At 30.5% G+C, this 57,671-nt stretch carries 52 protein-coding genes and 1 tRNA gene (2 of these 53 cut by a window edge); 17 read left to right on the top strand and 36 right to left on the bottom strand.

Annotated elements, in window-relative coordinates:
* The 3 genes from AC34EU_RS02725 to AC34EU_RS02715 all read right to left on the bottom strand — a co-directional run.
* Positions 1-1,268 carry the 5' portion of a TonB-dependent receptor gene (locus tag AC34EU_RS02725; protein WP_487533523.1) on the bottom strand. 1,042 nt of this gene lie to the left of the window's left edge, so 1,268 of the gene's 2,310 nt are visible here — the first part of the coding sequence; its start codon is at positions 1,266-1,268; its stop codon lies off the left edge, out of view.
* 45 nt (positions 1,269-1,313) lie between these two features.
* Positions 1,314-1,892, bottom strand: coding sequence for a hypothetical protein (locus AC34EU_RS02720; protein ID WP_487533522.1), 579 nt, complete (start codon positions 1,890-1,892; stop codon positions 1,314-1,316).
* A gap of 65 nt (positions 1,893-1,957) precedes the next feature.
* Positions 1,958-2,039 (bottom strand) — tRNA-Leu (locus AC34EU_RS02715).
* Between the two features lie 104 nt (positions 2,040-2,143).
* Between AC34EU_RS02715 and AC34EU_RS02710 the strand changes: the two genes are divergently transcribed.
* The 3 genes from AC34EU_RS02710 to pth all read left to right on the top strand — a co-directional run bounded on the left by AC34EU_RS02710 (position 2,144) and on the right by pth (position 4,447).
* On the top strand, positions 2,144-3,085 hold the full coding sequence (locus tag AC34EU_RS02710) for a ribose-phosphate pyrophosphokinase (protein WP_487533527.1): 942 nt from the start codon (positions 2,144-2,146) through the stop codon (positions 3,083-3,085).
* 22 nt (positions 3,086-3,107) lie between these two features.
* A complete protein-coding gene (locus AC34EU_RS02705) occupies positions 3,108-3,770 on the top strand; it encodes a 50S ribosomal protein L25/general stress protein Ctc (protein ID WP_487533521.1) in 663 nt (220 codons plus the stop codon).
* Between the two features lie 110 nt (positions 3,771-3,880).
* Positions 3,881-4,447: an aminoacyl-tRNA hydrolase gene (gene pth / locus AC34EU_RS02700; protein WP_487533519.1), complete on the top strand. Its 567-nt coding sequence runs from the start codon at positions 3,881-3,883 to the stop codon at positions 4,445-4,447.
* On the opposite strand, the gene AC34EU_RS02695 is transcribed toward pth, so the two are convergent.
* Both AC34EU_RS02695 and AC34EU_RS02690 read right to left on the bottom strand, forming a co-directional pair.
* Positions 4,444-5,151 (bottom strand): hypothetical protein, encoded by a 708-nt coding sequence (locus tag AC34EU_RS02695; RefSeq protein WP_489696028.1) that lies wholly within the window; start codon positions 5,149-5,151, stop codon positions 4,444-4,446. The genes pth and AC34EU_RS02695 overlap by 4 nt on opposite strands.
* Entirely contained in the window at positions 5,148-9,011 is a 3,864-nt protein-coding gene (locus tag AC34EU_RS02690; protein ID WP_487533516.1) for a reprolysin-like metallopeptidase, read from the bottom strand. Before AC34EU_RS02690 ends, AC34EU_RS02695 begins: the two co-directional genes overlap by 4 nt.
* Before the next feature lie 78 nt (positions 9,012-9,089).
* Between AC34EU_RS02690 and AC34EU_RS02685 the strand changes: the two genes are divergently transcribed.
* The 6 genes from AC34EU_RS02685 to AC34EU_RS02660 are packed head-to-tail and all read left to right on the top strand — an operon-like array spanning position 9,090 to position 14,688.
* Positions 9,090-10,019, top strand: coding sequence for a bifunctional riboflavin kinase/FAD synthetase (locus AC34EU_RS02685; RefSeq protein WP_487533515.1), 930 nt, complete (start codon positions 9,090-9,092; stop codon positions 10,017-10,019).
* A 34-nt stretch (positions 10,020-10,053) separates the two neighbouring features.
* Positions 10,054-11,328 (top strand): serine--tRNA ligase, encoded by a 1,275-nt coding sequence (gene serS / locus AC34EU_RS02680; RefSeq protein ID WP_487533514.1) that lies wholly within the window; start codon positions 10,054-10,056, stop codon positions 11,326-11,328.
* Entirely contained in the window at positions 11,325-11,639 is a 315-nt protein-coding gene (locus tag AC34EU_RS02675; RefSeq protein WP_487533513.1) for a DUF4286 family protein, read from the top strand. The genes serS and AC34EU_RS02675 overlap by 4 nt, the downstream gene beginning before the upstream one ends.
* Complete coding sequence (gene rsmA, locus AC34EU_RS02670) at positions 11,636-12,418, top strand: 16S rRNA (adenine(1518)-N(6)/adenine(1519)-N(6))-dimethyltransferase RsmA (RefSeq protein ID WP_487533512.1); 783 nt, start codon at positions 11,636-11,638, stop codon at positions 12,416-12,418. Before AC34EU_RS02675 ends, rsmA begins: the two co-directional genes overlap by 4 nt.
* Complete coding sequence (gene mgtE / locus AC34EU_RS02665; RefSeq protein WP_487533511.1) at positions 12,396-13,754, top strand: magnesium transporter; 1,359 nt, start codon at positions 12,396-12,398, stop codon at positions 13,752-13,754. The genes rsmA and mgtE overlap by 23 nt, the downstream gene beginning before the upstream one ends.
* 1 nt (position 13,755) lies before the next feature.
* Complete coding sequence (locus AC34EU_RS02660; protein ID WP_487533510.1) at positions 13,756-14,688, top strand: NAD(P)-dependent oxidoreductase; 933 nt, start codon at positions 13,756-13,758, stop codon at positions 14,686-14,688.
* On the opposite strand, the gene AC34EU_RS02655 is transcribed toward AC34EU_RS02660, so the two are convergent.
* Genes AC34EU_RS02655 through AC34EU_RS02640 form a run of 4 tightly spaced genes read right to left on the bottom strand, consistent with a single transcriptional unit; the run spans position 14,675 to position 17,961 of the window.
* A complete protein-coding gene (locus AC34EU_RS02655) occupies positions 14,675-15,928 on the bottom strand; it encodes an aspartate kinase (RefSeq protein WP_487533509.1) in 1,254 nt (417 codons plus the stop codon). The two genes, AC34EU_RS02660 and AC34EU_RS02655, sit on opposite strands and share 14 nt — an antisense overlap.
* Positions 15,925-16,419 (bottom strand): N-acetyltransferase family protein, encoded by a 495-nt coding sequence (locus AC34EU_RS02650; RefSeq protein WP_487533508.1) that lies wholly within the window; start codon positions 16,417-16,419, stop codon positions 15,925-15,927. The genes AC34EU_RS02655 and AC34EU_RS02650 overlap by 4 nt, the downstream gene beginning before the upstream one ends.
* Positions 16,420-16,474: 55 nt before the next feature.
* The gene (locus AC34EU_RS02645; RefSeq protein ID WP_489696027.1) at positions 16,475-17,248 is read right to left on the bottom strand and encodes an alpha/beta fold hydrolase; all 774 of its coding nucleotides are present in this window, start codon (positions 17,246-17,248) and stop codon (positions 16,475-16,477) included.
* On the bottom strand, positions 17,245-17,961 hold the full coding sequence (locus AC34EU_RS02640; RefSeq protein WP_487533506.1) for a pyridoxine 5'-phosphate synthase: 717 nt from the start codon (positions 17,959-17,961) through the stop codon (positions 17,245-17,247). Before AC34EU_RS02640 ends, AC34EU_RS02645 begins: the two co-directional genes overlap by 4 nt.
* A 127-nt stretch (positions 17,962-18,088) precedes the next feature.
* Between AC34EU_RS02640 and AC34EU_RS02635 the strand changes: the two genes are divergently transcribed.
* The 6 genes from AC34EU_RS02635 to AC34EU_RS02610 all read left to right on the top strand — a co-directional run bounded on the left by AC34EU_RS02635 (position 18,089) and on the right by AC34EU_RS02610 (position 24,171).
* On the top strand, positions 18,089-18,955 hold the full coding sequence (locus AC34EU_RS02635) for an NAD kinase (protein WP_487533505.1): 867 nt from the start codon (positions 18,089-18,091) through the stop codon (positions 18,953-18,955).
* 45 nt (positions 18,956-19,000) lie between these two features.
* Positions 19,001-19,702: a type IX secretion system protein PorG gene (gene porG, locus AC34EU_RS02630; protein ID WP_487533504.1), complete on the top strand. Its 702-nt coding sequence runs from the start codon at positions 19,001-19,003 to the stop codon at positions 19,700-19,702.
* On the top strand, positions 19,699-20,439 hold the full coding sequence (gene uppS, locus AC34EU_RS02625) for an undecaprenyl pyrophosphate synthase (protein WP_487533503.1): 741 nt from the start codon (positions 19,699-19,701) through the stop codon (positions 20,437-20,439). Before porG ends, uppS begins: the two co-directional genes overlap by 4 nt.
* Entirely contained in the window at positions 20,432-22,978 is a 2,547-nt protein-coding gene (locus AC34EU_RS02620; RefSeq protein WP_487533501.1) for a BamA/OMP85 family outer membrane protein, read from the top strand. Before uppS ends, AC34EU_RS02620 begins: the two co-directional genes overlap by 8 nt.
* Before the next feature lie 64 nt (positions 22,979-23,042).
* Positions 23,043-23,639 (top strand): OmpH/Skp family outer membrane protein, encoded by a 597-nt coding sequence (locus tag AC34EU_RS02615; protein ID WP_487533500.1) that lies wholly within the window; start codon positions 23,043-23,045, stop codon positions 23,637-23,639.
* 22 nt (positions 23,640-23,661) lie between these two features.
* Positions 23,662-24,171 carry an OmpH/Skp family outer membrane protein gene (locus AC34EU_RS02610; RefSeq protein ID WP_487533499.1) on the top strand — a complete coding sequence of 170 codons (510 nt, stop codon included), beginning with the start codon at positions 23,662-23,664 and terminating at the stop codon, positions 24,169-24,171.
* A gap of 45 nt (positions 24,172-24,216) precedes the next feature.
* Here AC34EU_RS02610 and AC34EU_RS02605 read toward each other — a convergent pair whose 3' ends face one another.
* Positions 24,217-24,726, bottom strand: coding sequence for a gamma carbonic anhydrase family protein (locus AC34EU_RS02605; protein ID WP_487533498.1), 510 nt, complete (start codon positions 24,724-24,726; stop codon positions 24,217-24,219).
* Between the two features lie 69 nt (positions 24,727-24,795).
* Here AC34EU_RS02605 and AC34EU_RS02600 point away from each other — a divergent pair, with 69 nt between their 5' ends.
* Positions 24,796-25,683, top strand: a complete 888-nt coding sequence (locus tag AC34EU_RS02600) for a NifU family protein (RefSeq protein ID WP_487533496.1) — start codon at positions 24,796-24,798, stop codon at positions 25,681-25,683.
* On the top strand, positions 25,683-27,719 hold the full coding sequence (locus AC34EU_RS02595; RefSeq protein ID WP_487533494.1) for a thioredoxin domain-containing protein: 2,037 nt from the start codon (positions 25,683-25,685) through the stop codon (positions 27,717-27,719). Before AC34EU_RS02600 ends, AC34EU_RS02595 begins: the two co-directional genes overlap by 1 nt.
* On the opposite strand, the gene tsaB is transcribed toward AC34EU_RS02595, so the two are convergent.
* The 26 genes from tsaB to AC34EU_RS02465 form a co-directional block, all read right to left on the bottom strand.
* Positions 27,709-28,383 (bottom strand): tRNA (adenosine(37)-N6)-threonylcarbamoyltransferase complex dimerization subunit type 1 TsaB, encoded by a 675-nt coding sequence (gene tsaB / locus AC34EU_RS02590; RefSeq protein ID WP_487533493.1) that lies wholly within the window; start codon positions 28,381-28,383, stop codon positions 27,709-27,711. The two genes, AC34EU_RS02595 and tsaB, sit on opposite strands and share 11 nt — an antisense overlap.
* Positions 28,384-28,391: 8 nt before the next feature.
* A complete protein-coding gene (locus tag AC34EU_RS02585) occupies positions 28,392-29,804 on the bottom strand; it encodes a TolC family protein (RefSeq protein ID WP_489696026.1) in 1,413 nt (470 codons plus the stop codon).
* Between the two features lie 29 nt (positions 29,805-29,833).
* Positions 29,834-30,973, bottom strand: a complete 1,140-nt coding sequence (locus AC34EU_RS02580) for an efflux RND transporter periplasmic adaptor subunit (protein WP_489696025.1) — start codon at positions 30,971-30,973, stop codon at positions 29,834-29,836.
* A gap of 24 nt (positions 30,974-30,997) precedes the next feature.
* Positions 30,998-32,275 carry an ABC transporter permease gene (locus tag AC34EU_RS02575; RefSeq protein ID WP_489696024.1) on the bottom strand — a complete coding sequence of 426 codons (1,278 nt, stop codon included), beginning with the start codon at positions 32,273-32,275 and terminating at the stop codon, positions 30,998-31,000.
* The gene (locus tag AC34EU_RS02570) at positions 32,268-33,497 is read right to left on the bottom strand and encodes an ABC transporter permease (RefSeq protein WP_489696023.1); all 1,230 of its coding nucleotides are present in this window, start codon (positions 33,495-33,497) and stop codon (positions 32,268-32,270) included. The genes AC34EU_RS02575 and AC34EU_RS02570 overlap by 8 nt, the downstream gene beginning before the upstream one ends.
* A complete protein-coding gene (locus tag AC34EU_RS02565; RefSeq protein WP_487533487.1) occupies positions 33,490-34,191 on the bottom strand; it encodes an ABC transporter ATP-binding protein in 702 nt (233 codons plus the stop codon). The genes AC34EU_RS02570 and AC34EU_RS02565 overlap by 8 nt, the downstream gene beginning before the upstream one ends.
* Before the next feature lie 116 nt (positions 34,192-34,307).
* Positions 34,308-34,751: a DUF2141 domain-containing protein gene (locus tag AC34EU_RS02560; protein WP_487533486.1), complete on the bottom strand. Its 444-nt coding sequence runs from the start codon at positions 34,749-34,751 to the stop codon at positions 34,308-34,310.
* Positions 34,752-34,807: 56 nt separating this feature from the next.
* On the bottom strand, positions 34,808-35,905 hold the full coding sequence (locus AC34EU_RS02555; RefSeq protein ID WP_489696022.1) for a PspC domain-containing protein: 1,098 nt from the start codon (positions 35,903-35,905) through the stop codon (positions 34,808-34,810).
* The gene (locus AC34EU_RS02550) at positions 35,902-36,234 is read right to left on the bottom strand and encodes a PadR family transcriptional regulator (RefSeq protein WP_487533484.1); all 333 of its coding nucleotides are present in this window, start codon (positions 36,232-36,234) and stop codon (positions 35,902-35,904) included. The genes AC34EU_RS02555 and AC34EU_RS02550 overlap by 4 nt, the downstream gene beginning before the upstream one ends.
* Positions 36,235-36,256: 22 nt before the next feature.
* Positions 36,257-36,478 carry a hypothetical protein gene (locus tag AC34EU_RS02545; RefSeq protein ID WP_487533483.1) on the bottom strand — a complete coding sequence of 74 codons (222 nt, stop codon included), beginning with the start codon at positions 36,476-36,478 and terminating at the stop codon, positions 36,257-36,259.
* 133 nt (positions 36,479-36,611) lie between these two features.
* Positions 36,612-36,830, bottom strand: a complete 219-nt coding sequence (locus AC34EU_RS02540; protein ID WP_487533482.1) for a hypothetical protein — start codon at positions 36,828-36,830, stop codon at positions 36,612-36,614.
* Positions 36,820-37,359 (bottom strand): DUF420 domain-containing protein, encoded by a 540-nt coding sequence (locus AC34EU_RS02535; protein ID WP_487533481.1) that lies wholly within the window; start codon positions 37,357-37,359, stop codon positions 36,820-36,822. The genes AC34EU_RS02540 and AC34EU_RS02535 overlap by 11 nt, the downstream gene beginning before the upstream one ends.
* 4 nt (positions 37,360-37,363) lie before the next feature.
* On the bottom strand, positions 37,364-38,062 hold the full coding sequence (locus AC34EU_RS02530; protein WP_487533480.1) for an SCO family protein: 699 nt from the start codon (positions 38,060-38,062) through the stop codon (positions 37,364-37,366).
* 7 nt (positions 38,063-38,069) lie between these two features.
* Positions 38,070-38,723, bottom strand: coding sequence for a hypothetical protein (locus AC34EU_RS02525; RefSeq protein WP_487533479.1), 654 nt, complete (start codon positions 38,721-38,723; stop codon positions 38,070-38,072).
* A gap of 32 nt (positions 38,724-38,755) precedes the next feature.
* A complete protein-coding gene (locus AC34EU_RS02520) occupies positions 38,756-39,139 on the bottom strand; it encodes a cytochrome C oxidase subunit IV family protein (protein ID WP_487533478.1) in 384 nt (127 codons plus the stop codon).
* A gap of 9 nt (positions 39,140-39,148) precedes the next feature.
* Positions 39,149-40,126, bottom strand: a complete 978-nt coding sequence (locus AC34EU_RS02515; protein ID WP_487533477.1) for a cytochrome c oxidase subunit 3 — start codon at positions 40,124-40,126, stop codon at positions 39,149-39,151.
* A gap of 39 nt (positions 40,127-40,165) precedes the next feature.
* Positions 40,166-40,732 carry a cytochrome c oxidase subunit 3 gene (locus AC34EU_RS02510; protein ID WP_487533476.1) on the bottom strand — a complete coding sequence of 189 codons (567 nt, stop codon included), beginning with the start codon at positions 40,730-40,732 and terminating at the stop codon, positions 40,166-40,168.
* A gap of 9 nt (positions 40,733-40,741) precedes the next feature.
* On the bottom strand, positions 40,742-41,602 hold the full coding sequence (cyoE, locus tag AC34EU_RS02505; RefSeq protein WP_487533475.1) for a heme o synthase: 861 nt from the start codon (positions 41,600-41,602) through the stop codon (positions 40,742-40,744).
* Between the two features lie 125 nt (positions 41,603-41,727).
* Positions 41,728-42,435: an energy transducer TonB gene (locus tag AC34EU_RS02500; RefSeq protein ID WP_487533474.1), complete on the bottom strand. Its 708-nt coding sequence runs from the start codon at positions 42,433-42,435 to the stop codon at positions 41,728-41,730.
* A gap of 94 nt (positions 42,436-42,529) precedes the next feature.
* Positions 42,530-42,913 (bottom strand): glycine cleavage system protein GcvH, encoded by a 384-nt coding sequence (gene gcvH, locus AC34EU_RS02495; RefSeq protein ID WP_487533473.1) that lies wholly within the window; start codon positions 42,911-42,913, stop codon positions 42,530-42,532.
* A 49-nt stretch (positions 42,914-42,962) separates the two neighbouring features.
* Positions 42,963-50,351, bottom strand: a complete 7,389-nt coding sequence (gene sov / locus AC34EU_RS02490; RefSeq protein ID WP_489666620.1) for a T9SS outer membrane translocon Sov/SprA — start codon at positions 50,349-50,351, stop codon at positions 42,963-42,965.
* Positions 50,352-50,358: 7 nt separating this feature from the next.
* The gene (ruvA, locus tag AC34EU_RS02485) at positions 50,359-50,940 is read right to left on the bottom strand and encodes a Holliday junction branch migration protein RuvA (protein WP_487533471.1); all 582 of its coding nucleotides are present in this window, start codon (positions 50,938-50,940) and stop codon (positions 50,359-50,361) included.
* Positions 50,940-53,207, bottom strand: coding sequence for an NADP-dependent malic enzyme (locus AC34EU_RS02480; protein WP_487533470.1), 2,268 nt, complete (start codon positions 53,205-53,207; stop codon positions 50,940-50,942). The genes ruvA and AC34EU_RS02480 overlap by 1 nt, the downstream gene beginning before the upstream one ends.
* 113 nt (positions 53,208-53,320) lie before the next feature.
* The gene (locus AC34EU_RS02475; protein ID WP_487533469.1) at positions 53,321-54,625 is read right to left on the bottom strand and encodes an MFS transporter; all 1,305 of its coding nucleotides are present in this window, start codon (positions 54,623-54,625) and stop codon (positions 53,321-53,323) included.
* A gap of 283 nt (positions 54,626-54,908) precedes the next feature.
* Positions 54,909-56,237, bottom strand: coding sequence for a vanadium-dependent haloperoxidase (locus AC34EU_RS02470; RefSeq protein WP_487533467.1), 1,329 nt, complete (start codon positions 56,235-56,237; stop codon positions 54,909-54,911).
* Positions 56,230-57,671: the end of a VCBS repeat-containing protein gene (locus AC34EU_RS02465; protein ID WP_487533465.1), read on the bottom strand. The gene runs 1,789 nt beyond the window's last position; the window shows 1,442 of its 3,231 coding nt (coding positions 1,790-3,231); the start codon falls outside the window, past its right edge; it ends in the stop codon at positions 56,230-56,232. The genes AC34EU_RS02470 and AC34EU_RS02465 overlap by 8 nt, the downstream gene beginning before the upstream one ends.

The following is a 57,671-nucleotide window of genomic DNA, read 5'->3' as shown; positions in this document are numbered from 1 at the left end:
TCTTTTGTTTTATTTCCATATATAGATTGCTGAATATTTAACCCATAAGAAAGTTTCCAAGCTTCTAAATAATTGATTGCGTGAACTCTTACTTTGGTTTCTTGCTCTTTAGAGTCGTTTTGGAAGAGGATTCCAGTTTTATCCTCATTGTCTTCATATCGACTGAATATATTTTTAAGTCTGTTTGTACTAAGCGTTGTGATTATTTGTCCATTACCACTTTTTAATTTATGCTTCCAAGTTAGTCCCATTGTTATGGTCTGTTGTTGGATAATTGGCGTAGTTTCAATCAAACCTTGTTGCTCTGGATCAAAATCATCTGGCGAAACAACAGAAAAATCATCTAAAGATCCCAAGCCTATGAAGGTTAAACTGTTTTGCTCATCTATTTTATGATTTAACTTCCATTGATAGTCCCAGTAGTCAGGTCTAATAGGAAGTCCTATTAATTCAAACACAAATTGAAGATAACTCCTTCTTGCAGAAATCATTAATGTAGTATTTGATCTTTCCTTTTTACCCTTAAACATAGGACCATTAAAAGTAGCACCAGCCTCACTTGCTCCTACTCGAAAATTAACAGAACCTTTTTTACTATTTCCTTCTCTTTGTTCAAAAGCTAAAACCCCTGATAAAGGATTATCATACTCTGCTCCAAATGCAGAAGAAGAAAGTGTTACTTCTCTTATGAAAGAAACATTAAGCATCCCAACCGGACCTCCAGCACTCCCTTGTGTGCTGAAATGATTAATATTAGGTATCTCAACTCCATCTAAATAATAAACACTTTCATTTGGGGCTCCACCACGAATAATAAAATCATTTCTAAATCCTCCGCTGGATGGAGAAATTCCAGGAAGGCTTTGTGCAACCTTTGTAATATCGTTATTTCCGCCAGGATAAGTTTCAATTTCTACTGAAGAAAAGGTTTGAGTTGACAAAGGTGTCTCTATGCTGTTTCTAAATGAGCTGTTTGACAAGATTACTTCTTCTAAAAGGTATAAAGTTTTGGAAAGTTTAAAAAGCAAATCAGAAGTTCCGACAGATTTAACTATGATATTATATTTAGTTTGACTTTTATATCCAAGGAAGCTAACAGTCAAATTATATGTTTTAGTTTCAATATTTTCAATTTTGAAAAACCCATTTTTATCGGTAATGACTCCGATTGAAGTTCCATCTATAAGAACATTAGCACCACTTAAAGGTGATAAAAATTTAGATTCTATAATCCTTCCTTGAATATCTCCAGAGTTTTGGGAAAACAATGTAAGAGAATTTAATATTATGGAAATAAATAGGAGTAATCGCAATTAGCCGATAATTAAACTAAACAATGATATAAAATATTTAATTGAATTTTTTTTTTTAGACTTTCTTTTTGAGCTTTTTTTTAACTTTTCTTTAGCTTCTTCTAGCGTTTTTTCTCTCTCTTTTAGATTAAACTCTTGACGAAGGCCTATCAATTCATCTTCTGAAATAGACTTTTGATCAGATGCTTGAATAGAAACGTCATTTGTTGAGAATGATGCTTTATTAGTTTGTTTTCTCATAATTTCCTTCGCAGATTTTAAGTTAAAATACAAACCAGGATCTATTAATTTATTTGCTATATAATTTTCTTTTTTAATTTTGTCCCATCTCACAAAAACAAACCCTCCTGAAATTGAATCTAGTTTAACTCTGAAAACATGAGCTTTATTTGGTAAAGTTTGATATACCCATATTTTTTCAGGCACATATCCTGCCAAGTTTAACAATTCTTCCACGAAGAGTTTTTGCCCATCTAAAGATGAGTCATTTATGGGCTCAAAATATTCATAAGAACCAGTATAATCTTGACTGATTAAAAAAAATGATTTGAAAATCAATAATTTAAAAGCTAATCTCATTTATTAAATTTACAAAATTTACTAAGATTTGAAAATAAAAATCAAATACGGATAGTTGAAGATTGTACCTTGGGTGGGAATCGAACCCACACTCTCGAAAGAACTGGATTTTGAATCCAGCGCGTCTACCAATTCCGCCACCAAGGCATTAATGTCTGCAAACTTATAAAATAAATCTATTTACTAATGATTTCTTTCAATTAATAGGCTTCTGACAAGAATTAATTTATAAATTTGCAAACTCATAAAGTATAAAGCAGTTGAAAACACCAGCTAAAATCTTTTCTTGTACGCAAAGTGAAACTTTGTCAAAGCTAATCGCAAATTCTTTTGGACATCCTTTAGGTAATGTTTTGTTTTCAAGATATAGTGATGGTGAGTTTCAACCTTCTTTTGAAGAATCAGTTCGTGGTGCAAGAGTTTTTCTAATTGGATCAACACATCCAAGTTCCGAAAACCTGATGGAAATGCTTTTAATGCTTGATGCTGCAAAAAGAGCTTCAGCAAGACATATAACTGCGGTTCTTCCATATTTTGGATGGGCAAGACAAGACAGAAAAGACAAACCTAGAGTTCCAATTGGAGCAAAACTAATTGCGAAATTAATCGAAGCTGCTGGAGCTACTAGAATAATAACAATGGATTTACATGCAGATCAAATTCAAGGTTTTTTTGAAAAGCCTGTAGATCATTTATTTGCATCTACTATCTTTCTCCCTTATGTAAAATCTTTAAAACTTGACAATTTAACTATAGCTTCACCAGATATGGGTGGATCAAAGAGAGCATATGCCTACTCTAAGTTCCTCCAAAGTGATGTTGTAATTTGCTACAAACAAAGAACTAAAGCCAATGTAATTTCTCACATGGAGCTAATCGGAGATGTAGAAGGGAAAAATGTTATTCTAGTTGATGACATGGTCGATACTGCAGGAACTCTAGCAAAAGCTGCTGATTTAATGATTGAAAGAGGGGCTCTTTCAGTAAGAGCAATTTGTACTCATGCAATTCTTTCAGGAAATGCATATGAAAAAATAGAAAAATCAAAATTAGAAGAATTAATAGTGACTGACTCTATACCGTCAAAAAAAGACCATGAAAAAGTTCGCGTACTTAGTTGTGCGCCCTTATTTGCCGAGGTCATGAAGAGTGTTCACAATAATTTATCAATCAGTTCAAACTTTATTACTTAAATAAGAAATTAAATTATATAAAATGAAATCAATAACAATTAAAGGATCTAAAAGAGAAAGCGTGGGTAAAGTAGCTACAAAAGCCCTACGTAATGCTGGAAGAGTTCCGTGTGTAGTTTATGGTGGGGATAATCCTCTTCACTTTTCTGCACAAGAACTTGATTTCAGTAAGTTAGTATATACGCCAAACGCTCACACTGTTGAAATCATTTTGGAAGATGAAACAAGAATTAATGCAATTCTTCAGGATATCCAATTTCATCCTGTAAGTGATTCAATACTTCATGTAGATTTTTATCAATTATTTGATGATAGAGAAGTCTCTATAAATATTCCTGTAAAAATTGTGGGTGCCGCGCCTGGAGTTTTAAATAGTGGGGGTACTTTAATTTTAAATAAGCGTAAACTGAAAATCAAAGCCATTCCTTCTAATCTTCCAGACGATCTGACTATTGATATTTCTGGATTAGAACTTGGTGATAAAGTTTATACTGCAGATCTAAAAAATGAAAATTACACCCTTCAACACTCTGATAACATGGTTGTTTGTCAAGTTAAAATATCTCGAGCTTCCTTAGTTGAAGAAGAAGAAGAAGAAGAAGTGTTAGAGGGAGAGGCTGCTGAAGGTGCTGAATCTAAAGACAAAGAAGCTTCTGACAAAGCTACTCCTGCCCCAGAAAAATAAATTTTAAGATTTATCGCAGTCAAAAGCACTCCAAATCTGGAGTGCTTTTTTTATTTTAGCATATGATGTGGTTAATTAATTTATTTAAAAAAAGATCTAAATTCGATAAAATGAAAAAATTTCTTATTGTTGGACTTGGAAATGTTGGTGATGATTATATTGGAACTAGACATAATATAGGTTTTGAGATTTTAGACATGCTAATTGAAGAGCATAATAAGAATTTTGAACTTTCTAGATATGCTTTAAAAAGCACTTTTAAATATAAGGGTAAACAATTTATATGCATAAAACCTTCTACATACATGAATCTTAGTGGTAAAGCAGTCAAATATTGGATTCAAAAGGAGAAAATCAATCTTGAAAACATTCTTATCATAACTGATGATTTAAATCTTCCATTTTGTCAACTTAGGCTGAAATCCAAAGGAAGCTCTGGAGGACATAACGGACTTAAAAGTATTGAAGACCTATTAAATACTCCCAATTATCCTAGATTAAGATTTGGAATAGGAGATAAAGAAAAAACATCACAAACTGACTTTGTACTGGGAAAGTGGAAGGAAAAAGAAAAACTTTTATTAAATAAAAAATTAATTCAAAGCTGCAAAATAATCTTAAGTTTTGGAACTGACGGTATTCAAAATACGATGAATAATTTTAATAATAAGACTTAAGGTTCCGTCTGAAACTGATTAATTCCAGAAGCAGAATTATTCCCTTGTAGATCAATAGTTATGACCTGCCAGAAATAATTTGTATTTAAGGTTAATTGTTGATTAAATGAAGTTTGAGGAATTTTATCTCCAAGTTTTGATAAATTATCAATTGAAGTTCCTAAATAAAAATCATACCCTGAAATATTGTTATCCTCATCAGTGCTTGTCCATAAAAATTCTATCAAATCAGAATTTGCAAGAGATATTAGTTCTTCATTTGCAGGATAAATCAAATTTGCTGGCTGAGGTAAAAAATCACCAATTACATTTCCTTCTAAATAAAATTCCCATATTTCGCTTTGAGTTGTTACTATTGTGGAATTTGAAATTGAAGTCACCGACCAAGAATAAGCCCCACCTTTTGGTAACGTTAATTTCTTGTTGATAGTTTCTGGAACCTCCCCATTAAATCGAATTCCACTTGTTGTATCCTTATATTTTATATTTGAAGATTTACCAATCGCTATGACCTCATAATAATCAGTGTTATCTGATTTTATCCAAGAAAAATCAACTCTACTTTGATCAAAGCTAATACTTGTCGCTGTGTTACAATTGTCACCATTTTGTGGAGCTAACAGAACTGCAGGATTTGGATCAGGGATTGAATCCTTTCCACAACCATAAATTATAAATAAAAAAAGAACTATTTTAATTTTCATCTTTTAATGATTTTAATAGATTGTCCCCCTGTCTTACTTATAATATTCATTATGTAGGCTCCGGGAGGATATTCAGACATTGACCATTCAAAATAATTTTCATCATTTTGTAGGTTTATTTGATTTGATTTTATAAACTCTCCATCGATACTGTAAAATTTAATGCTAAAAATTTTATCAAATCCTCCTAAATAAACTTTAGCTATCGAAGCAACTGGGTTAGGAGAAACATATGCATTCTCACTTATATTGATTGTTCTTTCATATGTCCCCTGACATCCTAAATCAGTGGTAATATTTAACTGATTTATTCCTTTTGTTAGAGGCAAACTAATATTATCTGATTTATTATAATTATAAGATCTTCCATTTAATTCAACATAATAATTATCTCCTCCATTTAAATTTAAATTTAATTCTTGATTAGTGTAATTTACTATGGTACTCACCGACAATGATTCTGGCTCATTTATTGCAGCGGTAAAACATCTTTCAATTTGATTTTCTCCATTGGAATATATGCATAGCATGTAGTCTCCATTTTGAAGGTTGTTGATGATTTTACCAGTTTGTTTAAAGAAACTTCCTTCTTCGTTATATCCATTTGGGCCCAATAAGATATAGGTATAGTTAAAGTCTGCAAAAGCTGAAATTGATATTGAACCATTATTTCTTGTAATACAGCTTTCATCAAATTTTAAGATTTGAAAATTATTTTGCGCGTCAAAATCACAAATATCTCCTTCTCCGTCTAAATCAGAATCAGATTGATTTTGATTAGTGATTTGGGGACAATTATCTATTGTGTCTGCAATACTATCTAAATCACTGTTTGCTAACATCTCTCCTTTGATTGTCATATTAATTTGAAAATCTAATAGTTCGCCAATATCTTCAGGCCCATTATCTTCAATGTTAAGTGTCCAATTTCCAAATGCAGTTTTTCCAATCAAACCATCAATTGGTTGATTGGGTCGGAATTTTCCTGTGAATGGAGGGCTTGCATTATTTATTGAAACACTAGCGTTTTGATAAAAAATAGTGTTTGTGAAATTATCACCGGCTCCTGACTGAGTTCCCAATCCAATATTTTCAGCAAGACTAAAAATAGTTCCATCAGGTGAAACTAAAAATAAAGACAAATCAGATACCCAAGTATGATTAATGTTAACAAGAACTTCGATGTCACTTATGGCATTTACATCACTTATGAAAATTGAAGAACTGGTATATCCAATATTGACACTTTGGTTATTAATTACTTCCGCATCATTTAACACTAGAGGTAAACTACTTGCAACATAACTATTATTGGTAATTTTAGCGGTGACAAATGAAAAAACATCAGACCATTCACTAATACCACATTCATTTTCAGAGGCCACTCTCCAATAATAAGTTGTTCCAGAATCTAATTCTTGTAAATTGATAAAATTGTTTTCAGTGTTTATCTGATTTGTTATCGATGATAAATCAGAATCCAAAGAAATTTCAAATATGTATTTTGACACATTTGGATTAGTATTCCATTCAAATTGAAAATCTAGAACTTCTTGATTTCCTTGAGATGGAGAAATTAGTTCGGGTCTAGATATTAATTCTTTATAATTATTTATTTCAATTGGAAAAATCGCAGACACGTTTCCTGATTCTGCAAGTATATTAATTCTATTTACTCCAATAGGCAAGGATGATAATCCAGTTAAATTAATACTGATACTTGAAGTGCTTGATGAAAATAAATCTTGACTAAATGTATAGCTTAATCCACTGTTTAGGTTTGCTATACTTAGTGAAATTGGATTATTTAAGGATTCATAAACTCCAAGGTCCAATAAAATAGTTTCACTTAGCGGGCTACAAAAATCATAAGAAAACTTATCAAACAGGACTGCAAATGGTCTTTGCACAATACTTATGGGTTTTTTATTAATCGAATAATAAATAGAGTTTTTAGAACTTATTTTTATTCTTGTATTTTCTGATGACAAACCACTTGGAACTCTATAAATAAATTCACCGTCATTTGGAGTGGAATTAGATATTAAAGTATTGAAGCTCTGACCTGCATCTAAAGACAATAATATTGATACTTCCAAGGTGTTTATTGGTTGTAAGTTTGTGTTAGCAACATCCCATTGAATAATTACATTATCTCCTGTTTTCCATATATTTTCATCTTCAGACTGCGAGGTCACACTAAACGGTCCTGCATTTGTTGTTATTGTTAATGTCATAGAGTCTGTAGAAGATTGACCTCCTTGTCCCGTTGATAAAGGTGACCTGTCTCTAACTGTCAATCCCCAATTTAATTCTCTTGCAACATTAGATACAGTTTCCCAAGCTGAACCGGTTGTAGGGTTAGTTTGAGTTAATTCTCCATTTAAAACCGAGGTTAAATTAGGTATACTTCTTAATGGACTAATTGACGGAGGCAAAGATCTAGCAGTTGCACCAGTATAATTATCTGGGCCAAATTCTGAAACTGTCATTGAAGCACTATCAATTTGTTCCCAACAATATGTCAGCTGATCATTATCTATATCAGAAGCCGAGGCCGATAATTCATATGCCGTTCCTTTTGGTATAATATAATTAATTCCTGCATCTGCATTTGGTGGGTTGTTTGTCAATTCCACAGAACTAAAACAGGACTCCGTAGCAATGTAGTCAGCAATATTTTCAATACTTTTATAATTAAAATATGGATCACTATGTTGCTGAACATCATCAGGGCCAGTTATTCCTGCATATCCCATAATTGTTGATCCACTCCCAGGCTCTACATTTGATCCTGATCCTTCATTATTATATGCAAAAGTGTGAAATGCACCAAATTGATGACCCATTTCGTGAGCAACATAATCAATGTCAAAATAGTCATTTAAAAATTCTCCATCTGCAGATAAGAATCCATGGGAAGTAAATGCACTCCCTTTTTGTCCATTTTTACATATGCAACCAATACATCCAGCATTTCCATTATTGGAGCCATAAGCAAATAGATGCCCTATATCATAATTTTCTTCTCCAAAATTAGAAGTAAGATCTTCTTGGACTTCAGAATTATAATTGCCCGTGTAAGGATCTGTTTCTGGATCAGTATAAAGCAATTCAACTCCTGAAACAAGTTGCATTGTTATGCTTAGATCAGTTTCATAAACACTATTTACCCTATTCATAGTTGAAACAATAGAGGCCAGAGCATCTTCCTGCCCTGTCCCGTTTTCATCATCATTATCATCCCAAAAATTTGTGTACTCCGCTGTTGTGGAGATTGCTAACCTAAAAGTTCTTAATTTTTTATCGTTATTAATACTCTTATTAAAACTTACATTTTTTTTAAATTCTGATTTTGAATTAAAATCACTAATTGTTTTACACTCCCAATCTTTATTGTATTTTTTACTTCTTTTATACGTATAGTGTTTTCCTTTTAATTTTCTATCAGGTTGAATAAAAACATTTTCTTTTCCAGGAATATTTATCCAAGCACTAATACCCCTTGGAGTTAATGTCATTCTTAAAGATACATTAGGACGTTTTTGACTGAAACCCTTGAAGGTTTGAATTAAAGGATATTTCAATGAAAGTTGTGGCGATAATAATGAGATTTCTTTAATAATAAATGACTCGTAATCATTATTTTCATTTGGAAGAAAAACTACTTTTTGTTTTTGATTTTTAAATTCATTTTTAAACTTATCCTCATTTAAATCAAATGTTTTAACTGGAGTATTCTCTATTTCCTGGATCTGACTTAAATCCGAAACCCAGTAATTTTGAGATTTAAGCTTACTCGGAAGGAATATTAAAACTATTAATTGTAATAATGATAAGTTTAAATATAAGTTTTTCATATAAATAAATAATCAAGTCAAAATGATAAAATGAAAATGGTATTTTTGGTTATATTATGTGTAATATACATTTTTTTAATGAAGGTTTATAAAAGCATAGAAAATTATAAAAGTTTAAAAGAATCTTTTCTGACTATAGGGACTTTTGATGGAGTTCATGTTGGGCACCAGGCCATAATAAAAAGACTGGTTAATAATGCTCATTCTGAAAATGCTCATGCTGTTGTTTTAACTTTTTTTCCACATCCCAGAAGTGTAATTCAGGATGAAAAAAGTCTATTACTAATTGATAGTATGAAAGAAAAAGAAAATCTATTCAGACTATTAGGAGTTGATATTTTAATTATACATCCATTTACTTTAGAGTTTTCAAATTTAAGCGCCAAAAAATTTACGAGAGATATTTTAGTTAATTCTCTAAATGTATCCAAGTTGTTTATAGGATATGATCATCGTTTTGGCAAAAACAGGACCGCATCAGTTTCTGACTTAATATCATTTGGTCAAACTTATGGTTTTGATGTTGAAGTTATTCCTGCTCAAGATATTGATGCTATTTCTGTAAGCTCAACGAAAATTAGAAAAGCTTTATCTGAGGGAGACATAAAAAGAGTAAGTGAATATTTAGGAAGAGATTACATCCTTGAGGGAGTTGTTGTTCATGATCAGGGATTAGGGAGCAAAATAGGATTTCCAACTGCTAACATTAAAGTTATACCAAAATATAAGATATTGCCAAAAACAGGAGTTTACTGGGTTTCGATGATTTGGTTAAGTCAAAAGCACTTTGGAATGTTAAATTTTGGGGTCAGACCTTCTTTATCAGTTAAGAAAAAAACTATTGAAATTCACTTCTTTAATTTTAATCAAAATATATATGATGAAGCTATTAAAATAAGTTTTCATGCTAAAATTAGAGATGAAAAAAAATTTGATTCATTGGAGTCATTGAAGTCTCAACTAAAACTTGATAGAAAATTCTGTTATGAATTAGAAAAAACTAATTAACAATTCCATTATTTTTGTATTTAAACAATAAAACATGTTAGCACTTTCATACATCCGAGACAATAGAGATCTAATTATTGAAGCTCAAAAGAAAAGAAATTATGATGCTAAAAACATAATAGATGAAATAATTAAACTTGATTCTTTAAGAAGAAATAATCAATCTGAACTTGAAAGCAAATTAGCTAAAGCTAATGTTTTAGCTAAAGACATTGGAGTATTATATAAAAAAGGAGAACATGAAAAAGCAAGTAACTTAAAGACAGAATCTTCTGAACTTAAATCTTCTTCAAAAGTTATTCAAGATAATTTGAATACAATTGAAGAAAAAATAATTGAACTCAGAACACAAATCCCAAATACTCCTCATGAAAGTGTTCCTCATGGTAGTTCAGAAAAAGATAATGAAGAAGTTTTTAGAAGTGCTGATTTAACTGAATTATCTGACAAAGCACTTCCTCACTGGGAACTAGCAAAAAAATATGATATCATTGATTTTGATCTTGGAAGTAAAATCTCTGGAGCTGGATTTCCAGTTTATAAAAATAAAGGTGCTCGACTTCAACGTGGGTTAATTAATTATTTTCTTGATAAAAACACTTCTGCAGGTTATAATGAATTTCAAGTTCCACACCTTGTAAACGCAGAGTCAGGATTTGGTACTGGTCAATTACCTGACAAAGAAGGACAAATGTACCATTCACAAGAAGATGATCTTTATTTAATTCCAACGGCGGAAGTTCCACTAACCAATCTATATAGAAATGTTTTATTAAACGAAAGTGAGCTACCTATATGCCTAACAGGTTATACTCCATGTTTTAGAAGAGAGGCGGGAAGTTATGGAGCCCACGTAAGAGGGTTGAATCGTTTACACCAGTTTGATAAAGTAGAAATTGTTCGTTTGGAGACTCCTGAAAAAGCTATATCTGCTTTAAACGAAATGGTTGAACATATAAAAAACATACTTTCTGAATTAGAATTACCATACCGAATTTTAAAACTTTGTGGGGGTGATTTAGGTTTTACTTCAGCCCTAACTTATGACTTTGAAATTTATTCAGCTGCTCAAAAAAGATGGTTGGAAATCAGTTCTGTGTCTATTTTTAATAATTATCAATCCGAGAGACTGAAGCTTAGATATAAAACCAAAAAAGGGAACAAACGTCCTGTTTTCACTCTTAATGGAAGTGCATTAGCTCTTCCAAGAGTTGTCGCTGGATTACTGGAAAATTTTCAAACTGAAAAAGGTATTGTAATCCCTAAAGCTCTTGTTCCCTATACAGGTTTTGATATTATTGAATTATGATTTATTATAACGTGACATCTCGTTTAGATAGAAGTATTGAGGTTGAATGGATAAATTGGATGCAAGAAAAACATATTCCAGAGATGTTGAATACTAAGTACTTTACTGAAGTAAAGCTATTAAAAATTGATTTTGATGATCAAGAGGACAATCCTACTTATGCAACTCAATACTTGTTATCCTCTGAAGCCCTACTTAAAAGCTACATTAAAAATAAAGCTGATATTTTAAAAAATAAAATAATTGAAAAATTTGGAGAGAGAGTGCTTTCATTTAACACCAAACTTGAAGTAATAAGTGAGCATAAATGAAAAACGTAAACCCAAAGAAGAAACTTGGTCAGCATTTTTTAATTGATTTAAATATTGCAAAAAAAATTTCAGAAACTTTAAAGTTTGAGAATTATGATAAAGTATTAGAAATAGGCCCAGGAATGGGAGTTTTAACAAGATTCATACTTCATAAAACAACTCCTTATGTTGTAGAAATAGACTCGGAATCAGTTCAATATTTAAATGATAATTTTATTGAATTAAAAGATAAAATTATTGAAGAAGACTTTCTAAAATTAGACCTTAAGAATATTTTTAACAAACCTTTTGCTGTAATTGGTAATTTCCCATATAACATATCTTCACAAATTGTTTTCAAAATAATTGAAAATCGCAAATTAATTCCTTTTTTTTCAGGGATGTTTCAAAAAGAAGTTGCTCAAAGAATATGCGAACCATCTGGCTCAAAGAAATATGGAATACTTTCTGTTTTGTGTCAACTTTTTTTTATTACAACCTATCTGTTTTCAGTGTCACCACAGGTTTTTAACCCTAAACCAAAAGTAGAATCTGGAGTGATTCAAATGCGAAGAAAAGAAAATTTTTATCTTAATTGTAATGAAAAATTATTATTTAAAATTATAAAAACAAGCTTTCAGCAAAGAAGAAAAACACTCAGAAATAGTTTAAAAACACTAAGTCTGCCAAAAAATATTACAGAAGATAGTATATTTGATCTAAGACCAGAATCCCTCAATTGTGAGGCATTTGTCAAGCTTACTAAAATGATTGAAAATGTCAAACTTTCAAATTCATAAAGATTTTATTACAGCTATTAAAATACTAATAGCTGAAGAAAGCAATATAAAGCTTAGGATAAAGCTGAAAGATATTCATTATGCAGATATTGCTGAATTAGTTAATGAACTTAACCCTGATCAAGGAACTTATTTAATTAAACTTCTAGACAGTGAAAAAACTGCAGATATTCTTCCAGAACTAGATGAATATCAAAGAGAGGCTGTTTTAGAAAATCTTTCAGCAAAAGAAATTGCTGAAGAAGTTGAAATACTAGATACTGATGATGCTGCTGATATTATAGCTGAACTTCCTGAAGAGAGACAAGAAAAAGTAATGTCAGAAATTACCGACTCTTCTCATATTGATGATATTAGAGAGCTTTTGACCTATGATGAAAATTCTGCAGGTGGTTTAATGGCAAAAGAATTGGTTAAAGTTCAAGAAAATCTGAGTGTATTGAAATGCTTAAATACTATTAAAAGTCAAGCAGAAGAAATAACCAGAATTCATTCAGTCTATGTAGTAGATAGCAGTAATCGACTTAAAGGTCGATTATCTCTAAAAGACCTTTTAACTGCTAACTCTCAAGATAAAGTGAAAGATATTTATATTCCAAAAGTTGATTTTGTTACAGTTGATCAAGATGGAGAAGAAGTTGCTAAGATTATGTCAAAATACGATCTAGAAGCTATTCCTGTTATAAACAAAAAAAGAGAACTAGTTGGACGAATTACAATTGATGATATTTTAGATTTAATAAAAGAAGAAGCTGAAAAAGATTATCAATTAGCTGCAGGTATTGCATCAGATGTAGAGGCCGATGATACAATTTTTGAACTTTCAAGAGCTCGCCTTCCATGGCTTTTTCTTGGTCTTATGGGTGGTCTTGGAAGTGTTTTTATATTGCAGAAATTTGAAGTTATAATGGTAAGGCCTGATTTACGAAGTCTATTTTTTTACACTCCCCTTATAGCTGCAATGGCTGGAAATGTTGGTGTTCAATCATCAGCAATAATAGTTCAGGGTTTGGCAAATAATAATTTAAAGGGGTCTTTACTTTCAAGACTTATTAAAGAAATAGGATTAAGCCTAATTAACGGTTTTGTTTTATCTATTCTTTTAATAATATTTGGTCAAATCATAAATCAGGATTTAAAATTAAGTCTTACAATAGCACTATCTATGATGAGTGTTATTATAGTTGCTGCTCTGATAGGAACTTTCACTCCTATTGTGCTAAATAAAAAAGGGATTGATCCCGCAATAGCAACTGGTCCATTTATAACTACATCTAATGATATTTTTGGGATATTTTTATTTTTTTACATAGCAAAAATCATTTTAGGTTTTTAACATGAAAATACTACATGTAGATAAAAATCACTCTCTTTTAATCGATGGACTAAAATTTTCAGGTCATGAAAATATTGAATTATATTTAGAATCAAAATCAGAAATTTTAAAAATTATTCATGATTTTGATGCACTAATAATTAGGAGTAGATTCCCCATAGATAAAGAATTTATAACTGCTGCTAAAAACCTTAAGATAATTGGACGTGTTGGGTCAGGACTTGAAAATATTGATGTTGATTTTGCTAAAAAAAGTGGAATAAAAATTTTATCTGCTCCAGAAGGTAACAGAGCTGCTGTTGGTGAACATGTTATTGGAATGATTTTATGTTTAATGAATAAAACAATCTTATCTCACAAAAATATACAAAATGGTATTTGGGATAGAGAGATTTCAAGAGGCTATGAAATAGAAAATAAAATTATTGGAATAATTGGTTATGGAAATATGGGAAAAAGCTTAGCGAAAAAATTAAAAGGGTTTAATGCTAAAGTTATTTTCTATGATATTAAAAAAAATATTGCAGATCAAAATGCTGAGCAAGTTGATGTTTTAAGAATTAAAAATGAAGCCCAAGTTCTTAGCCTACATGTTCCTCAGACTTTACTTACGTTAGGAATGATTAATTTAAATTTTATTTCAGAAATGAAAAACCCTTTTTGGCTAATAAACACTTCGAGAGGAAGCGCAGTTGTTACTGAAGATTTGGTTAATGGTTTAAAAAGCGGTAAAATACTTGGAGCAGGATTAGATGTTTTAGAGTATGAGTCTAGTTCATTTAATTCTATTTTTAAAGATAAAAGTATTCCTAAATCAATTGAATATTTGATTAATAGTGAAAATGTTATTCTAAGCCCACATGTTGCAGGATGGACAGTTGAGAGTTATAAAAAACTTTCAAAAGTTATTTTAGATAAAATCAATCAGTTATAAATTGAATTGTGTTTTGAGCTCTTTGCTCTAATAAAATATTTTTTCCATTATTTTTAATCTTTTCAATTGCTTTTTGATCAAAATGCCTAATGGTATATAAGCTTACGTTATTATCAACCTCTACTTTAAATCTATTTTTAAGATGACTCACTAATTCATTTAAACGACCATACTTGTTGTTAATACAAACAGAAAAACTAATAGCAGAATTTTGAATCAACCCTACCCTCATTTGATATAAATGTAATAGCTTAAAAACATCACTAATATTATCTTCAATAATAAATGAAAAGTCCAATGAAGATAATCTCAAAAGAATTTGATTTTGTTTTAAAATAAAACAAGGTATTGAAGGAAATAAGGGGCTTCCTTTTTTTATCGTTGTACCATTTTTCATTGGATTTAAAAATGACTTTACATAAAGTGGTATTTCTCTACGTTGCAAGGGCTGAAGAGTTTTTGGATGGATGACTGATGCTCCATAAAAAGCTAATTCAATGGCTTCTCTGTACGAAATATGTTCCAATAAGGTTGTCTCTGAAAAATATCTTGGATCAGCATTTAACACTCCTGCAACATCCTTCCATATAGTTACTTCAGATGCATTTAGAGCATATGCAAAAATAGAAGCAGAGTAATCAGAACCTTCTCTTCCCAAAGTCGTAGTGAAGTTGTTATGATCACTAGCAATAAAGCCTTGGGTAATATATGTGTTTCCGCTTTTAATCTCTGACTTTATTTTTTGAATAGTTAAATCCCAGTTTAAGTTAGAGTCTCTATAATAACTATCTGTTTTTATGTATTTCCTTGCGTCCAACCAAAAATTATTAATTTGGCTTGAAATAAGAAAATTATGAATAATTGTAGTAGATAAGATTTCTCCATAACAAACTATCTGATCATAGACAAAACTATACTCTTGTGATTTATTGGTAGATAAAAATATTTTTAATTCTTTAAAAATATTTTTAATTAAAGAACTGATTCTTGATGATTCTGAATCAAATAAGTTGCTTACTATTATTTGATGAAAATTTTCTATTTCAAATAAATAATCACTTAAGTATTCATTTTTTTTTAAATATGAATCTACCACTTTCTCAAATGAATTAGTAGTCTTTCCCATAGCAGAAACAATAATTACTGTATTATTGTAGTCAACAGTTTTTAACACTTTGAGTAAATTTCGAACCCCGTCTGCATTCTTAACGGAGGCTCCTCCAAACTTAAATATTTTCAATTTTTGTTATTTGAACGGATAAATTTAATCATTCCTTTTATCGGCATCTGAACTGTTCTCCAGTCTTTTAAAATTTCAGCTCCCGTACTTTCATAAAACTTAATAGCAACTTCATTCCAATCCAATACATTCCATTCAACCCTTTTGAACCCCGCTTTTAAAGCCTCATTAATAAATGCTATGTATAGTCGTTTTCCAACTCCTTTACCTCTATGATTTCGACTAACAATCAAGTCCTCAAGATGAAGTGTTTGTCCATCCCAAGTTGAATATCTTGGATAGTATAGCGCCATTCCAATAATACAATTATCTATCTCGGCAACAAAACATTTGAATTTAGGTTTAACTCCAAAACCATCTTTTTGAATATCTTCAACTAAAAGATTGACCGCATTTGGTTCATTTTCATATTCAGCTAGTTCTTTAATTAATTTGAGAATGGGACTAGAATCATTAAACTCAGCCTCACGTATATTATAGTTTTGCATCATATTTTTTAAAAAATATTCTAAAGATCAATGTAAAATTATAACATTTTGTTAAATTTTAACTAAACAAAAACGTATTTATTGTATTTATAAAATCTTTTTGGTTTTCTACATGGAGCCAATGTCCAGCATTTTGAACTGTCTTAACTTGTGCTTTGGAAAAATATTTATTTATTAATTTAAAATCTTTTTTTAAGATATAATCTGAGTTTTCACCTTTCAAAAAAAGAACAGGTTTGTTAAATACCTTAGTAGAGTTTATTTCTCTACTAATTTCCTCTGATGAATTTTTCAAAACTGAAATATTCAATCTTAAACCTAATTTTTTAGGAGTTATCCAATATAAGTTTTTTAATAAAAATTGTCTTACTTGTATTTCAGGAACATATACAGATAAGTGGACATCTGCTTCTTTTCTTGTTTTAATGATTTTAAAATCAAACGATGCTAGCCCGGCTAATATTTTATCATGACTTGAAACATATTTTTTTGGGGAGACATCAACAATAATTAATTTACTTAGCCTTCCAGGATATTTGAAACTAAACTCCATGGCTGTCTTCCCGCCCATTGAATGACCTATTAAAATTGAATTAGTGATGTTTTCTTCTTTCATATATGAAAGAAGATCATCAGCCAAAATTTCATAGTTAAATTCTTTTTCCCAAAAACTTCTACCGTGATTTCTCTGATCTAATAAATGAACTTTAAACCCATTTTTTGCAAAAATATTTCCCTGACTCTTCCAATTATCACTCATGCCAAGAAAACCATGTAATATAATCAAATGATTTTCACCTACACCCAAGATGTTAGAATACAGTTTTGTCATTTATTTAGTTGATCAATATACATTTTTATTGTTTTTTCTAAACCATGATATAATGATTCCGAAATCAACGCATGTCCGATAGACACCTCAAGTAACCCAGGTATACTTTGATTAAAAAATTTTAAGTTTTGGAAGTTTAAATCATGCCCAGCATTTAAGCCTAGATTTAAATCACTTGCTGTTTTTGAAGCAGAAACATATGATGATATAGCATTGTATTTATCCTTTAAAAATCCTAATGCGTAATTTTCAGTAAACAACTCAACTCTATCAGCTCCTGTTATTTTTGCATATTCAACCATTTCAATTAAGGGATCAACAAAAACTGAAGTCCTAATTCCATTAATTTTAAATTCTGAAATAATATCCATTAAAAAATCAAGATTGTTTTTAGTATCCCACCCTCTATTTGAAGTTATAGCATCATCATCGTCAGGAACTAATGTAACCTGGGTTGGTTTTACATCTAAAACCATATTAATAAAACTCTTATTTGGGTTTCCTTCAATATTAAATTCAGTTTTAACTACTTGAGACAAATCGTAAACATCAGAATAAGTTATATGACGCTCATCAGGTCTAGGATGAACTGTAATTCCATGAGCTCCATAAGATTCTATATCTCTAGCAAAATCTAGAATATTTGGAGTGTTTCCTCCTCTAGCGTTACGTATAGTTGCAATTTTATTAATATTTACGCTGAGTTGAGTCATGTTTTTTTTCAAAATTACTGATTCAAAATTAAAACAAATAAGCAATTTGATTTTATTTAATTAAACAATCATAATCAATATCAGCACCAACTAAAGTTTTGTAATATTGTAATAATAATATTTTTAAATGAAAGTTGGAATTTTTAGAATTTCGTCAAAATCAAATTCACTAACTGAGCATGAAATTGCTGTTATTGAATACTTAGACAAGCATAATCATGAGATTTTCATTGATGTAGACTTTTTTAAATCTCTTGCTCTTAATAAAAACAAGAAACCCTTAGATATAAATAAAGTTGATGTTTTATTTACGATAGGTGGAGATGGAACTTTACTAAGGGCTATACCAATAGTGAAAGACACTAAAGTTCCTATTTTAGGAATTAATACGGGTCAACTTGGTTTTCTTACAAGTGTCAATAAGGAAAGTTTAATTAAAGGATTAGATATGTTTTTTATGAAAAAATACACGCTAATTAAAAGAACACTTCTTGAGCTTAAAACATCTCCTGAAATATCTGATATTGTATTCTTTCCGTATGCCTTAAATGAAGTTACTATTAACAGAAAAAACAGTACTTCAATGCTATCAATTAAAACAACTATTGATCAAAAGCTTTTAACTACATATTGGTCTGATGGTCTAATAATCTCTACTTCAACAGGCTCTACTGGCTATTCACTTAGTAGTGGAGGGCCTATAATAAGTCCAGAAGCAAATGCATTTGTGTTAAACCCAATAGCTCCGCATAACATTGGAATGCGCCCTCTTATAGTTCCTGATAAATCTAATATTGGAATTCATGTTACGGGAAGATCAAAAAAACATCTAATTTCATTAGACAACAGAAGGTTTACAATACAGAACAGCAGTTCTATTTCCATTTCTAAAGCTCCATTTTTCATTAAAACAATTCAATTAGAGGGAAATGATTTCTTTATGACTCTTAGAGATAAGCTTTTTTGGGGGCTAGATAAACGAAATAGACAATAAAAGTCATTTTTTTTAGTTACACAAAGCACACAGTGCTTTAGTATAATGAAAAATTTAATTTTTATTTTTTTATTGATGATTAGCTCTTTAAATTTAAGAGCTCAATACCATGAAATGGGTTTGTTTTTAGGTACAAGTAATTATATAGGTGATGTTGGATCTAATTATTATTTAATGCCATCAAATTCTGCAATTGGGATAATTTATAAATGGAACCTAACTACAAGGTATTCAATTCGATTTAGTGCTATTAACTCCTCCTTAAAGTCTTCAGACTATAGAACTAGTGATATGAATAGATTTAGAAGAGCCTACTCTTTTGAAAACAATTTAAGTGAAGGAAGTCTTGGGATAGAGTTCAATTTTGTTGATTTTAATTTACATGATAGTCAAACTAACTATAGCCCATATTTATATCTTGGAGCTAGCTATATTAAATTCAATGAGTTTTATTATGACTTTTCTGCTATTCCAATTGCAAAACCAATAGAATATGGAAAAGGAGAAAGTATATCAATTCCTATTATCTTTGGCATAAAAACTAATCCAAGTCCATATTGGGTCCTTGGATTAGAAATTGGAGCGAGATACGCTTTAACTGATAATTTAGATGGAAGCTCTCCTAAAGAGAATATCGGTGTGAATTATTATTCATTTGGAAATAGCAATAATAATGATTGGTATATTTTCAGTGGACTAACAATTTCTTTTACCTTTGGTGATCTACCTTGTTATTGTAAAGAATGATGAATAATAATTTAGATAAAGATAATCTTCCAAAACACATCGCTATAATTATGGATGGTAATGGGAGGTGGGCGGCTAAAAAGGGGTTAGACCGTGTTTTAGGTCATAATATAGGTGTTGAGTCGGTGCAAGAAATAGTTGAAGAAACTTTAAACCTTAATATCCCATATTTAACACTTTATGCCTTTTCAACAGATAACTGGAGTCGCCCCAAAGATGAAATTGGAACGCTGATGAAGCTTTTAGTTAAGTACTTGAAAAGCGAATTTGATAAACTTATCAAAAATAATATTCGTCTAAACACTATTGGTGATTTAAGTGCTCTTCCTAAGGCTGTCCAAAATGAAGTTAAAAGAGTTTCAGGAAAAACTAAAAATAATAAGAAAATGGTTTTAACCATTGCTTTAAACTATGGCGCAAGAGAAGAAATAGAATATGTTGTAAAAAAAATTGCTTCAGAAGTTAAAAATAATACAATTTCATTAGAAAATGTTGACCAATCCATTATAAATAAGCATCTTTACACCCGAAATTTGCCAGACGTTGACTTGCTAATTAGAACTAGTGGTGAACAAAGAGTTAGTAATTTTTTATTATGGCAAATAGCTTATGCAGAATTGTATTTCACAAAGGTTTATTGGCCTGATTTTGGAAAAAAAGACCTGCAAAAAGCGTTGTTAAACTATCAAAACCGAGAAAGAAGGTTTGGAAAAACAAGTGAACAAATCAATGTTTAAAATACATTTTAACCACACAATATTTTTATCTCTCCTAATCACTTTAAGTATTGCATCTAAAGTTCATTCTCAAGTGGGGGAATTCAGCAAAGGAAAAAAATATATTATTGACTCCGTTATTGTTTCTGGACTTAAAACATTTAATGAGAAAACTGTTATATCCTATAGTGGACTTAGAAAAGGTCAACTAGTCCAAATCCCAGGAGAAGAAATAAGCAGCACTATTAACAAATTATGGAAATTAGAGCTTTTTAGTGACATCAACTTTTATGTTTCTAATATTTCAGGGAATCGAGCTACGATTGGAATAGAGGTAAAAGAGCTTCCAACTCTAACCGAAGTCAAAATTATTGGTTTACGTAAATCTAAATCAGAAACACTTATAGCAGATACCGAATTAACTGAAGGAAAAAAACTATCTGAAAGTTTTTTAATAAATACTCGAAACTATATTATTAATAAATATAAAAAAGAAGGTTTTTTAAATACTAAAGTCACCTTGAATACAATTCCTGACACAATTGGAAATAATAGCCTGAAAATGGTTATAAATGTAGACAGGGGAGATAGAATTAAAATTAAATCTATTGAATTTAAGGGAAATGAGGTTTTTAAAGATTTCAAATTAAAAACGAAATTTAAAAACACCAAGACCAAATTTCCTGGTCGTTTTTGGAAAAAGTCAAAATATATAAGTGAAGATTTTATTGAGGATAAAGAAAACTTAATTGATTTTTTTAAGGAAAAGGGGTATAGAAATGCTAGGATTATTTCTGATAGTATTATCAAAAACAAAGACAACACTTTAAGTATAAATATTGATATTGAAGAAGGTAACAGATATTATTTTGGTGATATTAAATACCTTGGAAACAGTGCATATAACAATTATCAACTTCAGCAAGTTCTTGGTATAAAAAAAGGAGATCCCTACAATGGCGTTCTTCTTAAAAAACAAATTGCTGATGATGAAAAACCAGATGGCAATGACTTAACAAACCTTTATCAGAATAATGGATACCTTTTTTCTTCTATAAATGCAGTTGAGGTAAGTGCTATAAATGATACTATTAATTATGAAATAAGAATAAATGAAGGAAAATTGGCTCAGTTTAATAAAATTTCTGTCATAGGGAATACCAAAACTAATGACAGGGTTATTTATCGTGAACTTAGAACCAAACCCGGTGAACTTTATAGTAAAGATAAAGTTGTTAGAACCGTTAGAGAGCTTGGACAACTTGGTTTTTTTGATGCAGAACAAATAAGTCCAAATTTTAAAAATGTTGATCCAAATCAAGGAACAGTTGATATAGAATATGGATTAGTAGAATCTGGAGCAAGTCAAATAGAGCTTCAGGGTGGATATGGTGGAGGTGGTTTTATAGGAACTTTAGGGTTTTCATTTAATAATTTTTCAGTACAAAATTTAAAAAATAAAAAGGCATACAAGCCACTTCCAATGGGAGATGGACAAACACTAAGCCTAAGACTTCAAGCAAGTCAATTTTACAGCACTTACAGCTTTAGCTTTGCAGAGCCCTGGTTAGGAGGTAGACAACCCTTTCAATTATCAACTTCACTATCTCATACTGTTCAATATAGGTATGATTATTTTACGGGAAGAGCCGATAAATCTCAATTCATGCAAATTAGTGGTGCTAGTCTTGGGCTAGCTAAAAGACTTAGAGTTCCTGACGATTATTTCACTTTATCTCAAGCCATTCAATACCAATACTTTAATCTTAAAAATTATTACACTGGATTATTCACCTTTGGAGATGGAAAAGCAAATAATTTAAACTATACGATTGGGCTGTCTAGAAACAATACTTATGTTAATCCTATTTTTCCAATAGGCGGATCTACTTTTTCTTTAACTGGTAAATTTACTCTTCCATATTCATTAATTACCGGAGAAGACTTTTCTAATATGGAAGAAAATCCTAATTTTCAACTTGCGAATGGAGATCCTGATACTCAAAAAATTGATCAAGCAAAATTTATGTGGCTTGAATATTATAAAATAAAATTTAGTGGAACCTGGTATACGACAATTATCGATAAACTTGTCTTAAAAACACAAACAGATTTTGGTTTTATAGGGGCGTATAATACTGATCGTGGCAACATACCTTTTGAGCGTTTTTATCTTGGAGGAGATGGAATGGCTAATAATTATGCCATGGACGGGAGAGAAACTATAGCTTTAAGAGGATATCCTAACCAATCTTTATCTTCAAGAGACGGATCGCTTTTATATAATAAATTTACCATAGAACTTAGATACCCAATAACTCTTAAGCCTGCGGCATCAATTTTTGCTCTTACATTTTTTGAATCGGGAAATGGATATGATAATTTTAGACAATTTAATCCTTTTGAATCAAAAAGATCAGCTGGATTAGGTGTTAGAATTTTTATGCCTGCATTTGGCCTACTTGGAATTGACTTTGCACATGGATTTGACAGCACAACACCAGGAGATCCTACTCCTAATGGATGGGAAACTCATTTCATAATTGGACAAAACTTCTAGACTAATTAATATATAAAGAATAAAATATATTTATTCACGTTATAATAACGTAATAATCAATATCATGGTTTCAAAAATTAATTTTATTGTTTTTTTTAAAAAATTATTTATTCTAATAATTATTTTTTCAAATAGCTTTATAAATGCCCAAAGAGGAGTAAGAATCGGTTATATCGATATGAATATTATTCTTAATAACATAACTGAATATAAAAAATCAACTAAGATTCTAGACGATAGAATTGTTCAGTGGAAAAAAGAAATAGAACTAAAAAAAATTCAGCTATCACAATTTCAAAATCAACTTAATACCGAACGTGTTTTATTAACATCCGAATTAATAGCTGATAGGGAAATAGAAATCAATGATTATGCAAACGAGATCATTGCTCTTCAAGAAAAGAGATTTGGTCCCAATGGTGACAGAATAAAACAAAGAAAAAAATTAATAACTCCGATTCAAGACCAAGTACTAGTTATTGTTCAACAAATAGCTAAGGAAAAGAAATATGACTTTATTTTTGATCGATCTTCGAATATTGTTATGCTATATTCAGCAAAAAATTACGATATTAGCGACCTGGTCTTAAAAAGAATACAAATTAAAGAAAAAATAAAGGCGCGAAATCAAAAATTAAACGCTTTAAAAAATAAAAATTAATAACCTGAAATAATAAATTATAATGAAAAAATTAATTCAACTTTTTACTTTTGCCTTTTTATTAGTAGCTCCTTTTCAAGTTGCTAATTCTCAATCAAAAGTTGCTCATGTGGATGTTCAAAAATTGATTACAGATATGCCTGAAGTAATTGCGGCTCAAAAAGAATTAGAAAAACTTCAGAAAACTTACACTACTGATATTCAAAATACTATTAAAGAGTTGCAAGTTAAACAGCAAACATATTCTGCAGATGCTGCAAATCAAACTGAAATAACTAATCAAGCTAGAGCTGAAGAATTACAGTCAATGCAGCAGAATATTCAAAAATTTGAACAAACTGCAGCTCAGGATTTGCAAAAGAAACAAAAAGACATGATGTCTCCATTAATTGAAAAGGCTCGCTCTGCAATTGAAAAAGTTGCTGCTGCTCAAGGCTTTGATTATGTTTTAGATTCAACTCCAGGAGGTTTTGTTATAATGGCTAAAGGAAAAGATCTACTGGCAGATGTTAAAAAAGAGCTAGGGTTCTAAAAATTTATTTGAAAATAAAAAACCCATCCTAACCGATGGGTTTTTTTATTTAAACCAAGAAGAATAAGTAATATAATTTTTGGCTATTCGGTCTATTTCTTCTCTTTTTAAAGCTGGGTTAACAGATTTGATTTTTTTTCCTGGAATACCAGCATAAACAGAATTTGTAGGAACAATTGTTCCTTTTGCTAAAACACAGCCTGCTGCTATTATGCTATTACTTCCGATTACACAGTCATCCATTATAATACTTCCCATTCCAACCAGCACACTGCTTTCAATAGTACATCCATGAACTATTGCATTATGCCCAATAGAAATATCATTGCCTAAACTTGTTGATGCTTTTTCAAATGTAGCGTGGATTACGGCTCCATCCTGAATATTAACTCTATTACCTATCCTTATTGAATTAACGTCTGCACGTATGACTGCTTGGAACCATACAGAACAATTATCGCCTATTATTAAATCTCCAATAATAGTTGAGTTTTCAGCAAAATAACATCCTTCTCCAAATATGGGAGTAAAACCTCTAACACTTTTTATAAGCATAATAAAAAATTTGATTAGCACTAAATTAAATAATATCAAACTGATGTAGTATTTTTGTAAAAAAAAATAATGGAATCTTTCAATATTAATGCAAAAAGCGAGTTAGGAAATCCAATAGCTCATTTTCAGATTGACAAACCTTTAGGTGTTCCATATTCAAAAAAATTTAATAATATAGATGATGCACAAGACTCACCTCTAGTTCAAAAACTATTTTATTTACCTTTTGTAAAATCTGTTACCCTTAATAATCAATCAATTTTGATAGAGCGTTTTAATATATTAGAATGGGAAGAAGTAATAGAAGAGGTAAATGATCAAATTAAAAATTATTTAAACTCAGGTGAAGTTGTTCTAAAGTCTGATTTTACTGAAAAGAAAGTTCCAATAAGTATTTATGCAGAAAGCACTCCAAATCCATCTGTAATGAAATTTGTAGCTAATAAAAAATTAGTTGAGACTAATGTTGAGTATAAAAATATTGAAGATGCCAAAGGAGCTTCTTTAGCCATTGAATTATTTAATCTACCATATGTAAAAGAAGTTTTTGTTTCAGAAAATTATATTTCAATAACAAAGTTTGATTTAACAGAATGGGATCCGATTATCCAAGAAATAAGGGGGTTAATAGTCAAAGGACTCGAACAAAAAAAGGTGTTATTCAATTTAATTAAAATTGACAATTCAAAATCAGAAGTTGAAAATACTAATCTCACAGATATTGATAAGAAAATCATTTCTATTCTAGATGAATACATTCAACCTGCTGTTGCTTCTGATGGAGGAAGTATTGTTTTTGATTCTTATATTCCTGAAAGTCAAAGCGTAAATGTAATTCTTCAAGGAGCGTGCAGTGGCTGTCCATCATCTACGCTTACTCTTAAAAATGGTATTGAAAACATGCTAAAGGAAATGATGCCAGGTTTAGTAGAAAATGTAACTGCAATTAATGGATAGTGAAACCAAAAAAGCAAGCAAATTCTTTAATTTCAGAAACTAGTCCCTATTTACTTCAACACGCTCTTAATCCAGTTAATTGGATTTCTTGGGAAGACAATTTACTCAGTAAGACTAAAAAACAAAGTAAACTTCTAATTATAAGTATTGGCTACTCTACATGTCATTGGTGTCATGTTATGGAAAAAGAAGTTTTTGAAGATAAAGAAGCTGCGGAGTATATGAATCAAAACTTTATTTGTATTAAAATAGATAGGGAAGAGAGACCAGAAGTTGATCAATTATATATGGAAGCAATTCAAATAATTAGTGGTCAAGGAGGTTGGCCTCTTAATATAGTTGCGCTTCCTGATGGAACCCCTATATGGGGAGCAACATATGTCAATCTTATAAATTGGAAGACAATACTCAAAGACATAATTGAATTATACAATAAAAAACCAGATGCAGCTATTGATTATGGAGTTAATATTCGAAGGATTATTCGAGAACAAAAAGATGAAGAAAAAGAAGTTCAAATTAATATTATTAAAATACTAAATACAATTAAAGGTGATTTAGATTATAAATATGGCGGATTCAAAGGAAGTATAAAGTTTATGATGCCTGTTCAATTAAGGTGTTGGCAATTTTTATCATACAGCTATAAAGATAATTTTAATTTAAAAAAGTACTGGTTAAACACTCTTGAAAAAATCACTTTAGGTGGAGTTTTTGATTTTGTTGGTGGTGGATTTTCAAGGTATTCGACAGATAATAGATGGCACATTCCTCATTTTGAAAAAATGGGATATGATAATGGACAACTATTACAAGTTTATTCAGAAGCCTTTAAAAACAATAGCTCACCTCTTTTTAAAAGAACTGCTAAATTGGTGTTGAAATTTGTTTTAAGTGAATTGAAACATACAGATGGCTCCTTTTACAGCGCTTTAGATGCAGACAGTATTTGTGAAAAATCCTCTCTTAAAGAAGGAGCTTTTTATGCATGGGATCCAAAGATCCTAAAGAATATTTTAGGAAATGATTACTTGTTATTTAATGCGTTTTTAAATGCTAATAATTCAAGCTATTGGGCAGAGGAAGAAAAGTTAGTTTTATTTAGAACTACAACAGAAGAAAAGTTTGCTATTGAAAATAATTTAAATTTAAAAGAGTTTATTTTAAAAATAGATAAATGGAGGAGTCTACTTTATAATAATCGAGAAAAAAGATCAAAACCTTTTAAAGATAAAAAAATAATATGTAGCTGGAACGCAATAATATCAAAGGGTTTGTTGAGCGCATACCAATCTTTTGGATGGAAAGACTCTAAGGACGCTGCGGTAAAGAATTTAGATTTTATTTTATCTAATTTTTTATTGAATAATAATAAAATTTTGAGAATTTATCCTAAAAATAATAGAAAAATTTATGGTGTCCTAGAAGATTATGCCTCTGTAATTTCGTTGCTAATTATGGCATTCGAAACTATTCATAATGAGATTTACATTCAAATTGCAAATAAACTAGTCGACCATTGTCTTTTAAATTTCTATGACTCTGATCTTCACTTTTTTTATTTTACCTCAAAAGAAAATAAATCATTGTGGTCAAGAAAAAAAGAAGATGAGGATAATGTAATTCCTTCAAGTAATGCTATTATGGCAGAGAATTTAAATTTCATCTCTCAGCATTTGAATCGAAATGATTTAAAATCTATCTATCTGAGAATGCTAAAAAATATGAAAAATAAAGTTAGTGCTTCGCCAGGGAATTATTCTCTATGGCTGCAACTAATTGCACTAAATAAAATTCCTCAATATCAAGTTGCAATAATTGGAAATAAAGCTTTTGAAATATCAAAAAAACTTCATAAATATTATTTACCTAATTGTCGTATTTCAGCCACTGAATCTCCTAGCAATCTTCCATTATTTGAAGGGCGTTTTAAAAAAAATGAAACTTTACTTTACGTTTGTGAAGAGTTAAAATGTAACCTTCCTGTCAAAACGATTGATGAGGTAATTCAGCAGGTTGAATTTGCTAAACTTTAGTTGTATAAAATTCTTTTAAATAATATGGCTCAAAGTAAGCAACATCTTCAAAGTCTAGATTCATGAACTTTTTATATGATAGTTTAACCATATTTTTAGCTGACGGTTCAACAGGATTATCAAGGGTTTTAAACTTTGGACTTTTAATTAAACCGTTGGTCTTTTGTGAACCAAATCCAAAGGCAAGTATGTTGTTTTTTGACAGATAATCTTTAAAACTGTTTTCTGTTAAAACTTCTGCCCAAGTCTCTTTGATAACTTTGTGTTGATTATCCAGAATTTGAGTATAAACCTCCATTCGTCTGGCATCTATCATAGGAGCTAAAAAAGTTCCTTTTGGAGCTTCTATTTCTTGAGCAAGAATTGAAAGGCTGTTGACAGAAATTAAAGGTTTATTTAATGAATAGCAAAGACCCTTAGCTGCTGACACTCCGATTCGAAGTCCCGTATAAGATCCTGGACCTTTACTTACAGAAATAGCGGCTAGTTTTTGCAAATTGATTTGAGAGTCGTCTATCAGTTTTTTTATAAATGGATGTAACTGTTCACCATGAGAATAATTCTCACTACTTTTTTCAATTATTTTAATAAGTTTACCATTAAGGCTTAAAGCAACAGAACAGTTTTTTGTCGAGGTTTCAATATGTAATATCCAATTATCCATTAAAATATTTATTCAATAGATAGTGGGATTCCAAAATAAAACTCAACAACCTTTAATTTAAAAATATAATCAAACTTAGCCCTTATTTGATCAGATAATGATTGTTCATATCTTTGCTTAGCCTGGACATAATCAAATGAATTTATTACTCCTTCCTGAAAACTTTCCTGAGTATTTCTAAAGGCTATTTCTCTTGATTTTACAGTTTTTTGAGCTGCTTCATAAAATTTATATGCTCCTTTTGAATCATTAAATGCTTGATTAATTTGGCTTTCTAAATCAAATTTTTGTCTTTCAAAAGAATTTTTAGTTCGTTCTAAATTTATTTTGGCTCTTTTGACTGAGTTTTTTGAAACAAAACCATTAAAAATTGGAATGTTTAAACTTAATCCATAATTCTGACCTTCGTTAAATTTAAACTGATCTGAAAAAGATAATGGAGATGCAGCCGTTCTGTTTTCAACCTCTCTAACAACAGTTTCTCCAGAAGAAAGTACAGTCCCTATTGGAGCTAAATAATAATCGCCTGTGCCAACGAGTCTATCTAAATAACTAATTCTGTTACTGTAGCTGTAAAATGCCCTGAGAGTTGGCTGAAGAGTTCCTTTTGCTAATTCAATATCTTTTTCTGCAATATCAATATTAACAGCACCTAACTTTATATCATTTCTCAAAGTCAATGCTTTTTCAAAGATTGATTTTGGGTTTTCTTCTAAAATTTGAGAAAAAGGAATGTCTAAATCTTCAAAAACAATATTAAAATTATCATAATCTGATATTTGCAGTAGTTGAGCTAAGTTAATTTTAGAAAGAATAAAATTATTTTCAGCACGTACAATCGACTGTTCCTGACTTGCTAAATTTGCTTCAAGTTCATACAAATCTCCACTTGGAAGAACTCCAGCTTCAATTAAGGAGGATGTTCTTTTTAATTGTTCCTTAGCAACTATTAATTGACTTTTTTGAGAATTAAGAATTTCAGAATTAAATAATACTTGCAAATAACTATTAGCGACAAGAAGCTTTGTGTCATCAATCATGTCATCCAATTGATAACGCTTCGCAAGTATGTTTAAATTAGCTCTATGAAGTCTGTTGAAGTTTTGAAGTCCATTATATATATCCATCCCAATACTAGCTCCCATTGAACTGAACTGTGTGGTTAAGTTCTCTAACAAACCTGTTGTTATATTTTGGTTAAGCCCTACATTCCATGAATGTGACGATTGGGCATTAAAGTTTGGTAAAAAATTACCTATTGCATTTGACTTATCAACTGCGGCATTTTCTATATCTAGAATTGACTGTTTAATCGAAATGTTTTTTTCAACAGCCATTTCAACACACTCTTCAAGTGTTAATGTCTGAGACAAAGCATTGTTAGAAACAACAAATAAGCAAAAAGTTAAAATATATCTCATATTCAAATATTAATTAAATCTATTAAAAATTAATCTACATCATCATTTCTATATTCAAGATCTGATCCTCCAATTTTTTCAGGCTTTGTTTGGTTCCAAACTTTAATTTTATCTTCAATTGAAATACCAGAAATAATCTCAATATTTATTCCATCTGAAATCCCAACCTCTATGTCTACTCGCTCAAAAGATTGATCAGCTTTTTCAATTTCAACATATGTTTTCTCAGTCGTTTTATCAAATTGAAGTAGAGCTTCGGAAATTACCATTACATTATCTTTTCTTTCTAAAACTAATGATGCATTAGCGCTATACCCCGCTCTAACACTCACTGAATTATCTAGAAAAACATCTCCTTCTATTTTAAACTTAACCGCTCCTTGTTCTTCATTTCCCTTTGGAGCAATAAATTTTAATCTAGCGTCAAAATCTTTATTTTGAATGGCTCCTAAATTTATAATTAGCGCCATGTCAATTTTCAATTTTTCAACCTCAGATTCATCTATTTTACCCTCGAAAATCATTTTAGTTAAATCCGCAATAGTAGCTATTGTGGTACCAGCATTAAAAGTATTACTCTCAACAACTTGATCACCGGCTTTTACCGGAATTTCCAAAACTGTTCCTGCAACAGTTGCTCTAATGTTTGTATTAGCAGTTGATGATCCTCCAGCTGAACCAAGAAGAATAACTTGTAAATCACTTTTAGCATTAGTTAAATCTTGATTAGATCTATTATAGCTTAAAGATGCATTTTGAAAATCTTGTTTAGATATAATGTCTTTTTCAAATAAGGATTTATTTCTATTATATTCAATTTTTGCATTATCAAGAATAATTTTTAATGAGGCAACGCGTCCCTTGGCACTATTTAACGATCCTTCATTTGGAACGACTTTTACCTTAGCTAGAAGATCTCCCTCTTTCACCTCATCTCCTTCTTCAACAAATAATTCTTGAATAATTCCTGAAATCTGAGGCTTAATCTCAACTTCATCTTCAGGAATAACTTTTCCGGTAACAACTGTTTTCTCCTCCACAGAAGACATAAAAGCTGTTTGAGTTTCATACACAGTAATTGATTTACTATTCGTTTTTACAAAATAAGCAGCGGCAAATAATGCTCCACAAATTATCAGTGTTATACTTAAGTATTTTAAAAATTTCATATTGTAGTAGATTTATTTTATAATTTATTCTTCTCTTAGTGCGTCTATAGGTTTAATACTTACTGCTCGTTGTGCCGGAATTAATCCAATCAAAGTTCCTAGTGTTACCATAATAAATAATGCCCCTAAAACAAATGGAATTGGAACAGTAGGGTTAGTATAAGGAAAATCAGTCATATCAATAGTGAAGGCATTTATACCTGCTAATACAAATGCACCAAGTATAATTCCAAGAATTCCAGCAATTATAGTAAGAAAAACTGACTCCAATATTATCTGTACACGAACCTCTCCTGGAGTTGCTCCCAATGCTCTTCTTACTCCTAGTTCTTTAGTCCTTTCTTTTACAGAAATCAATAAAATATTACCGATCCCTATAACACCTGCAATTATTGTTGCAACTCCAACAACTAATGATAGAAAGGTCATTCCTTCTGCAAATCCCATAATACTATTAAAAATTTCACCTAAATTAAAAGACCCAAAAGCCCTATCATCTTTAGGTGAAACTCTATGAATTCTTTTAAGAGTTTGCTTTACTTCTGTCTCGACTTTTACAACATCAGCATCATCATAAGCAGCAATATTTAACCACCCCACATAATCCCCGGTATTATATAAGTTTTGATAAGTTGTGAAAGGAATAAAAACGTCAGAATCTGAATCAAAAGGACTTCCTTGTCTAAAAACTAGGACTCCAACTACTTTAAAGAATACATTATCAACCCTAACATATTTACCTACAGGATTTTCATTTTTCTCAAATAAGTCAGATGCTGTTCTCTCTCCAATAACACAAACTTTTCTTTTATTTTTAATATCTTCTTGATTGATAAACCTTCCTCCGTCATATATATCCTGAGTAGATATTTTTCTAAATTCAGGAAAATCTCCAAAAATAGCATAATCTCCTGAGTTGTTATTTCTAACAATATTAGCTGGGGCTCCTCCTCCAAAGCTTCCTCGAGAATTTCTTGGAACTATATATTTAATTTGAGGAATTCTTTTTCTTAATATTTCAACATCTTGAAGTTTTAGCTTAGGTTGTCTTCCAATTTTAAAACCATCATAGGGTATACTTGTTGATTGAGACCACACAAACATCGAGTTCATCGCTACTTTTTGAAACTGTCTTTCAAAACCATTATCTAATCCTTTAGCTGAACCGGATAGTGCTATATAAATAAAGATGCCCCAAAGAACTCCAACAATAGTTATTGCAGTTCTTACTTTGTTTTTTTGAATTGAACCAAAAATTTCTTGCCAAGTATCTCTATCAAAAATTATTTTTAAACTATTCATCTCTTAATGCAACAATTGGTTTAATGGAAGCAGCTCTTTTTGCTGGAATATATCCAGCTATTGCTCCAAAAATAATTAGAATAAATGTCGAAAAAATAGCAGTAGAAATATCCACATAAGGATTTCTTATAAAAAACTTATCTAAAGTATCTCCCAAATTCTTTAAAATCACTATTGCAATAATCATTCCTATAGAGCCAGATAAAGTGGTTATAAAAATGGATTCCTGAAGAATCATAGCTATAACTGATCTTGGAGTTGCACCTAGTGCTTTTCTAACACCCAATTCTTTAGTTCTTTCTTTTACAACAAAAACCATAATATTTGAAATTCCAATAATACCTGCTATTAAAGTCCCCAAACCAACAAAAGTGACGATATATTGCAGGACACTTGAAAACTGTTCGTTTTGACTAGCGGCTTGAGCAACATTTCTGATGTAAATACCCTTTGAATCAGTAGGGTCAATAGACTTTTTATTTTTCAAAAACAATCTTAATTTTTTTTCAAATATGAGTGCAATTTTTAGACCTAATTCAGGTTTAAAACTAACTAGTATTTGATCAATTTTATCATTACTTTTTTCAAGAAGTTGTCGAGTCGTATAAGGTAAAAAAATAATTCTTTCTTCATTGTCTCCTCCTTCATCTTGAAAAACCCCTATTACTTTAAAAGCAACACCAGCTAAAGAAATATATTTTCCTAAAGGATCTTCCTGTTTAAAAAGATCTAATGCGACTAACCTTCCTATTACTACATTTTTAGTTTTATTTTTTATATCATTTTCATTTAAATAACGCCCTTTCATCATTATTGTTTTTTCAAAATATTGATGAGAAGGTGCTACTCCTTGAGTAGAATAATTATTAGATTCATTTTTATAACTTGAAAGTGCACCTCGATTTATTCTGGGAGTAATATATTCTAAATAAAAAGGGAAGTTTAATTTAATATCTTCCAAATCTGAATTTTTAAATTCAATACGTCTATTTGATTTAAATCCTTTGTAGGGCTTTGAAGTTTTACCTGCAAACATTCTTATGCTGTTTGTCGCATCATCAAGAAACTCTTCTTTAAAGGTGTTTTTGAGACCATTTCCAAAACCAAATAAAATAATAAAAATAAAAATTCCAAGAGCCACGGTAAACCCTGATAAAAAAGTTCTGAGTTTATTTTTATTAATAGTTTGAAAAATTTCTTGCCAACGATCTAAACTAAACATAATTTGAAGCTAATACTTGTTTTACTTTTTTATCCTCTATAATAACACCGTCTTTCAAACGAACTATTCTTTTGCACATTTTAGCAATATCTTCTTCATGAGTAACTACTAAAATAGTTTTCCCTTCTTCATTGATTTTTTGAATTAAATCCATAACTTCATTTGATGTAGTTGTATCAAGAGCACCTGTAGGTTCGTCTGCCAACAAAACTTTTGGTCTAGCAGCCATAGCTCTTGCAATTGCAACTCTTTGTTTTTGTCCTCCTGATAATTCACTTGGAAGGTGAGTTGCCCATTCCTTAAGGCCAACTCTTTCAAGGTAATTAAGAGCAATCTCTTGACGCTCTTTTCTTTTTATTCCCTGATAGTAGAGAGGTAGAGAAACATTTTCAAGAGCATTTTTATAATTAATCAAATTAAATGATTGAAATACAAAACCTAGAAACTTGTTACGATATCTTGCAGCCTTAGTTTCATCTAAATCTTTTATAATAACATCATCAAGGGTATACTGACCTTCATCTAAAAGATCTAACATTCCTATAATATTTAAAAGTGTGGATTTACCTGATCCTGAGGAACCCATGATAGCCACCAGTTCTCCTTCTTCAACTTTAAAATCAATTCCTTTTAAAACGTGTAAAGTATTCTTACCCATTTTATATGATTTATGAAGATTTTGAATGTTTATCATTATTTTTAATTTATGCGACAAATATACATCATTATAATAGTTGATTTAAGCAATAATTACGAGAGCTATTAGTTTGTGAAATGTTTGATTATTTATAATTCAAAAGGTTTAATCACTTAATTAATTATTGTCATTTTTAAATTTAAATTGTCTTTCAATTCAAAGATCATGTCTTTAAATTTAGGTGGTCCCATTATGGGTTGAATATTATTTGAATTTCCATAACTTTCTTTAGGTATCCCAATCCAATTTAAATCTATTTTTCCATTATTATTTTTATCATGGAAGAACTTAACCGCATATTTTCCTGCATTAAAAGAATCTATTTTTATAATACATTTTCTCTCAAAAATTGAAATTTTATTTATGGCTAGAATTTTATTTTCGTTATTATCAAAAACTGCTAGCATTAAATATCCTTCATTACTTTTTAATTTAGTCACTTCAATACTTAACGAATAGGGGCCTTTTTCTTTTATGAAGTAAGAAGTGTTTTCATTAAAATTATTTTGACCGAAAACTGTCTGAGTGTTAATAATAATGATTAAAAGTAATTTCAATTTGAGTCTAGGGCATATGTATATCAAAAAGTTAAATGCCTTTTCTGTTGGTCTCATCATTTAATTGTTATTTTAAATTGATGAAGGGGAATTTTATTTATTGAAAAAGTAATAGCTTCAATAATTGAATTATAGTTTTCTAGATTAATTACACCTAAGGTCAGGATTAGTATTATAATAATCAAAGTAGATATCCATACCCCTATTAAAACAAATACTGAAGCACTATTCATCATGATTTTTGGTTTTCCAGTTAGAAGAATTAAGGCTAGGTTTAATAAAAAAACAAATGGTATTCCGCAAACAAAAATGCAAGTCAAAAATATTAAAAGACCCTCCACTCCAAAACCAAACAATGATAGAGTGAAGGGGATACCTGAGGTTAAGAAAAACCCTCCAACTGTTCCTCCAATAATTAGTCCAATTAAACTAAGGAATGAGATGAAAACCAAAATAATTCCAAAAAAAAAGGCAATTGTTCTTAAAGCAATTGGAATGATTTTTAGAAAAAAATTAACACTCGATTTTGAAGCATTTTGAATTGGTCCCATTGTTTTTTTATAATCCCCTTTTTTAACAGAATCACTTAACTCTTCATACTCTTCTTTGATTTTATTTTTTATACTAGAAATGTTTACAGATTCTCCTTTCATTTTTATTTTATCTGCAGTTGTTTTTGCCTCAGGTACAAAAATCCAAATTAGAATATATGTCAGAATAGTAAAGGGAACACCAAACACAAAAAGAATAAATAAAACAAGTCTAACCCAAAGAATATTTAGAGCAAAATATTTACTGACTCCTCCAGCAACTCCACCAAGCCAATAATCGTCTGGATCCCTGAAGAACTTTCTCGTAATTTTAGAATTCGTGTTTTCTTCCAAAATTTCATCACCTGCTAGGTCTTCAATACTCCCTAATGTTTGAATAACTATTTCTACTTGTTTTTCTGAAATCACATAGTTATCAAAATTTTTATACTGAGAAAACAATTCTGCAATACGAGACTCTATATCTTCTATTATTTCTTCTTTTCCCAATGTTGATTGGAATAACTGTTCCAGGCTTTTTAAATAGAGTTTTAATTTTAAATAACCTTTTTCATCAATAGAAAACTTGATTTGGGCAAGATGTATACTTATAGCTTTGTTCATTTAATGTTTTTTATAAGCTCATTGACTGTGTTTGATAATTCATTCCAAGAGACGTTTAGTTCAGATAAAAACTCTTTTCCTTTTTTAGTTATATTGTAGTATTTTCTAGGTGGCCCGTTTTTAGACTCTTCCCAGTGATATTCTAATAATTCACTATTTTTCAGTCTTGTTAAAAGAGGATATAAGGTTCCCTCTACAACAAGAATTTTAGAAACTTTGAGCGTTTCAAGAATTTCAAATGAATACTTAGCCTTCTTTTTTAGAATTGATAAAATACAAAACTCTAAAATTCCTTTTCTCATCTGAGCTTTGGTATTTTCTATATTCATAAACCTGTAACTTTAAATAAATTTATTTTTCCAATAATTCATTTTTTTTAATTGATATTATAATAAATGATTGATCATCGTCATCATTCTCCTCATAAGCTATTATCCATTCACCTTTTAACCCATCAATGTTTTCTCCATCAATAGTTAAGTTTATGTCATTAGTTACATGAACACTGGGTCTCACAAATTCAACACAAGAATTAAGTGATAATGCAACTATTAATACTAGAATTTTATTCATTGTAATAATTTTAATTAAAAATCAAATATAGTACATAAAAAGGTACTATGCAAAACATAGTACTAAGTTTTAATTTTTTTTTATATAATTGAAGTTCTTTAAAAAACATTATAAACTAAATAATTGAAAAAAATTAACTTTTATATATTTTGGAAATTCTCCAACTAACCAAAGCAACCAAGATATAAGGTATTGCCATCAAATAAACAATCCCATTATTAATCCCCTTAGCTGTTTGTTGTCCTTCCTCTGACTCTAAGACAGCTCTACACATTGAACATTGAGCATTAACAGGATCAATAAATAATATTAATATTAATAAAAGTAATGTTCTAATTTTATTAACTGACATAATATGGAGATATCATTAAATAAACTATTACACCAGTTACAGCTATATAAAGCCAAATTGGAAATGTAATTCTTGCAATTCTTTTATGGTCTTCAAAGAGTTTTGAAATAGCCTTTACATAGGTTATTAAAACCATAGGAATGATTCCAATAGAAAGTATAATATGCGTTATTAGTATGAAAAAATAAATATTTCGAATCAGGCCTTCTCCTCCATATGTAGTTGGATCAGACGTCATATGATACGCCACATACATTCCTAAAAAAATAACGGATAAGGCTATAGCAAATTTCATCAACCTTTGATGTAAAACAATATTTTTTTGTTTTATTGATACAAGTGCAAAAATTAATAAAACTGCAGTTATACCATTAATTGATGCATAAATAGGAGGTAAAAAATTAAGAGGAGCAACATTAGGTATTCTGATCCCAAATAAAATTGCAACAGCAACAGGTATTACTATTGATAAAAGAATAATCCATTTTTTATACTTTAAAGGGGGTGCAATAGATTCTTGTTTTTCCATAATACTATTCTTTCAATAATTTAGGAATATCCTCTAAGAGCATGGCTGTGCCTTCTGGAAATTCTGAGTTTTCTTGATCAATTCCAAGGTAATAAACAATTGGATTTCCGAATGAATCTAATCTAGATCTAATGTACCCTTTTTTGTCTATTAAAGCAAAGTATCCCTGATGTTCAAAGCCTCCTGCAACTTCAGGGTTAATTGATGAAAAGATATTAAATCCTTTATTAGATAACTCAAATACAGACTTTTTATCTGAAGTTAAAAAATGCCAATTTTTGGAAAAAACATCATATAATTCAGCATATTGTTTTAAAATTTTTGGTGAATCATGTTCTGGATCAATAGTAAAAGAAGCAATTCCAAAATCAATTCTATCTCCAAATGCTTTCTCTAGCTGTTTCATGTTCTTATTCATGATAGGACAAATACTGGGACAAGTGGTGAAAAAAAACTCAACTACATATACTTTATTATTAAAATCTTCATTACTAATTATCAAATTATCTTGATTTGTCATTAGAAATGATGGAACTTTTTTTGCTTCTCCATTAAGTATAATATAAGATAATGGCTTAGGTCCTGAAGATCTGTTGTTTTCAACAATTTTAGAATTTTTAACTCTGTCTATAATTACTGGAAATAATCTAACCGCAATGACAATTATAATAAACGATAAAATTAATGAGTAATATTTTTTCATAATGAATCTACCTAACAGAGTATTTTTTTAGCGCTAATCGATATTCTGCTAAAATGACTTTAACATCATCTTCCATTTTATTGTTAATTTCAGCAACTGATTCGGCATTATACCCAAACAAAGTTCCGATATCTTCATCATCATCACGCCCTCTTAAGTTGCCGTTTCGATCAATTATAAAGACATAAGGTGTGCTATGCTTAGCGTCTAACTCAAGTGTTGTTTTTAAGCTTGTAAAATGATTTTCAATGTCTATGGAAGAACCTTTCATGAATTTCCAATTAACAAGGTCAGTACCAGCTCCCTTTGACAAATCTTCTTCTAATAAAACAACCTGATTTTCTTGATCATTAGTGATTAAAGCGACAAACTGAAAATCTTTAAATTGATAAAATCGCTTATAAATTTTTTGATTTAGGTTAAAAGCATCACCTTTTTTTAAATTCAAATCTGATCCCCAATAACATAAAACAGTAATATGGTCATTCAAAATAACTTTATCATCTCTTAAATGTGTAAAAGAACTTAAATCCATCACACCAGTTGTTAGAACTGGAAGTTTTGCAAAGTTATTTTTTCCAGAAGCAAAAAATAAATAGATGACTATTGGGAAAATAAACAAGATTCCTAGGACTATAAACTTTTGAGTTTCTTTTTTCATTTAACAATAAATATTATAAAAGTGAAACCCAATTAAAAGTTCCAACTAACAAAACCATCCTGCATTACATTGAAAATATAATCTCCTTCAAGTAATATTATAAAAATTAAATATGGTATTAGAATAATTAATGGAAGAACAATTGCGTTTTTTAGTCCAGATTTTTCATCCCTAATGTGCATAAAATCCCATGCAATATAATACGCCTTAACTAATGTTAGAATAATAAAAATCCAATTAAGTAATTTAATTCTTATAAAGGGTGTCATTAAAATTTGCGGTTTTACAATTCCGAGAATAACTTCAACTGTTGTTACAATTGATAAAAAAATTAATACTCCCCATATCTTTTGTGTATTTGATTTAAATTTCAAATAACCTCTGAAAATTGCTAATTTATGTGTGTCGTCTGCCATATTTTTTTTTTAAACGAGATAGAAAAATGTAAATACAAAAACCCATACCAAATCAACAAAATGCCAGTATAAACCAACTTTTTCAACCATTTCATAATGCCCTCTTTTTTCATAAGTACCCATTAAAACATTAAAGAAAATAATGATATTAATAACTACCCCTGAAAAAACGTGAAATCCATGAAACCCAGTTATAAAAAAGAAAAAGTCTGCAAAAAGACGATTTCCATATTCATTGTGAATAAGGTTTGCTCCTTGAACAACTTGGATTGCACTTTCAATTTTAGCCAGGGATTCTTCTCTAGATAAAATAGTTTTATCCCCTGAAGAATTAAGTTTTTCTGTTCTAATTAATAATTCTTCATTATTTTTGAAACCTGCTTTTACCTCAGAAACAGTAATTTCTGTAACTGATGGCTCATAACTGAACCATAAACCATTACTGCTTTCGTGAGTAGATCGCTCGGTGGGTAATTCTAAAGCAAAATCTTCTATAGAAATTCTTTTATCATCAGTATTTATAAATTGCAGAATCTGACCACCATTTGTTTCTAAAGCACCATACTCTCCTTTGATAAAGTTTTTCCATTCCCATGCTTGAGAACCAACGAAAATAGCACCTCCTATTATTGTTAAAAACATATAAAAAGCAACCTTAGATTGTTTCATGTGATGTCCAGCGTCTACGGCAAGAACCATAGTAACAGAAGAAAAAATTAATACAAATGTCATTAATGCAACATAATACATTGGAGCATTCACGCCATGAAGAAAAGGGAAGTGATTAAAAACTTCATCCGCAATTGGCCACGAATCAATGTTTTTAAAACGAGAAAAAGAATACGCCACAAGAAATCCAGAAAAAGTTAGTGCATCAGAAACTATGAAAAACCACATCATCATTTTTCCATAGGTTGCTTTAAAAGGCTGTTTATCTCCTCCCCAAAGTGTCTCGTCTTCAGAATGCTCCTTAGCTGTTAGTTCCATAAAAAAATTTAAAATTAATTTTTAGCAAATTTATTAATTCTATTTGTACAAAACCACAAATAAATACAAATAACACCAAAGAAAATCTAGAAAATGCCAAAAAACAACTCCAAGTTCAATGCCTAGTTTGTTTGAGCCAGAATATTTACCTTTAATTAAGTTATATAATACAACGAATAAAACAATTATTCCTGCAAATAAATGTGCCATATGTAACATCACTAACACATATAAAAAAGAGGTTGTAATTGAGCTTTGAGCACCAGTAAAATAATATCCTGAATTTATAATTTGACCAAAACCTTCAAACTGATAGTAGATAAAAGTAAAAGCTAATAGTATTGTGAAAATGATAAACATTATTGATTTTTTTAATGAATCAATAGAGTTAAAGTGTTTTGCAAAACCAAAAGTAATACTACTTAGTATTAAAATAAAAGTACTAATCGTAAATGCTAGAGGCATTTCAAAAGAAGTAAGCCAGTCTGATCTTGATGAGCTAACTACATATGCACTGGTTAGCCCTGCGAATGTCATTGTTATGCTCACCATTCCGATAAGAAGCATCATCTTTTTAGCTTTAATATTTATTTTTTCTGATATCATTGTTTTTTATTAAAATTTATCTAAAACATAAATAATTTGTACAGATGTTAAGTATAAAATACTTGAATACATAAGGTTTTTTGCTGCTTTATTCGTTCGTTCTTTCATTAATCTAAATGCAAAAAATAACATTCCTAAGCCGCAAATAAGAACTAGAAGCCCTCCAAAAGGAGATAGGTTCAATGTGCCTGTATATTTAGTCATTGGCAATAAAGATATAACCACTGTCCAAATAGAATAGAAAACTACTTGAAATGCACTGGCATTATCAGTTTTCCCAGTTGGCAACATTTTGAATCCGGCCTTTTTATAGTCTTTATCAAACATCCAGGCAAGTGCCCAGAAATGAGGAAATTGCCAAAAGAATTGAAATAGAAATAAAACACCCGGCTCAATACCAAAGCTGTTAGTATACGCAACCCAGCCCAGCATATAAGGAATTGCTCCAGGAACTGCACCAACAAAAACAGACAAAGGAGTTTTTATTTTTAGAGGAGTATAAGTGAAAACGTAAAGACAGATGGATATGGCTCCGGTTAAAGCTGTTTTAAGATTTATTAGGTATAATGCTCCTATTCCTAATATAGACAGAAACAATCCAATAAATAAAACCTGGGATGGGGTTATTCTTTTTCCTGGAAGAGGCCTACCTGAAGTTCGATTCATTAAACCGTCTTTATCTCTTTCAATTAATTGATTAAAAACATTGGAAGCTCCAACCATGGCATACCCTCCAACAAAAAGCAAAAGAATGGGTTTTAAGCTAATTGATTCCGCTGCTAAAAAATATCCTGCTAAAGATGAAAAAACAACACTTAAAGCAAGTCTAATTTTTGTTAATTGAAAAAAATCATTGAGGGTAAGTTTCAAGCCTGAATATATATTACTAGATGGAGTTAATTGTTTTACAAAGATAATTCATGTAACATAAAGTACCTATAATAATATTCCTTTTAAATAAAAAACCCAGCTTCATAAAGCTGGGTTTTTAGTTGTTAATTTAATTTAAATGTTATCGGGATAGAAAACGGAACTCTAACTGGTCTTCCTCTTTGTCTACCTGGAGTCATTCGAGGTAGCTTGCTTATGATTCTGTGAGCTTCTTTTTCTAAGTTTTTATCAGGACCACGTTCTCTAATATTTCCAATAGTACCATCCTTGTTAATGATAAAACTTACATATACCCTTCCTTGAATACCCATTTCTTGAGCGATGTCCGGATATCTAAAGTTTTTTCTAATATGCTTATTTATTTGTTCCTGGAAGCAGCTTCTTCTTTCTGACTTTTTTACACGTTCACAACCAGGATAAATTGGAACGTCTTCAATAACAGCAAAAGGAACTTCTACATCGTCATATTCTTCTTCAATTTCTACTTCTTCTATTTCAACAATCTCATCTTGATCTGTTTCTGTTGATTCTATCACAGTCTCTTCAACTTCTTCTTCATCTTCTACAATCTCAATAACTTCTGGTGCTGGAGGAGGAGGAGGAGGAGGAGGAGGGGTTTTAAGTTGCTCAGTGATTGGAACATCTTCGTCATCGTCATCGTCTATGTTTAGCGCTTCATAAGCATATACTGTAGCATATGTTTTCCACTCAATGGCGCGCCAAGTTATCAACAATATAACTGCTAAGCCTATAACGAAATAAAGTGAGCTGTTTTTAGAATGATCAGCGTTTGGATTCTTTTTTGGTTGCATACTTAGGAGTTTAAAGATGCTAATCTAGAAAAAATTGTAAAAAAAACCTCATTAAACTTATCAATGTTGAAACAAAATAATTTTAAAAGAGAGATTAATTTCCATTTAACAACTCCTCATACGCCTCAGAGTCTAGTAAAGAGTCAATTTCTTTAATATTTTTTACTTTAATTTTAATCATCCAACCAGCACCATAAGGATCATCATTAACAAGTTCAGGAGTTGCTTCAAGCTCTTCATTAAAAAACTCTACTGTTCCCGAAACTGGCATAAAAAGATCCGAAACAGTCTTAACTGCCTCAACAGAGCCAAAAACAGCTTCATTATCTAAATCTTCTCCTGCTGTCTCTACTTCAACATAAACTATATCTCCAAGTTCACTTTGAGCAAAATCAGTAATACCAACTGTTACTTGGTCTCCATTTATTAGAACCCATTCATGGTCTTTTGTGTATTTTAAATTTTTTGGGATATTCATTGATTTATTTTAAAAAACAAATGTAATATTTTACCATTATTATTTAAATTTAATTGCCAAAATTGTACCTAATAGTTATACCCGACCTAATTGTTGTTTGAGGAAAAGCTGTTGAAATTGCAAATTCAGAAAAATTATGATCATAAAAAAGAAGGGCGGTGAAGTTTTGAGAAATTGAATAATCTGAACTAAACTTAATTGATAGCTGAGTTTGTCCAGCAGTAACTTGATTGTTGTCATATTCAAGATTTCTGAGAACAGTTTGATTTTTTCTATAGGAAATATCAGCTTTGATGTTTAAATCTCCTTTTAAGGTTGAACGCCTTCCTCCTATTCTTGTATTCATTCTAAGATTTTTAAATCTATATCCAAATCCAATGATATACTCATTTCCAAATGATTCAGTAAGAAGGTTATTGTCTAAACTCAAAGACAAAGCCCTGTCTTTTTTTAACTCAGCAAGTAATTTGAATGAATTTTTTAATTCAATATCTAATCTTATTAATGGATTAAACTGCTCAACCAAATTTATATTTGAATATATTTTACTGTTGATGAAATTTCCAGCTCCGTCAACATTAGCTATGGAGTTTGAGTCAAAATCTAAATTTGCTTGAAAATTATTAATCGTATAGCTTGCTCTATAACCATGAGAAATAGTAAATCTTTGAAAAATCTTTTTAAATGATTTGAGGTTATTAAATCCTGTAAATTTCATGTTCCAATTAGGTAAAGAGCTTTTACTCAAAGGATCTATTTCAACATCAGCAGCAGACAAGCCTGAATATGCAGAAACAAAAGCTCCAATTAGAACCAGCTGATTATTTTTCCCAAAGCCAATTGGGAAACCGTCATTATCAGTTTCTTGATTAGACATTCCTGAGCTAGAAGCTAATCTATTTGCAATTTTAAGTCTATTAATTCTAAAGTTTTCAAAAATAGGACTAAATTCTCCATTGAAAGATTTGAAAGCAGTTTTTAAAAGTATGGTTGATGTTCCGAAATTTCCATAAAAATTAGGATTTAAAGAAATATACTCTAGGTTTTCAACTCTATAGTTTTCAGAACTATTTTCTGAATAATTGTTTTCTAAATTAAAATCAATTACTAAATCCTTAAACGGTGACCATTGAGCGGTGATGTTTAAACTGTTGTTGTGTACTTGTGTAAATGATTGATTGAAATTAGGAAAACTAGTTAACCAGCCATTTCTAGCAACTTCATATCTAATATCAGCTTGATCTCCAAATGTAAAACCTACTGAAGGCTGAATTGTTCCAACAAATCCAGTTGAAGGAATATAACCAGGTAAAACTGTTCCATTGTTTTCTGAATAATTAAATTGTATTCGCTTCAATGTGTTTAATATATCAACTGCTGACTTAATGTTTTTTTTGGTTTTCTTATTTAAAGCTTTTGATTTTTTCTTTTTTGATTTTTCTTTTTTATTAATTACTTGTGTAAATTTATTTTGATCTGTTAGCTTTAAAACTGAGTATAGTTTTTGAAATGAAATCGCTCCAGACAAAGTTTTAGTATTTGCATTTTGAATTGTATTTACATTTCCTAATCTGTCTCCATTTTCAGACACTACATTTGCTAAAGCTTGAGAACCTCTTTGCCAATTAAAATCTCCTGTATAATTGTAATTTCCATCAATAAAACTTAAAAAAGGTATATATCTAAATGGTAATTTATAGTTAACAGATAAAGATTGAGCATGACTGTTTGTTTCACCAAGACTCCAAATATTATTATATATCGGATTTGAATATTTGTTTTCGTTATTGAATGATGCATCTGTACCTCTTACAATTCTATTATTAGTTGCTGTAAAACTTAATCTTAATGATTTACTTAGGTTATGATTAATTTTATAACTCCAGTCAAACAAAAAATTACGTTGCTGTAGGTCAGGAAGAGATAATTGTTTGCTAGTATCTATATTTTCGTTATAAACCTCTCTAAATCTTTGCGTCCTAAAACTTCTATTAATTCTTGAAGTAATTGCAATATTATTTGGTAATGGATTAAAGTTAAACTCCTTCAACCACTGCCAATATTTTTTTTGACTAAATATTTTAATTTTTGAAAAAGGTTTTATTTCTAAACTGTTAAATGAATACCCATAATTAGCTGAAAGAAGTAAATCAGCATTTTTTTGATTTTCAATCTCATAATCATGATGTTGTATTTCGTTATATGCGTATGAAAAATCAAAGTTTTCAGGACTATAAATTCTATTTTTATTTTTACCAGAACTTAACTTTCTAACTCCAATTAAGCTTATGCTTTTTCTTTTAGTATAATCAATAGCCTGATTTTTTATAGAATCTTTTTGTGAGTTTCTAATTGAAGTGTCCAACCTGTCTTTTAATAAAATATCCTGATAAAAGGGATCATATTCAGGAGTGATTATGGTTTCACCAAGCCCAAAATTGATTGGCAATTGTATTCCCCATTTTTTAGGCAACAACTTACCCATATTTACTTCTGAAATTAAATCATATTGAGAAACAGCTTCTCTATTACTCTGATTTGGTGACTGATCTATTGTCCCAAACCCAACTGTTGAAAACCTACCAGTTGCTGAAATTGAAGCAAGATCAGCAATATTAGCATCCACAGATCCAATTGCAGCCCACCCTCCTTGAGAGTCAATACCTGCAATTCTTAGTTCATTAAACCAAACCTCTCCACATAGAGTTTGTCCTAAATTTGTTGATGGATTTTTTACACCAATCATCAAGCTTCTTATGTTTCCTAGCGACGGATTCCCTTTTATTGCAAATTTATATTTCTTTGATCCCGGCAAATCACTTATTGAAGTAAACTCATCAATTAAATTTAATTCTTCGTCAAAATATGAAGCGCCTCCAACACTAATTCTTTGAAGAGCTCTAGCTTTTAACTTAGCTAATAAATCAAGTGAGATTTCAATAGAATTTTGATCTGGAATCCAAACTGCTTCAGCGCTTAAGTTATTTGAAATATTTGATTCATATTCTGAAGGCTTAAGAGGGATTTCGATTTGATAAAAATTATCTTTATAGTCACTCCCAATTCTAATAAATGCTACTAATCTTTCATCAAAAACTTCAGTAGAACCCTCACCGGGTAATGGCGTTTTTCCTGGTATTGACTCCGCATGAAGAAACATTTTAATTTTCTTGTATTGCCTCATATCAATTTGAACATTTTTAAAAATTCCTCTTGAATCCATTGGCTGAAGATCGCATACTCTAAAAGACAGAGATTGTTCATTTTGCCTAACAATCGTATTGTTATTATTTATTTGTTCACGCTGAATAGTTGGGGGTAAAATATAGTTTATTGGAGTTCTATTTTCATTTTCTAAGATATTTACAGTGCTAATGTCTACTGTTGTGTTTTTATTGTTAACTAAGTTTTCATTAAGCCCTCTATTGTACCTTCTCCAGTCTCCTCTTACTAAATCTAAAGTTCCAAACCTAAGAACTGTTGGCTTATTAAAGCCTCTTAAAACCATCCTCATAAATCGAATTGATCTTAGGTCTTGAATATTATTTATAGATTCAAAATAGTTAGAATAATTAGATGACTCATAATATGATTTTTTTACTGGAACTTTAAATTGAATCCACCTTGTCGTAATATTATCTCCATTTGGAAGGTCTATTTTTACATTTTGACGAACATCCGAAATGAAAGGATGATTTCCAACTGTCATTGATCTTGAAATCGGTATTTTATATTCAAAATAGCTGTCAATTGTATTCATACTTTGGTCTTGATTAATATCTTCAATATCAGGCTGAGTTGTATTTCCTCGATCTGTATTAGAAAATGCAATTGGAGAATTACCTTGAGTACCGTTATAATTTTTATATCTATTTAAAATTCCTCCTTCAGCTGAAACAAAATATTTATAATTATCACCTGCAGGATCATCTATGGGTCCATTTGTATATATGTTTTTTTCCTCTAAATCAGAAAGACCATCTAATCCTAAATCTTGCAAATTTCTATCCTGCTCAACTGTATTAAATGCATATAAAAGTGATTGAATTGAAGGCACTTTTCCCCATGAAGTATTTTGAGTTAAATTTTCTTCTCCAGAGCCCGGCAAGCCATTTTCATACTGTTTTCTTCCATCTTTTAATATGTCTTCAGATATGTTTCCTAGATGAAAAATAAGTTCTCCCAGATCATCCTCACCATCTTCTGATTCTGAAAAAGTGTCTAATAACCAAAATTCGATAAACTCCACATTTGATTGCTCAAAATTAGTAGAGCTAATTGGCCTAATTATACTTGCCCAATTTTCTGATAAATTGGATTGAAAATTTATATTATTAGAATTATTATAAGGACCTTTTTCATTAGGATAAAATGCTAAATCAAAGGTCTGTTGAATCGTTGTAGAACCTTGTATTAAATCTTGTTCAGGAAAAATTTCATTAATAAAAATTCTTCTGGTTGTATTATTAGAAATATCATTATTATTAATTCCTTGTGGCCTACTATTTGTGTAAAAAATTGGATCAATTGAGTACCAAGCTAGCTTAGCTCTTCCGTATCCTGATGTAATATCATTATTTGGTAAGCCTGATCCTTTAAAGTTTTTATAGGGTACGCTTCCTAGTTTCCATGAAGTAAAACCTTTGACATCTATATTAGTTTGTGCTCCTTCAAAATCATCTATGTAAACATTTGCTTCACCATCAAGATTAGTATTTCTGGGGTTTCCTGAAATTAATGAAGCTACTTCTCCTCTAAAAGATAATGTTGACGGGATATCAGTTTGTAGAGATGGGATTCTATTTATTAATCTTGATAAAAATGGTAACTCAGTCGAAAAGTTCGAATTAAATCCAACCATTGTGTTGTTAACTGGCTCAGTTCCATAATTTGCTTTTTGAGTCAAAGGGGTTTCATTTAGGTTTAAAAATGTCCCTCCTACTACTACTTTTTCATTAATTTGATGCTCTATGTTTACTCCTGCAAACCTTTTATTTTGTTGATTGAAAAAAGAGTTATTCTCCAAGGAAATAGAAATTGGAATATTTGATGCTTTTAAACCAGGATCAAGTATTTTTACTCTCCCAATATCATAGTTAACAGTGTAATCAATTCCTTCTTGTAAGAGCCTGCCGCCTGCAGTAACCTGAACAGAACCCCTTGGAATGTTAAATGCACCCACAGCTATCCCATCACTACTTGTTGATGAATATCTTCCTTTTAATTGAAATTTATTTTTCTCTGAAACCTCAAATGCAGCTGCCTTAGTTAATGAATACATTTCTTTGAAAACATATTTTTTTTGATTAATGTTAAAGGTGTTTTCTTGATCATAATTTTCAATACCACCATTAGAGTTCAACACATTAAATAAATACGATCCAAAAGGTTCGATCTGTGGGAAAATTATTCTCCCTGATTTTGGGTCAATTGTAATTCCAGGGACATAATCAAAAAAACCGTCTCCCTCTGAAACTGGATCTTGATATAAATTAAGTTTATCAAGCTCAAAAGTTTTTAATAAAATTTGATTTTCTAAATCTTGTGGCCAAATATCTTCATCTACAGGACTAATGTAATTTATTGGTGAAGGATCGACATATAAAATATTTAACTTAAAATCTTTTTCTGACAAGTTAAATGCTCCTGTGCTATATATGTTTTTCATCATTAGGTTCCATACAGGCTCAGTCACATCTGTTAAGTTACTTTTTAAAAGTTTTGTTATTATACTATTATTATTTAATTCCAAACCAGAAGATTCAGAGCTAGATAAAGTAGTTCCTGGTATACTTCCATTTGCAAATTCTCCAACCTGATAAACCTTTCCATTATATGTATACTGAAAAGAGACAGATAGTACTTCATCATTACTTAAACGTTGATTCAAAGAAATATAACCTAACCTAGGGTTTAAGGTATATTCGTTGTTGCTTAGTTTTCTTGCGCTTTCAAGAACTGCATAGTCAATACCTTCCTTAAACTTCTGCTTTTCAGATCCAAAACCTAATTGAACTGAAGAAATATCTCGAATATCTTGGGTTAAAATTCCACCATCATTAATTAAAGCGGGATCTAAGTTATTAGCGGCATTATCTGGAAAAAATTCAGATGATGAATCGTTAAAAAAATTAATGATTTCTGAGCCCAGACTAGTGTTTTTTATTTTTTTCTCACCGAGATCCTGAAGTGCTATGATATTTCTGATGTTTTGTGTTTGAGAGCCTCTATTTGTAACCCAAATCTCTATTCTATTAATTTGAATATTTGAATTAATATATGGATATGTTTTTAGGGCTGAATCATATTGATCCCTGAAGAATTGACTTAAAAAATAATGTCTATCTTCCTCGTAATCCAAAGCAAAAATTTCGAATTGTTGAAGTGAACCTCCACCCTGAGATACTACCTGTTGAGATTGGGATCTCTGCTCTGAAAAAACTGCAGTTACTTTAGTTTTTCCAAATTTCAAATCAGTTCTAACGCCGAACAAACTCTGAGCTCCCTGAATTAAATTACTATTAAGAGGCATGCTAATATTTCCAATATCTATATTTTGTAATATACCGTCCTCAGTTACTTTCCCATCTAAATAGTCAGCAACATCATTACCAAGCGCTGATGGGTTATCTGCATAAGTTGATCCTCTAGTTCTAAGTTCTTCTATTTTTGTTTTTGCATCTTTTAATTTTATTTCTGCATCACCTATTTTGTTTTCTAAATCAGAAAATCTTTCAGCAAAAGAATTTGATGATTTGGAATTCACGTCATTATAAAAACTGAATACCTCTTGAGCTTTTGGAGGGTTAAACTGAACTTTAATTAAATTTTGAAAATCAAATGTAGATTCCGTATCATAATTTGCAGTTAATTGAAGTCGTTCTCCAATTTTACCTAAAAGACTCAAGGTTATTCTTTGATCAAAATCAAAACTAAAGCTACTTCTGTTTCGCGGGGATGCTGCTGGATTATCATTTTTTTGATACCTTACACCAAAATCTATGCCTATAGATCCCTGAGGATCAATATCAATAATATCACTGCCAAATATACTTTTAAAATATTTATTGTTTACATAAAGTTCTGGCAATAAATTTTTTTGAGCATCTTCAAGCTCTGAAGAAACTCCGCTGAGAGTTTGGACTTTTTGTTTAAAATAAATTTTTAAATCTTGCTTTAAAACCCAATCTTCATATTCATTTGGACTAAGAACCAGAGGGGTGTTAATTGGATAGTCTCCTATTGATTTTGACAAATAATACATATTCGTAATAGGGTTATAACTATATATATTATCAATAATAGAAGACTCTGGAAATGAAATTTTAATTATTGAATCTTGATCAATAACATTTTGGGAATAAGAGTTAAGCCCAAAAAATATAAAAATTATTAGGAATGATGATTTTACAAAAACAAAAAATCGACGATTAGTCAAACGTGCTTTAAAGTTTATTCAAAGCTAACTTTATTAGAGTTTCAACTGAACTTTCAGAATCACTTTGAACTAGGTTATCAATTACTTTTTCAGAGTTTCTTCGATTATATCCAAGTACCTCTAGAGCTGATAACGCTTCTTCTTTCGTTGTATTGTTTGATTTTGTATGAATTTGCTCAATACCGTAAAGATCCTTAACCTTGTCTTTAAGTTCAATTATAAGACGTTGAGCTGTTTTTAGTCCAATTCCTTTTACACTTTTTATTCTATTCAAGTCTTCACTTACAATTGCATTTTGAACCTCTTCAGGAGCTAATGATGAAAGCATAGTTCTAGCAATACTTGTTCCTATTCCCGAAACACTGATTAAAAGTCTAAATATTGCACGCTCCAACTCAGTAATAAAGCCATATAAAATATGAGCATCTTCACGAATTTGAAGATGCGTATATATTGTAATATTATCTTGTTTTTTAAGCTGACCATAAGTATGTAAAGATATATTTACTTTATATCCAACACCCTGACAGTCAATAACTAAATGGGTAGGATACTTTTCTACTAGAAGACCTTTGAGTTGAGTTATCATTATTTTCTTTTTTGTTGAGCATCTACAACAGCCATTGCGGCCATATTAACAATTTCTTGAACTGAAGCACCAAGCTGCAGTATGTGAACAGGGGCATTAAGCCCCATTAAAATTGGTCCTATTGATAATGTTCCGTTTAACTCTTTCATTAATTTATAAGTTATATTGGCAGAATCAAGATTAGGAAATATTAAAGTATTTACATTTTTTTTTGATAATTGAGAAAAAGGAAACCTGCTTTTTAACATTTCTTTATTCAAAGCAAAATCAGATTGAATTGGACCATCAACATCAATATCAGGATAATATCGATGTAAAAACTTAACCGCTTCAGTTATTTTTGTGGCTTCTGCAAATTCAGAGGAACCATAGTTAGAATAAGAAAGCATAGCTAATACTGGTTGCAGTCCAAACATCTTTGCTGTTTGAGCAGTCATTTGTGCTATTTTAGCTAATTCCTTAGCTGAAGGGTTTATGTTTATAGAGGTGTCAGATAGAAAAATTGGACCACGCTGAGTAAGCATTAAATTTGTTGCTGCCACTCTCCTAACTCCCTTAGCTGGACCAATACATTCTAAAATTGGTTTAATGACCGCAGGGTAATTTCTCGAATAGCCAGACAACATTGCATCTGCATCTCCATTTTTAACCATCATTGCTCCAAAATAGTTTCTTTCTCTTAGTAACCTTTGAGAATCGTATAAAGTTTTACCATTTCTTTTCTGATCATTCCAAAAAATTTCAGCGTACTTTTTTCTTGATTCTTCCTGAAGACTAGATTTTGGATCAATTATTTTTAAGTCTGCTTCAAAATCTATTGTAGTCATTAAATCTCTAATAACAGGTTCGTGACCAAGAAGAATTGGAATAGCAATTCCTTCGTCATAAACTATTTGAGCTGCTTTTAGTACATCTAGGTGATCCGCTTCTGCAAAAATTAATTTTTTAGGCTTTCGTTTTGCAGTATTATGAATTAAACGAACTAGTTTTTGATCATTATCAAGTCTTAAAGCTAATTTTTCTTTATATTTTTTCCAATCTAAAATCGGTTCTTTAGCTACTCCTGATTCAATTGCAGCTTTTGCAACTGCTGGAGGAATTTCAATAATTAACCTAGGATCAAAAGGTTTTGGAATAATATATTCTTTTCCAAAAGATAAACGTGTTTCATCATAAGCTATATTTACTTGCTCTGGAACTGGCTCTTTAGCTAAATCAGCTAAAGCCTTTACGGCTGCCTTTTTCATAGCTTCATTAATTGTTGTTGCACGTACATCTAATGCTCCTCTAAAAATAAATGGAAAACCTAAAACATTATTTACTTGATTTGGATTATCAGAACGACCAGTTGCCATAATAATGTCATCTCGAACTGAACATGCTGTTTTATATTTAATCTCAGGGTCAGGATTTGCCATAGCAAATACTATTGGATTAGAACCCATAGATTTTAACATACTTTCGTTAACTATATTTGCCTTTGAAAGCCCTATAAAAACATCGGCATCTTCGAGAGCTTCTTCAAGGGTATTTAGATTTAAGTGAGTTGAAAATTCAGCTTTTTCTTTACTTAAATTTTTTCTGTCATTTCTTATAACGCCTTTACTGTCAGTCATGACAATGTTTTTTCTTGTAGCTCCAAAAGACTCATACAGCCTAGTGCATGAAATCGCAGCAGCCCCAGCTCCTGAGATAACAATTTTAACCTTATCTATCTTTTTGTTTGCTAACTCTAATGCATTTAGCAGTGCTGCACAAGAAATAATTGCAGTTCCATGCTGATCATCATGCATTACCGGTATATCAAGCTCCTCTTTTAAACGTTTTTCAATTTCAAAAGCTTCAGGTGCTTTAATATCCTCAAGATTAATACCTCCAAAAGTCGGAGAAATTGCTTTAACAGTAGAAATAAACAATTCAGTGTCTTTGGCATCAATTTCTATATCAAAAACATCAATATCCGCAAAAATTTTAAATAATAATCCTTTTCCCTCCATAACGGGCTTTGATGCTTCAGGACCAATATCTCCCAGCCCCAAAACAGCTGTTCCATTTGAAATGACCGCAACTAGGTTGCCTTTATTTGTGTATTTATAAACATTGTTTATTTCTTTAGCTATCTCATTACAAGGCTCAGCAACACCAGGTGAGTAAGCCAGTGCTAAATCTCTTTGAGTGCTGTATGGTTTTGTTGGAACCGTTTCAATTTTACCAGGCTTTGGTTTTGAATGGTAATTTAATGCTGATTTACGATCCTTTTGATTCATAATAATCCTTTGAAACAAATGTAATATAAAAGCCTATAATGGCTGTCTAGTAAGATGGTAAAATACTGTGTTGAAATTTATGTGTATTTTACAAAATGGCAACTTAGCAAATATTAATTAGTAGCAGTTTCTTTTAATCGCATTGCTAAAATAGCTGAAATAGCAAAAAATACACCTGCAAAAAGCATTGCATTAATTGCATTGCTTCCTAATAAATATTTATAGATAGGTCCAAAGGTTAGAGTTTGAATAAACATAGGAATTACAATCATCATATTTAAAATCCCCATATATACACCTCTTCGTCCTTGAGGAACAATCTTTGAAACCATAGTATAAGGAATCCCCATCATGGCTGCCCAACCTATTCCAAACAACACCATTGGTAATAAAACAAATATTGGGTCAGAAATATAAGGAATAGAAAATAACGCAATAGCCGTGCCTATTAAACTTAAGGAGTAAATCTTTTTACCGCCAAATCGAAGTGATAGTGGGACTAAAGCCAGTGCAACCAACATTGTGATGACATTATAGATTGTACTCATTTTAGCAGCTTGAGATGCAGCTTCTGACGTAGAATAATTCATCGTTAACTTAAAAAGGGGTGTAATGAACTGCCAGTATACAAAAAGAGCATACCACTGAAATAAATATACTAAGCCGATTTTCCACATAGATTTAGGCATTTCTTTGATAGCATCTACAATTTCATAAAGAGGTTTACTAATACGACTCCCTATTCTTAGATTTTTATCTCTATTTATCTCTATTAACTCCTTTTCAGATGGAGGAATTTCAGATGTTTTCAATACAGACCATAATATAGTAGCTATGGAAAGAAAACCTCCAATAAAAAATGAATAATACAACCACTCAGGAATTGAACCTGCTACTTCAATCGATTCTCCTCCAAACAAATCTTGAAATAAAATAATTGAAAAGTTAGCCAATAAAATACCTGCACCAACAAAAAGACTTTGCATTTGATAACCAAGACTTAATTGTTTTTCCGGTAATTTATCACCTACAAAAGCTCTGTATGGTTCCATTGCTATATTATTACCCACATCTAGAATCCATAACAAACCTACTGCAAACCAAAGGACCGGACTTGTAGGAAAAGCAAATAAACACAAACTTCCAATAATCGCACCTATTAAAAAATAAGGCTTGCGTCTTCCCCATCGGTTTGACCAAGTTTTATCAGACATCGCTCCAATAATTGGCTGTACAATTAAACCTGTAACTGGGCCAGCAATGTTTAATATAGGCAACATATCTTCTGAAGCTCCTAAATATAGAAATATTGGATTAATGGCGGTTTGTTGCAATCCAAAACTATATTGAATCCCTAAAAACCCTATATTCATATTAAAGATTTGCCAAAAAGATAAGCGTGGTTTTGTAATCTGCATAAATTCTATTCTTTAAATGTAATTAAAAATAATACTTTAGGTTGAAAAAGAAGTTTTCATCGACATTTTGTCGAGATCAATATAAATTTCTGCACTATGTGTTATATTTATCCATTTAACATTAAAAAGTTTATCTGTTTTTATCAAAAGGAATTCACCGCCAAAAGCTTTATGTGTATTTCGAATAACCATCAACTCTTTCAATTGTTTCATTAATGGTTTATCTAAACAATTTTTTATTTCATTTTTAGTGTAATAATGCCTATTAATATCTCTCTAGGATTTAATTTGATTTAGTCTGGAGATTATCAACAATAAAAACCCCCACTTTATTTCCTTGAGTAACACCTTCTTCAATTGCCATCATATAATGTATACCTCCATATAATCTTGATATTGCAGCTTCTTCAGATGCATGTATGAAAGAATTAAAACTTCTTTCAGGAAGACCATATTTTAGTTCGGTTGTATCTACAAAATTAAAATTTTCTCCAAAAAGATCAGTAAGAGTAACGGCGGCGGCTCTTGAAATCACTGAATGGCCACTTGTATATTCAGGAAATGGGGGGGTTTGAAGAATTGGAAGCCATTCTTCATCATAATATTTATTAATTAGTGTTTCGGGTCTAACCACTAATGTCTTCCATTTTTCATCCCAACAGGAAATGAATCCATCAAAAAGAGAAATTGAAACATTCACATAAGCATTTATTGTTTCTGAGAAGTTACTCTTTGCTTTTCGAGTTGCGACAGATGTAATTCCAATCCAATGCCCTCCAGGAGTTATTTTTTTTGTTGCAAACATAGCATGTCCCCTATGATGCGTAACATATGGATTGCAGTCCCAAAACTTAGCCATCTCTATTTGTTCATCACTTAAATTTTCACCAATCTCATATACTTGCTGAAGTTGATTTTGAAAAGGACTGCCTTTTGTTAAATCAAATTTAATAGGAGGTTTTGAAGGAAACATACCTGCAGATTTTATTACAAGAGTTCTGATTTTATTCCAGTGAGGCTCAATTCCATCCATATAATCAGGAGGAGTTGGTTTCCAGAAGTTTTCAGGTTCTCTTATAGTGTATTTAGGATATGTTCTGGTTTGATTGTAATTGTCATATTTAGCCCATTCGAGAACATGATCTGCAACAAATTCACCGTATTTTTTTGATGACTTAATTACACGTCGGGGTGTCTTAAATGATTTTATTTTTTTATAAAAAATCTCATCAAAACTATCCATCTTGTCTTCTGAAAAAATAAGTGCTCTCCCAACTTTATTAAAAGCATATAGGGCTGCCAAATTGAAGTTTATATTTTTATCCTCTGGTGATTTAACTTGCTCTAATTCTTTAACCTGGCCGCTAAGTGTAATAAATTTTTTTGGTTTAGAAAAACGCATAGTCTCGTATGCTGCAATAGAGGGGTATGCATAGACTCTTGATGCGACCGGTGGAGAAAAAATATCATATACTATAACATCAGTGAGGTTTTGCATTGCATCTTGAAAGAGTTCTGGATTTTCCAGTTTTTCAATATATTCAGTATTTGGTGTACATGAAATTGTTAAGACAAATAGTAAAATAATTTTAAAGTTGATTTTTTTAATCATTTATTCTTTTTAGTATATATATGTAATCATTATTAGCAATCAAAAGCATATTATCATTATTCAATTTAATAACCCTCCTTAAGTTAAGGTTTATAGGTAAAGGTAGGAACTCTTTATGAATAGCTTGATTATCAAATTCAATTATTCCCCCTGGATTTGCACTTTGAGCTCCTAGCTCAGTCACAAACTCTTCGGAGTTTCCTACATAAAATATTTCTTCAGTCTCTTTATCCCAAAAGAAGTCTTGAATACTACTCCATTGGGCTTCAAAAGGAAGAGGAGTTGGGTCAAAATCCTCACCCTTATTTATAAAAAGCATAGATTTTAATTCTGTTAATTTTTTTATTTCAAGAATATTTTTTTCTTTTTTGCCAGTCAAATTTTCAATTGTTTCAACTTTCGAAAAATCTTTATACTTATTAAACCTCTTTTTGATCATCGGCATTTGAGAACCCAAGTTATCCTTAGTATTAAAAGGTCGATAGGTTCCAAAAAAGTCATAAAAAATTATGGGATCTGATTGTTCATTTTCATCAAAATCATCTACATATAAATAAACAGGTGATTCTATTGTAGGTTGCCACTTAAAATTTTTTCCAGTATTTCCAACTAAAATATCTGACTTTCCATCATCATTTAAATCTGCTAATTCAATTGTATTCCATAAACCATAATAATTTTCTCCTCCTTTTAACTTAGATGCTACAAACTTTCCATCCTCATTTTCATCTATAACTATAATGGGAGTCCAATCTCCAACAACTATCAATTCAAATTCTGGATCCATATCAATATTTCCCCATTTTGCATCAGTTACCATTCCTAAACGTGATTGAACTATTGGCTCAAAATTACCATCACGTGTATTTTTTATAATAAAACTATACGGACTTAACCCATAACCTCCTGGTATTGATCTGCTTCCAACAAAAAGATCATCATATCCATCATCATCTATATCATGAGATACTACAACGCTTCCATTTGTTGAAGGAAGTGCTACCGAAAGTCTTGAAAAGTTAGCATTACCATCATTGATATAAATTCTATCCATCATAAGCTCATCGTTTTCTTTGTAATCATTACCTCCACTTACTACATAAATATCCATATCACCATCATTATCTGCATCAAATGTAGCTGCAGAAACATCTTCATATTTTTGATCAATTCTAAAATCATTAATATCTGCTAATTCATACCCAAGTTTAGTAGCTATTAAAATTTGTGACGGTCGATAACGTGCACCTCCAATGAAAATATCTAACATTTTATCATTGTTAAAATCTGCCAATAAAAATGCAGGTCCTTCAGAGGATAATAATTCAGGAATTAGCTTTTCTCTTTCATAATCTAGGTATATATCCTCCTCATGCTTAAAGGGTAAAACAGAAAGAGAAAAATTATTTTTAACATCGATTGATTCTTCTTTAA

It is taken from the genome of Candidatus Marivariicella framensis, assembly GCF_982709265.1.
This window is presented reverse-complemented; position numbering and strand designations above follow the sequence as displayed.

What these genes read in the sequence shown, in the direction of transcription:
- AC34EU_RS02720 (WP_487533522.1), bottom strand. Translation starts at nt 1,892, where the DNA reads ATGAGATTAGCTTTTAAATTATTGATTTTCAAATCATTTTTTTTAATC.
- AC34EU_RS02705 (WP_487533521.1), top strand. Translation starts at nt 3,108, where the DNA reads ATGAAATCAATAACAATTAAAGGATCTAAAAGAGAAAGCGTGGGTAAA.
- pth (WP_487533519.1), top strand. Translation starts at nt 3,881, where the DNA reads ATGAAAAAATTTCTTATTGTTGGACTTGGAAATGTTGGTGATGATTAT.
- AC34EU_RS02695 (WP_489696028.1), bottom strand. Translation starts at nt 5,151, where the DNA reads ATGAAAATTAAAATAGTTCTTTTTTTATTTATAATTTATGGTTGTGGA.
- AC34EU_RS02690 (WP_487533516.1), bottom strand. Translation starts at nt 9,011, where the DNA reads ATGAAAAACTTATATTTAAACTTATCATTATTACAATTAATAGTTTTA.
- AC34EU_RS02685 (WP_487533515.1), top strand. Translation starts at nt 9,090, where the DNA reads ATGAAGGTTTATAAAAGCATAGAAAATTATAAAAGTTTAAAAGAATCT.
- serS (WP_487533514.1), top strand. Translation starts at nt 10,054, where the DNA reads ATGTTAGCACTTTCATACATCCGAGACAATAGAGATCTAATTATTGAA.
- AC34EU_RS02675 (WP_487533513.1), top strand. Translation starts at nt 11,325, where the DNA reads ATGATTTATTATAACGTGACATCTCGTTTAGATAGAAGTATTGAGGTT.
- rsmA (WP_487533512.1), top strand. Translation starts at nt 11,636, where the DNA reads ATGAAAAACGTAAACCCAAAGAAGAAACTTGGTCAGCATTTTTTAATT.
- mgtE (WP_487533511.1), top strand. Translation starts at nt 12,396, where the DNA reads ATGTCAAACTTTCAAATTCATAAAGATTTTATTACAGCTATTAAAATA.
- AC34EU_RS02660 (WP_487533510.1), top strand. Translation starts at nt 13,756, where the DNA reads ATGAAAATACTACATGTAGATAAAAATCACTCTCTTTTAATCGATGGA.
- AC34EU_RS02650 (WP_487533508.1), bottom strand. Translation starts at nt 16,419, where the DNA reads ATGATGCAAAACTATAATATACGTGAGGCTGAGTTTAATGATTCTAGT.
- AC34EU_RS02645 (WP_489696027.1), bottom strand. Translation starts at nt 17,248, where the DNA reads ATGACAAAACTGTATTCTAACATCTTGGGTGTAGGTGAAAATCATTTG.
- AC34EU_RS02640 (WP_487533506.1), bottom strand. Translation starts at nt 17,961, where the DNA reads ATGACTCAACTCAGCGTAAATATTAATAAAATTGCAACTATACGTAAC.
- AC34EU_RS02635 (WP_487533505.1), top strand. Translation starts at nt 18,089, where the DNA reads ATGAAAGTTGGAATTTTTAGAATTTCGTCAAAATCAAATTCACTAACT.
- porG (WP_487533504.1), top strand. Translation starts at nt 19,001, where the DNA reads ATGAAAAATTTAATTTTTATTTTTTTATTGATGATTAGCTCTTTAAAT.
- uppS (WP_487533503.1), top strand. Translation starts at nt 19,699, where the DNA reads ATGATGAATAATAATTTAGATAAAGATAATCTTCCAAAACACATCGCT.
- AC34EU_RS02620 (WP_487533501.1), top strand. Translation starts at nt 20,432, where the DNA reads ATGTTTAAAATACATTTTAACCACACAATATTTTTATCTCTCCTAATC.
- AC34EU_RS02615 (WP_487533500.1), top strand. Translation starts at nt 23,043, where the DNA reads ATGGTTTCAAAAATTAATTTTATTGTTTTTTTTAAAAAATTATTTATT.
- AC34EU_RS02610 (WP_487533499.1), top strand. Translation starts at nt 23,662, where the DNA reads ATGAAAAAATTAATTCAACTTTTTACTTTTGCCTTTTTATTAGTAGCT.
- AC34EU_RS02605 (WP_487533498.1), bottom strand. Translation starts at nt 24,726, where the DNA reads ATGCTTATAAAAAGTGTTAGAGGTTTTACTCCCATATTTGGAGAAGGA.
- AC34EU_RS02600 (WP_487533496.1), top strand. Translation starts at nt 24,796, where the DNA reads ATGGAATCTTTCAATATTAATGCAAAAAGCGAGTTAGGAAATCCAATA.
- tsaB (WP_487533493.1), bottom strand. Translation starts at nt 28,383, where the DNA reads ATGGATAATTGGATATTACATATTGAAACCTCGACAAAAAACTGTTCT.
- AC34EU_RS02585 (WP_489696026.1), bottom strand. Translation starts at nt 29,804, where the DNA reads ATGAGATATATTTTAACTTTTTGCTTATTTGTTGTTTCTAACAATGCT.
- AC34EU_RS02580 (WP_489696025.1), bottom strand. Translation starts at nt 30,973, where the DNA reads ATGAAATTTTTAAAATACTTAAGTATAACACTGATAATTTGTGGAGCA.
- AC34EU_RS02575 (WP_489696024.1), bottom strand. Translation starts at nt 32,275, where the DNA reads ATGAATAGTTTAAAAATAATTTTTGATAGAGATACTTGGCAAGAAATT.
- AC34EU_RS02570 (WP_489696023.1), bottom strand. Translation starts at nt 33,497, where the DNA reads ATGTTTAGTTTAGATCGTTGGCAAGAAATTTTTCAAACTATTAATAAA.
- AC34EU_RS02565 (WP_487533487.1), bottom strand. Translation starts at nt 34,191, where the DNA reads ATGATAAACATTCAAAATCTTCATAAATCATATAAAATGGGTAAGAAT.
- AC34EU_RS02555 (WP_489696022.1), bottom strand. Translation starts at nt 35,905, where the DNA reads ATGAACAAAGCTATAAGTATACATCTTGCCCAAATCAAGTTTTCTATT.
- AC34EU_RS02550 (WP_487533484.1), bottom strand. Translation starts at nt 36,234, where the DNA reads ATGAATATAGAAAATACCAAAGCTCAGATGAGAAAAGGAATTTTAGAG.
- AC34EU_RS02545 (WP_487533483.1), bottom strand. Translation starts at nt 36,478, where the DNA reads ATGAATAAAATTCTAGTATTAATAGTTGCATTATCACTTAATTCTTGT.
- AC34EU_RS02540 (WP_487533482.1), bottom strand. Translation starts at nt 36,830, where the DNA reads ATGTCAGTTAATAAAATTAGAACATTACTTTTATTAATATTAATATTA.
- AC34EU_RS02535 (WP_487533481.1), bottom strand. Translation starts at nt 37,359, where the DNA reads ATGGAAAAACAAGAATCTATTGCACCCCCTTTAAAGTATAAAAAATGG.
- AC34EU_RS02530 (WP_487533480.1), bottom strand. Translation starts at nt 38,062, where the DNA reads ATGAAAAAATATTACTCATTAATTTTATCGTTTATTATAATTGTCATT.
- AC34EU_RS02525 (WP_487533479.1), bottom strand. Translation starts at nt 38,723, where the DNA reads ATGAAAAAAGAAACTCAAAAGTTTATAGTCCTAGGAATCTTGTTTATT.
- AC34EU_RS02520 (WP_487533478.1), bottom strand. Translation starts at nt 39,139, where the DNA reads ATGGCAGACGACACACATAAATTAGCAATTTTCAGAGGTTATTTGAAA.
- AC34EU_RS02515 (WP_487533477.1), bottom strand. Translation starts at nt 40,126, where the DNA reads ATGGAACTAACAGCTAAGGAGCATTCTGAAGACGAGACACTTTGGGGA.
- AC34EU_RS02510 (WP_487533476.1), bottom strand. Translation starts at nt 40,732, where the DNA reads ATGATATCAGAAAAAATAAATATTAAAGCTAAAAAGATGATGCTTCTT.
- AC34EU_RS02500 (WP_487533474.1), bottom strand. Translation starts at nt 42,435, where the DNA reads ATGCAACCAAAAAAGAATCCAAACGCTGATCATTCTAAAAACAGCTCA.
- gcvH (WP_487533473.1), bottom strand. Translation starts at nt 42,913, where the DNA reads ATGAATATCCCAAAAAATTTAAAATACACAAAAGACCATGAATGGGTT.
- ruvA (WP_487533471.1), bottom strand. Translation starts at nt 50,940, where the DNA reads ATGATAACTCAACTCAAAGGTCTTCTAGTAGAAAAGTATCCTACCCAT.
- AC34EU_RS02480 (WP_487533470.1), bottom strand. Translation starts at nt 53,207, where the DNA reads ATGAATCAAAAGGATCGTAAATCAGCATTAAATTACCATTCAAAACCA.
- AC34EU_RS02475 (WP_487533469.1), bottom strand. Translation starts at nt 54,625, where the DNA reads ATGCAGATTACAAAACCACGCTTATCTTTTTGGCAAATCTTTAATATG.
- AC34EU_RS02470 (WP_487533467.1), bottom strand. Translation starts at nt 56,237, where the DNA reads ATGATTAAAAAAATCAACTTTAAAATTATTTTACTATTTGTCTTAACA.